The 57671-nt window shown below is 60.9% G+C and carries 50 protein-coding genes and 2 pseudogenes (2 of these 52 cut by a window edge); 18 read left to right on the top strand and 34 right to left on the bottom strand.

From position 1 onward, the window contains the following. The 6 genes from ACX80D_RS03495 to ACX80D_RS03470 all read right to left on the bottom strand — a co-directional run. On the bottom strand, positions 1 to 767 hold the 5' portion of the coding sequence (locus ACX80D_RS03495) for a DeoR/GlpR family DNA-binding transcription regulator (RefSeq protein ID WP_459321241.1). 28 nt of this gene lie to the left of the window's left edge; the window shows 767 of its 795 coding nt (coding positions 1-767); its start codon is at positions 765 to 767; its stop codon lies beyond the left edge, outside the window. A 35-nt stretch (positions 768 to 802) separates the two neighbouring features. Further along, on the bottom strand, positions 803 to 1654 hold the full coding sequence (locus tag ACX80D_RS03490; protein ID WP_459321240.1) for a class II fructose-bisphosphate aldolase: 852 nt from the start codon (positions 1652 to 1654) through the stop codon (positions 803 to 805). Between the two features lie 12 nt (positions 1655 to 1666). Beyond that, positions 1667 to 2659 carry a 1-phosphofructokinase family hexose kinase gene (locus ACX80D_RS03485; protein WP_459321239.1) on the bottom strand — a complete coding sequence of 331 codons (993 nt, stop codon included), beginning with the start codon at positions 2657 to 2659 and terminating at the stop codon, positions 1667 to 1669. Continuing rightward, the gene (locus ACX80D_RS03480; protein WP_459321238.1) at positions 2656 to 3627 is read right to left on the bottom strand and encodes an ROK family protein; all 972 of its coding nucleotides are present in this window, start codon (positions 3625 to 3627) and stop codon (positions 2656 to 2658) included. Before ACX80D_RS03480 ends, ACX80D_RS03485 begins: the two co-directional genes overlap by 4 nt. 156 nt (positions 3628 to 3783) lie before the next feature. Continuing rightward, a complete protein-coding gene (locus ACX80D_RS03475; protein WP_459321237.1) occupies positions 3784 to 4689 on the bottom strand; it encodes an SIS domain-containing protein in 906 nt (301 codons plus the stop codon). 187 nt (positions 4690 to 4876) lie between these two features. Further along, positions 4877 to 6100 carry an amidohydrolase family protein gene (locus ACX80D_RS03470; protein WP_459321236.1) on the bottom strand — a complete coding sequence of 408 codons (1224 nt, stop codon included), beginning with the start codon at positions 6098 to 6100 and terminating at the stop codon, positions 4877 to 4879. A 143-nt stretch (positions 6101 to 6243) separates the two neighbouring features. Between ACX80D_RS03470 and ACX80D_RS03465 the strand changes: the two genes are divergently transcribed. Further along, positions 6244 to 6888 (top strand): LysE family translocator, encoded by a 645-nt coding sequence (locus ACX80D_RS03465; RefSeq protein ID WP_459321235.1) that lies wholly within the window; start codon positions 6244 to 6246, stop codon positions 6886 to 6888. Positions 6889 to 6911: 23 nt separating this feature from the next. On the opposite strand, the gene ACX80D_RS03460 is transcribed toward ACX80D_RS03465, so the two are convergent. Together ACX80D_RS03460 and ACX80D_RS03455 are read right to left on the bottom strand one after the other, a co-directional pair. Beyond that, the gene (locus ACX80D_RS03460) at positions 6912 to 8000 is read right to left on the bottom strand and encodes an NAD(P)/FAD-dependent oxidoreductase (RefSeq protein ID WP_459321234.1); all 1089 of its coding nucleotides are present in this window, start codon (positions 7998 to 8000) and stop codon (positions 6912 to 6914) included. Positions 8001 to 8010: 10 nt separating this feature from the next. Beyond that, the gene (locus ACX80D_RS03455) at positions 8011 to 8211 is read right to left on the bottom strand and encodes a hypothetical protein (protein WP_459321233.1); all 201 of its coding nucleotides are present in this window, start codon (positions 8209 to 8211) and stop codon (positions 8011 to 8013) included. Between the two features lie 183 nt (positions 8212 to 8394). Here ACX80D_RS03455 and ACX80D_RS03450 point away from each other — a divergent pair, with 183 nt between their 5' ends. Further along, positions 8395 to 9018 carry a maleylpyruvate isomerase family mycothiol-dependent enzyme gene (locus ACX80D_RS03450; protein ID WP_459321232.1) on the top strand — a complete coding sequence of 208 codons (624 nt, stop codon included), beginning with the start codon at positions 8395 to 8397 and terminating at the stop codon, positions 9016 to 9018. Between the two features lie 64 nt (positions 9019 to 9082). Next, positions 9083 to 9571: a GNAT family N-acetyltransferase gene (locus ACX80D_RS03445; protein ID WP_459321231.1), complete on the top strand. Its 489-nt coding sequence runs from the start codon at positions 9083 to 9085 to the stop codon at positions 9569 to 9571. Positions 9572 to 9591: 20 nt separating this feature from the next. Here ACX80D_RS03445 and ACX80D_RS03440 read toward each other — a convergent pair whose 3' ends face one another. Continuing rightward, on the bottom strand, positions 9592 to 10176 hold the full coding sequence (locus ACX80D_RS03440) for a DinB family protein (RefSeq protein ID WP_459321230.1): 585 nt from the start codon (positions 10174 to 10176) through the stop codon (positions 9592 to 9594). A gap of 207 nt (positions 10177 to 10383) precedes the next feature. After that, entirely contained in the window at positions 10384 to 10920 is a 537-nt protein-coding gene (locus ACX80D_RS03435; protein ID WP_459321229.1) for a GNAT family N-acetyltransferase, read from the bottom strand. A 174-nt stretch (positions 10921 to 11094) separates the two neighbouring features. Here ACX80D_RS03435 and ACX80D_RS03430 point away from each other — a divergent pair, with 174 nt between their 5' ends. After that, complete coding sequence (locus tag ACX80D_RS03430; protein WP_459321228.1) at positions 11095 to 12096, top strand: formylglycine-generating enzyme family protein; 1002 nt, start codon at positions 11095 to 11097, stop codon at positions 12094 to 12096. 35 nt (positions 12097 to 12131) lie between these two features. Here the strand turns inward: ACX80D_RS03430 and ACX80D_RS03425 are convergent, their stop codons facing one another. From ACX80D_RS03425 to tdh, 4 genes are all read right to left on the bottom strand, one after another. Then, entirely contained in the window at positions 12132 to 13052 is a 921-nt protein-coding gene (locus tag ACX80D_RS03425) for a phosphotransferase family protein (RefSeq protein ID WP_459321227.1), read from the bottom strand. Continuing rightward, positions 13049 to 13870: a hypothetical protein gene (locus ACX80D_RS03420; RefSeq protein WP_459321226.1), complete on the bottom strand. Its 822-nt coding sequence runs from the start codon at positions 13868 to 13870 to the stop codon at positions 13049 to 13051. Before ACX80D_RS03420 ends, ACX80D_RS03425 begins: the two co-directional genes overlap by 4 nt. A gap of 276 nt (positions 13871 to 14146) precedes the next feature. Further along, positions 14147 to 15349: a glycine C-acetyltransferase gene (locus ACX80D_RS03415; protein WP_459321225.1), complete on the bottom strand. Its 1203-nt coding sequence runs from the start codon at positions 15347 to 15349 to the stop codon at positions 14147 to 14149. A gap of 66 nt (positions 15350 to 15415) precedes the next feature. Beyond that, positions 15416 to 16465: an L-threonine 3-dehydrogenase gene (gene tdh, locus ACX80D_RS03410; protein WP_459321224.1), complete on the bottom strand. Its 1050-nt coding sequence runs from the start codon at positions 16463 to 16465 to the stop codon at positions 15416 to 15418. A gap of 145 nt (positions 16466 to 16610) precedes the next feature. On the opposite strand from tdh, the gene ACX80D_RS03405 reads away from it, so the two are divergent. Then, positions 16611 to 17612, top strand: coding sequence for a LysR family transcriptional regulator (locus tag ACX80D_RS03405; RefSeq protein ID WP_459321223.1), 1002 nt, complete (start codon positions 16611 to 16613; stop codon positions 17610 to 17612). Positions 17613 to 17794: 182 nt separating this feature from the next. On the opposite strand, the gene gatB is transcribed toward ACX80D_RS03405, so the two are convergent. The 6 genes from gatB to ACX80D_RS03375 form a co-directional block, all read right to left on the bottom strand. Next, on the bottom strand, positions 17795 to 19303 hold the full coding sequence (gatB, locus tag ACX80D_RS03400) for an Asp-tRNA(Asn)/Glu-tRNA(Gln) amidotransferase subunit GatB (RefSeq protein WP_459321222.1): 1509 nt from the start codon (positions 19301 to 19303) through the stop codon (positions 17795 to 17797). Further along, complete coding sequence (gene gatA / locus ACX80D_RS03395; RefSeq protein WP_459321221.1) at positions 19303 to 20847, bottom strand: Asp-tRNA(Asn)/Glu-tRNA(Gln) amidotransferase subunit GatA; 1545 nt, start codon at positions 20845 to 20847, stop codon at positions 19303 to 19305. Before gatA ends, gatB begins: the two co-directional genes overlap by 1 nt. A 3-nt stretch (positions 20848 to 20850) precedes the next feature. Further along, on the bottom strand, positions 20851 to 21147 hold the full coding sequence (gatC, locus tag ACX80D_RS03390; RefSeq protein ID WP_459321220.1) for an Asp-tRNA(Asn)/Glu-tRNA(Gln) amidotransferase subunit GatC: 297 nt from the start codon (positions 21145 to 21147) through the stop codon (positions 20851 to 20853). A gap of 252 nt (positions 21148 to 21399) precedes the next feature. Next, positions 21400 to 21777 carry a RidA family protein gene (locus ACX80D_RS03385; RefSeq protein WP_459321219.1) on the bottom strand — a complete coding sequence of 126 codons (378 nt, stop codon included), beginning with the start codon at positions 21775 to 21777 and terminating at the stop codon, positions 21400 to 21402. Between the two features lie 160 nt (positions 21778 to 21937). Further along, positions 21938 to 23053 (bottom strand): LssY C-terminal domain-containing protein, encoded by a 1116-nt coding sequence (locus ACX80D_RS03380; RefSeq protein WP_459321218.1) that lies wholly within the window; start codon positions 23051 to 23053, stop codon positions 21938 to 21940. A 271-nt stretch (positions 23054 to 23324) separates the two neighbouring features. Beyond that, the gene (locus ACX80D_RS03375) at positions 23325 to 23822 is read right to left on the bottom strand and encodes a GNAT family N-acetyltransferase (RefSeq protein ID WP_459321217.1); all 498 of its coding nucleotides are present in this window, start codon (positions 23820 to 23822) and stop codon (positions 23325 to 23327) included. A 782-nt stretch (positions 23823 to 24604) separates the two neighbouring features. Here ACX80D_RS03375 and ACX80D_RS03370 point away from each other — a divergent pair. Beyond that, entirely contained in the window at positions 24605 to 25168 is a 564-nt protein-coding gene (locus tag ACX80D_RS03370; protein WP_459321216.1) for a hypothetical protein, read from the top strand. 130 nt (positions 25169 to 25298) lie between these two features. On the opposite strand, the gene ACX80D_RS03365 is transcribed toward ACX80D_RS03370, so the two are convergent. The 9 genes and pseudogenes from ACX80D_RS03365 to ACX80D_RS03325 all read right to left on the bottom strand — a co-directional run bounded on the left by ACX80D_RS03365 (position 25299) and on the right by ACX80D_RS03325 (position 35062). Then, a complete protein-coding gene (locus ACX80D_RS03365) occupies positions 25299 to 26609 on the bottom strand; it encodes a CoA transferase (protein ID WP_459321215.1) in 1311 nt (436 codons plus the stop codon). A 121-nt stretch (positions 26610 to 26730) separates the two neighbouring features. Beyond that, the gene (locus ACX80D_RS03360; RefSeq protein ID WP_459321214.1) at positions 26731 to 27573 is read right to left on the bottom strand and encodes an inositol monophosphatase family protein; all 843 of its coding nucleotides are present in this window, start codon (positions 27571 to 27573) and stop codon (positions 26731 to 26733) included. Positions 27574 to 27585: 12 nt separating this feature from the next. After that, positions 27586 to 29916, bottom strand: coding sequence for an NAD-dependent DNA ligase LigA (gene ligA, locus ACX80D_RS03355; RefSeq protein ID WP_459321213.1), 2331 nt, complete (start codon positions 29914 to 29916; stop codon positions 27586 to 27588). 275 nt (positions 29917 to 30191) lie between these two features. Continuing rightward, positions 30192 to 30478: pseudogene (locus ACX80D_RS03350) on the bottom strand (FtsK/SpoIIIE domain-containing protein); the annotation flags it as partial. A gap of 192 nt (positions 30479 to 30670) precedes the next feature. After that, positions 30671 to 32686, bottom strand: coding sequence for an FHA domain-containing protein (locus ACX80D_RS03345; RefSeq protein WP_459321212.1), 2016 nt, complete (start codon positions 32684 to 32686; stop codon positions 30671 to 30673). After that, positions 32679 to 33602: a PP2C family protein-serine/threonine phosphatase gene (locus ACX80D_RS03340; RefSeq protein ID WP_459321211.1), complete on the bottom strand. Its 924-nt coding sequence runs from the start codon at positions 33600 to 33602 to the stop codon at positions 32679 to 32681. Before ACX80D_RS03340 ends, ACX80D_RS03345 begins: the two co-directional genes overlap by 8 nt. After that, on the bottom strand, positions 33599 to 34237 hold the full coding sequence (locus ACX80D_RS03335; RefSeq protein ID WP_459321349.1) for a hypothetical protein: 639 nt from the start codon (positions 34235 to 34237) through the stop codon (positions 33599 to 33601). The genes ACX80D_RS03340 and ACX80D_RS03335 overlap by 4 nt, the downstream gene beginning before the upstream one ends. A 61-nt stretch (positions 34238 to 34298) precedes the next feature. Beyond that, positions 34299 to 34547 (bottom strand): annotated as a pseudogene (locus ACX80D_RS03330) (RDD family protein); the annotation flags it as partial. A gap of 242 nt (positions 34548 to 34789) precedes the next feature. After that, a complete protein-coding gene (locus ACX80D_RS03325) occupies positions 34790 to 35062 on the bottom strand; it encodes a hypothetical protein (RefSeq protein ID WP_459321210.1) in 273 nt (90 codons plus the stop codon). A gap of 174 nt (positions 35063 to 35236) precedes the next feature. Between ACX80D_RS03325 and ACX80D_RS03320 the strand changes: the two genes are divergently transcribed. After that, complete coding sequence (locus ACX80D_RS03320; protein ID WP_459321209.1) at positions 35237 to 38173, top strand: helix-turn-helix transcriptional regulator; 2937 nt, start codon at positions 35237 to 35239, stop codon at positions 38171 to 38173. A gap of 125 nt (positions 38174 to 38298) precedes the next feature. On the opposite strand, the gene ACX80D_RS03315 is transcribed toward ACX80D_RS03320, so the two are convergent. The 3 genes from ACX80D_RS03315 to ACX80D_RS03305 all read right to left on the bottom strand — a co-directional run bounded on the left by ACX80D_RS03315 (position 38299) and on the right by ACX80D_RS03305 (position 41006). Continuing rightward, the gene (locus tag ACX80D_RS03315) at positions 38299 to 39378 is read right to left on the bottom strand and encodes an adenylate/guanylate cyclase domain-containing protein (RefSeq protein ID WP_459321208.1); all 1080 of its coding nucleotides are present in this window, start codon (positions 39376 to 39378) and stop codon (positions 38299 to 38301) included. Next, positions 39362 to 39874 (bottom strand): PH domain-containing protein, encoded by a 513-nt coding sequence (locus tag ACX80D_RS03310; protein WP_459321340.1) that lies wholly within the window; start codon positions 39872 to 39874, stop codon positions 39362 to 39364. Before ACX80D_RS03310 ends, ACX80D_RS03315 begins: the two co-directional genes overlap by 17 nt. Before the next feature lie 91 nt (positions 39875 to 39965). Then, positions 39966 to 41006: a biotin--[acetyl-CoA-carboxylase] ligase gene (locus tag ACX80D_RS03305; RefSeq protein ID WP_459321207.1), complete on the bottom strand. Its 1041-nt coding sequence runs from the start codon at positions 41004 to 41006 to the stop codon at positions 39966 to 39968. 281 nt (positions 41007 to 41287) lie between these two features. On the opposite strand from ACX80D_RS03305, the gene ACX80D_RS03300 reads away from it, so the two are divergent. The 7 genes from ACX80D_RS03300 (at position 41288) to ACX80D_RS03270 (ending at position 52462) form a co-directional block, all read left to right on the top strand. After that, on the top strand, positions 41288 to 43582 hold the full coding sequence (locus ACX80D_RS03300; RefSeq protein ID WP_459321206.1) for an HNH endonuclease signature motif containing protein: 2295 nt from the start codon (positions 41288 to 41290) through the stop codon (positions 43580 to 43582). Between the two features lie 167 nt (positions 43583 to 43749). After that, on the top strand, positions 43750 to 45333 hold the full coding sequence (locus ACX80D_RS03295; protein WP_459321205.1) for an acyl-CoA carboxylase subunit beta: 1584 nt from the start codon (positions 43750 to 43752) through the stop codon (positions 45331 to 45333). Beyond that, positions 45330 to 45620, top strand: a complete 291-nt coding sequence (locus ACX80D_RS03290) for an acyl-CoA carboxylase subunit epsilon (RefSeq protein ID WP_459321204.1) — start codon at positions 45330 to 45332, stop codon at positions 45618 to 45620. Before ACX80D_RS03295 ends, ACX80D_RS03290 begins: the two co-directional genes overlap by 4 nt. Positions 45621 to 45808: 188 nt before the next feature. Further along, positions 45809 to 47254, top strand: a complete 1446-nt coding sequence (locus tag ACX80D_RS03285) for a dicarboxylate/amino acid:cation symporter (protein WP_459321203.1) — start codon at positions 45809 to 45811, stop codon at positions 47252 to 47254. 305 nt (positions 47255 to 47559) lie between these two features. Beyond that, complete coding sequence (locus tag ACX80D_RS03280; protein ID WP_459321202.1) at positions 47560 to 48195, top strand: TetR/AcrR family transcriptional regulator; 636 nt, start codon at positions 47560 to 47562, stop codon at positions 48193 to 48195. A gap of 54 nt (positions 48196 to 48249) precedes the next feature. Then, the gene (locus tag ACX80D_RS03275; RefSeq protein WP_459321201.1) at positions 48250 to 50931 is read left to right on the top strand and encodes an MMPL family transporter; all 2682 of its coding nucleotides are present in this window, start codon (positions 48250 to 48252) and stop codon (positions 50929 to 50931) included. Between the two features lie 214 nt (positions 50932 to 51145). Then, entirely contained in the window at positions 51146 to 52462 is a 1317-nt protein-coding gene (locus ACX80D_RS03270) for a transcriptional regulator (protein WP_459321200.1), read from the top strand. A gap of 53 nt (positions 52463 to 52515) precedes the next feature. On the opposite strand, the gene ACX80D_RS03265 is transcribed toward ACX80D_RS03270, so the two are convergent. Next, the gene (locus tag ACX80D_RS03265) at positions 52516 to 53121 is read right to left on the bottom strand and encodes a hypothetical protein (protein WP_459321199.1); all 606 of its coding nucleotides are present in this window, start codon (positions 53119 to 53121) and stop codon (positions 52516 to 52518) included. Between the two features lie 32 nt (positions 53122 to 53153). Next, positions 53154 to 53525, bottom strand: a complete 372-nt coding sequence (locus ACX80D_RS03260; RefSeq protein WP_459321198.1) for a hypothetical protein — start codon at positions 53523 to 53525, stop codon at positions 53154 to 53156. A 186-nt stretch (positions 53526 to 53711) separates the two neighbouring features. Between ACX80D_RS03260 and exaC the strand changes: the two genes are divergently transcribed. From exaC to ACX80D_RS03240, 4 genes are all read left to right on the top strand, one after another. Beyond that, positions 53712 to 55235, top strand: coding sequence for an acetaldehyde dehydrogenase ExaC (gene exaC / locus ACX80D_RS03255; protein ID WP_459321197.1), 1524 nt, complete (start codon positions 53712 to 53714; stop codon positions 55233 to 55235). 254 nt (positions 55236 to 55489) lie between these two features. Next, positions 55490 to 55897: a DUF779 domain-containing protein gene (locus tag ACX80D_RS03250; RefSeq protein WP_459321196.1), complete on the top strand. Its 408-nt coding sequence runs from the start codon at positions 55490 to 55492 to the stop codon at positions 55895 to 55897. Positions 55898 to 56107: 210 nt separating this feature from the next. After that, on the top strand, positions 56108 to 56731 hold the full coding sequence (locus ACX80D_RS03245; protein WP_459321195.1) for a Maf family protein: 624 nt from the start codon (positions 56108 to 56110) through the stop codon (positions 56729 to 56731). A 509-nt stretch (positions 56732 to 57240) separates the two neighbouring features. Further along, positions 57241 to 57671 carry the 5' portion of a hypothetical protein gene (locus ACX80D_RS03240; RefSeq protein WP_459321194.1) on the top strand. It continues 13 nt past the right edge of the window, so 431 of the gene's 444 nt are visible here — the first part of the coding sequence; the start codon lies at positions 57241 to 57243; its stop codon lies beyond the right edge, outside the window.

Below are 57671 nucleotides of genomic sequence, written 5' to 3'. Positions count from 1 at the left end.
TGCGTGCCGGCCTCGTGGAACGCTTTCATCTGAGCGTCGGTGATGCGTGAATCCGTGATGAGATTGTGGAAATCGTGTTCTTGCATGGTGGCGAAGGCGCGCTTGCCAATCTTGGAGGCGTCGGCCAAAATGTAGGCTTCCGAGGCGCGGCGGGCCATCTTAGAATTCACCGATGCCTCACCCTCATCATTGGTGGTGGGCCCTGCTCCGGGTTCAATTCCGTTGACACCAATGAAGGCGAAGTCCAGGGCAACCCGCGCCAAGATGGTGTCGGCATAGGGGCCTACCAGCTCGTAAGAGCGAGGGTTCACAATGCCACCGGTGACCATAATCTTAAAATTGGGGCGAATGGCAAGCTGCGCAGCAATATTGATGGCGTTGGTAACCACCGTCAAAGTGGGCCGGTTCGATTGAACCATCAAGTCCTCACGCGTCGATAACACCTGTGCCAAGGCGGTACTTGTGGTGCCACCGCACAAACCAATCACTGCCCCCTTGGGGATCAAGGCACTCGCTGCGTGAGCAATTTGCTGCTTTTCCTCAGCATGGTCATCACGGTTGTATCGACCGGGAAGATCGTAGGAAACAGAACCACTCGTGGCACCGCCACGGGTACGCGTCAGCAAACGTTCATTGGCCAGCGAATCTAGGTCGCGGCGTGCTGTGGCAGGAGAAACGGCTAGCTTCTCAACGATCTCTTCCACTTCCACCTGGCCGTCTACGGCGAGCAGGTTCAAGATGGCGGTCAGTCGTTCAGTTCTGTTCATTGTTCAATCCTAGGCGGCGAACCGGCCGCTCGCGTTTAGTGGTGGGTGTGGTTCGTGCCAGCAAAAAGATCCAGCAAACGTGCAACTTCCGGAATCAGTGCTGCCCGGCCTGCACCAAGATACTTCCGTGAATCAACCACGGCAGGATTGGCGTCCAGGTATTCCCGCACGGCCCGGGTAAAGAAGCCGTTCAAGTGTGTGGAGACGTTGATTTTCCTCATGCCGGCGGCAATGGCTGCAACGATGTTTTCATCCGACACCCCGGAGGAGCCGTGCAGCACCAACGGCACCGACAAGGCAGCCTTCAGCTCGGTGATGCGCCCCAAGTTCAGCGCGGCTGACCGTTCGGTCATGGCGTGCGAAGAACCCACGGCCACCGCCAAAGCATCGACACCGGTGGCAGCCACAAACGCTGCAGCCTCGGTGGGATCGGTCAAGACACCAGGAGCGTGCGCACCGTCCTTGCCACCCACCTTGCCAAGTTCGGCTTCAACATACACGCCGCGCTCATGTGCGTAAGCGGCGACGCGGGCCGTGACCTCAACGTTTTTGGCATACTCAAAGTGGGCGCCGTCGAACATGATGGAGCCAAACCCTAAGTCAACGGCTTGATACGCCAGCGCCTCGTCCTCAGCATGATCCAGATGGACCGCCACTGGCACGGATGCCTTGCGAGCAGCAGCCAACGTGGCCACAGCAACCGGTTCCAAGCCACCGTGGAACTTGGCGCAGTTCTCGGAAATCTGCAAAATGACCGGGCGTCCGGCAGCTTCGGCCCCGCCGATGAGGCCTTCGATGGTCTCGAGGTGGATTACGTTGAACGCGCCCTGCCCCGTGCCAGCCGCTGCCGCCTGGTCCATGATGTCGCGAGTGTTGATCAAAGCCATGAAATGTGTTCCTTAGTGGTCAGTGAAAATGAGCTGGCTGGCCAGTTCCGAGTAGCGCGGGGAAATCTCCCCCGCGCCCGGCATCAGCACTGCCGCAGCGCTGACGGCGGTGGCTTGGCGCAGGATTTCTCGCAGGTCCTCTTCCCCATTGGCAAGCGCGACGGCGGCCGCACTCACCGCCGCGTCTCCCGCGCCGGTGGGGTTACCACTCAAAGGTGCAGGGAGCTTTGCTTGTAGATAGCGGCCGGGCGCATCGGCGCTGAAGGCCAACATGCCTTCCTCGCCCACGCTGACCAGCACGCGTTTGGCACCCAATGTCATGAGCGTGCGGGCAGCGGCAACGAGATCTTTCTCCCCCACGGCTTCCATCAACTCGTGATTATTGGGCTTGAGGAGGTCCGCACCGGCCCTCGCTGCGGCCAGAATTCCCGCACCGGAGGTGTCAATGATGGCCGGCACTCCTGCCGCATGAGCCAAAGCCACCAACGCCGGGTAGAAATCAGCCGGCGCTTGGTCCGGGAGGGAGCCCGAGCCCACTAACACCCCTGGCCGGCGCACGCCGTCGGACGTCTGGACACCGGCAAGGTTATCCACCACGGCGGCTGCCAGCGCCTGCCATTCGGCGGCTTGCAAGGCTGGGCCACGTTCATTGAAAATGCTGGTGGTGTTGTTCGCCGCGGTGTCCACCAAGGCGATGGTGCGGCGGGTGGGGGCCAGCACGGGAACCAGCTGGTGCCAGATTCCGGCGGCTTCCAGATCCTGCCGGAGTTCCTCCCCCGTAGAACCGCCTGCTGTGGCAAGGGCCAGGGTGGGGTGGCCCAGCTGGTGCGCCACGCGTGAGACGTTTAGGCCCTTGCCGCCAGCGCGGCTCAGAGGTGTGGGCACCCGGTGCGAGGAGCCAAGATGGACGCCGTCGACCGTGTAGGTGAGATCGATGGCGGGGTTCGGCGTGACGGTGAGGACCACGTTATGGACTGTGCCCGCCGGGCTCGCTGCGGCGTTCACGCCTTACCCGCCAGACTCCGTGCTTTCAACGCAGAACCGATGAGTCCGGCGTTTTCGCCCAAGGCAGCGTGAAGGTATTCGGGGCGGCGGTGGAAGGTGAGCAGTTCATCAACGCGGGCAGCCAGCGGCTCAAACAAGGTGGCCCCAGCCATGGAAAGCCCGCCGCCAAGAACCACGGTTTCGGTACCGAGGATGGAGACGCACTGGGCAATGCTAAATGCTAGGGCGTTGATGGCATCGGCCCAGACGGCGCTGGCTGCGGCATCACCTTCGGCGGCCAGCGCCACCACGTCCCGGGCGCCAGCTACCGCTGTGCCGGTGGCTTCGGTGTAGCGTCGGGCAATGGCGCCAGCTGAGCCCAGCGATTCCATGATGGCCAAGGAGCCATCGGGTGCCGGGACCAAGGCATGGCCGATCTCTCCGGCGTAGCCGCCGCCAGCCACACGGGCGCCGTCGCACAAAACAGCCCCGGCAATGCCGGTGCCAATCACCAAGATGAGCACATCTTTCTTGCCCACAGCGGCGCCGATACGGAATTCAGCTTCCCCGGCCATGCCGACGTCGTGCCCGAATCCCACGGGCAGCCCGAGGGACTGCGTCAAGGTCGCCGTGAAGGGGAAATTCTTCCACCCTAGATTGGAAGAGTAGACACCCACGCCGGCGGCCTCATCCACAATGCCTGGCACCGTCACACCCACGGCGGAAATATTCAGTTCGGGGTGGGCCGTGCGGTACGCCGCCGTCAGCTCCACGATCCGGGCGCATACGCTCTCGCCAGAGCGGGCACCATCTAGCGGAGTGGGGTTGCGTTGGACATCAAGGACCGCAACGTCACCGCCGGTGATGTCGCCGAGAATGATCCCGGACTTCATATCTGTTCCGCCAATGTCGAAGGCTAGAACGGCATACGCCAGCTCGGGTGTGGGCGCAGTAGAGGGTTCGACCACGCGGTCGCTCAAGGTGTTCATGAAAGTCTCTTTCGAACGTACAGCGTCCGCAGGCATCTCTGATGTGCGGGGCCAATGGGAAGCAACCGGCAGACACCCCACCTCGCACGAAACTTTGCAAGAAGTGGGGTGCCTATCATTTTAGCCAGCATGCGGGCCTTCATGGGGGCTTGGGGACTAGTCCTGAAGAATGACCGAGCGGGTGAGGTTGCGCGGCAGATCAGGGTTCATGCCGCGGGCCCGTGCCCGCTCCAACGTGACGCGGTGCACCCGTGCCAGTTCGGCCAACGGGTGGGTGGCGGTGTTGATGTACAGCGCGCCGGTCTTAACCATCTCGCGGTCCAGGCCTTCGGGCTGCTCGCCGAACATCCACGTGACGCGGTTAGGGGCGGCGATGGAGATGGGCCCATGGCGGTACTCCTTGGCCGGGTACGACTCGGTCCAACCCTGCACGGCTTCGCGCATCTTCAGGCCGGCCTCATGCGCCAGACCCACGGTCCACCCGGTGCCCAAGAAGGTGAACTGCTCGGCGTCGATCAATTCCTGCTCAACGGGGGCAACCACTGCGGTTTTGGCGTCCTCGACGGCCGCTCTCAGATCCATGCCAACGCTCGTGAGCAAGTACGTCAGGGCCGTGGTGGCGAAGCGGGTCTGGACCACTGAGCGCTCATCGGCGTAGGGAAGTTCGACGACGGCATCAGCCAAGGCCATGATCGGCGAGTTCACATCCCCCACCAAAGCGACGGTGTGCACGGTGCCCTTAATGGCGCTCAAGATTTCCAGCACTTCTGTGGTGGTCCCTGAGCGGGTGATGGCCACGACGGCATCGTAGCCGCGCTCTGCACCGAGGAAGGCTTCGGAGGCTGCGAAGGCGTCGGTCACTCCCTTGCCGGCAGCTTCGCGGGCAGCGGCGTAGCTCTGGGCCATGAACCACGAGGTGCCACAGCCAATAACAGCAACGCGCTGACCGTCAGCCGGCAACAGGTTTTCACTCTTGGCTTGGGCAATCGCCTGGGCCCATACCTCGGGCTGGCTGGTGAGTTCGGCATCCATGAAGGGGCCAAGCTGGGTGTTCTCGCTCATACTGCGCATTCTCCTGATTATGTTAGTAGCTCGAGTTAAGTTAGTAGCTCGGGTGGCGCATCACAGCTACCAAAAAGCCGTGTCGCGAAGCATTTCATTACCAAAATCCTAACACATCATGATTTTATCTCACTAGAAAACATCACAAACAATCATTTACGCAGGGCGGTGCAGACTCCCGGCTCCGTCATGCCTTCCTGACGCCCGCCCGCCACACGCCTGCCGTTAGCGGCATCCCAGGACGGTATGCCAAGTGAGTTGCGGAGGGCGCCCGCAACATATGCACATCGGCCCGGTGTCCCACGGCGAGGGAACCCACGGCACGCTCACCATCGGCGTCACGACCGGATTCGCGCCCCAGTGCCAGCGCTCCCCCATAGCTCGCAGCTCGAACAGCCTCGTGAACGCTCAGTCCCATCTGCAACACAGCAGTCGCCACACAAAACGCCATCGATGAGGTGTACGACGTTCCCGGATTGCAATTGGACGCGATCGCCACCGGCACCCCAGCATCCAGCAACGTCCTCGCGGGCGCCAACGGAGCTCTGGTCGATAAATCGCAGGCTGGAAGCACTGTGGCGACCGTGCCGCGGACCCCGGCCCCGCGCCCCGCATTGGCTCCCCCTTCCCAACCGGACCAGGATTGCGCAAGGAGGGCAACGTCGTCGTCCGTCAAAAAATTCACGTGATCCACACTGGCCGCGCCAAACTCCACGGCAAGCTCAACCCCGGCGCCATGCCCTAACTGGTTGCCGTGGACGCGCAGCCCCAAGCCGGCGTCGCGGCAGGCGGTGAGCACGGCGCGCGACTGCTCCGGAGTGAAGGCGCCACGCTCACAAAAGACGTCGGCCCAGTCAACGTAAGGGCGCACGGCGTCGAGCATGTCGGTGCAGACCAGCTCGGTGTAGGCGTCGGCATCCATACCATCGGGGACCAGATGCGCGCCCAGATAGGTGACGTGATCGGCCACGGTGGAGGCGATTCTGGCGCTGCGGGCTTCCTGCTCGACGTCCAGACCGTAGCCGGTTTTCGTCTCGAGAAAAGTGGTGCCCTGAGAGAGCGCTTCGGCCACGCGGCCCAGGCCTAGCCGGGTGAGATCGTAGTCAGTTGCGGCGCGCGTGGCCGCCATGGTGACCGCAATGCCGCTAGCGTTGTAGCTTTCACCGGCCATGCGCGCCTCAAATTCGGCCGTCCGGTCCCCCGCAAAAATCAGGTGCGAATGTGAATCCACCCATCCCGGGAGTACCGCCCGCCCTTGGGCATCCGTGTGCTTATCGGCGGCCGGCGCGGCACTGCTGGGGCCGATCCAGGCGATCCGTTCACCTTCAAGGACCATGGCCGCGTCGCGCAGCGTGCCAAGTTCGCCGTCCTGGGTCATCAGTTCGCCAATGTTGCTGATCAGTTCGCTCATGTCCATAGCGTACGACGACTCCATAGCGCACGACGACGGAGGGCTGGCCGGGGTACCTCGACGGCGGCTTGAGTCTGGGATAGCGGACACCAACGTCCCCGTCAGCTTGCAGCGCTGGGAACAGAGACCGGACAATTGACTTCATGACCTTTGTTTCACTCTTGGCTTTTGCTGGCCTGTGCCTCATGTTGGCCCTCATCCCCGGACCCGACACCTTTATGGTGCTGCGCATTTCCCTCAGCAGGGTGGGCGCGGGCATTTCTGCGGCCGCCGGTTCCGGCACCGGCGCCTTAGTCTGGGGAGCTTTGGTGGGCTTTGGTCTGGCCGCCATTTTGGAACAGTCAGCAGAAGTGTTCCGCTGGATCAAGATCGCTGGCGGTTTGTACCTGCTCTACCTCGGTATCTCCTCATTTTTGAAGGCACGCAAGGCTGCCAAAGCTGGAATTGCTGCCGGCGGCGACGGTCACCAGCCACTGGTTTACAGCAAGCGCGCCAGCTATGGTGCCGGGGTCATATCCACCCTTCTCAACCCCAAGGTGGGCCTGTTCTACCTAGCTGTGGTGCCGCAGTTCATCCCCCACGGCGCCAACACTTTGGGCATGGCCATGATTTTGGGACTCACCCTGGCAGTGATTGGCTTCCTGTACTTAACCGCGATTGCTTTGGTCGCCTACCGGGCCATGAAATGGTTGCGCAAACCCAAGGTCAACACCATTATTGAACGCATCAGCAGCGGCATTCTGGCCGGGCTGGGCGTGGGCGTGGTGGCCTCCGGCGCCGCCAGCTAGCTCTGCTAGTTCAGCTGGTTGCGCTAGTTCAGGCCTTCGCGCTGGGGACTCAGCGCAACGGCCAACGGCTCGTCCTGTTCAGGCAGGCTCCCGGTCACTAGCTGCGCGGCCATGGTGGCCAGCGCCGCCGACGTTTGAATGCCGTAGCCGCCCTGCCCTGCCAGCCAGAAAAAGTTCGGCACTTGCGCATCGAATCCCACCACCGGCAATCCGTCGGCCGGCTGGGTGCGCAGCCCCGTCCATGCGCGTTCGACGCCGGTGATCCCCACAGTGGTTACCGCGTCAATGCGCTGGATCAGCGCGGTGATGTCGGCCTCCACCACCTGTGCGTCGCCTGGTTCGGCCAGCACACTCTCGCAGGGCGAGATCAGGAGGTGGCCGCCGTCGGGCCTGTAATAGAAGGACTCGTCAGCAGGCTCCACCATAGGCCCGGCCGGATCCACCGGTGACGCGGTGGAAACAATGGCCACGCTGCGGCGGTGCGGTGTCAGGCCACGCCGCCGGGCTCCCGCCAGTTCCGCGACGTGATCGGCCCAAGCTCCCGCGGCATTGACCACGATTCGGGCGGAAATGCTCTGGCCACCGGCTGTCGCGGCGAAGCCAGTTCCCGTGGCGTCAAGGGCGGTGACGGAATGGCCGGTCAGGATCACTGCACCTGCCGCCACCGCCTCCTCACGATAAAACTCCAACAGCGCCGGGACGTCCACTTCGCGGGCTGTTTCATCCAGGGCTGCGGCTTCAAAACCCTCTGGGCGCAGATCGGGACTGCGGCGCATCGTCTGGGCATGATCGAGGGCAGTCAGGGAACTGTGGGAGTTTATGAGAGCCTGAACTTCCGCCGTCGTGCCAAGGGTCATCATCGGGCGGGGCATCAAAATGGGTGCGGCCAGGCCAGCGGAAATTTGTCCCACGAGAGCTATGCTGCGGTGGGTCAATTCCTGAATGGGCGCGGGGCCGTAGCTGGGCTGCATCTGCCGCGCCGAGCGCGAGGAGGTGTGAAAGGCCAGCGTCTCCTCGGCCTCCACCACCACAACGGGGACGGCCGGGGCCAAACGCCACGCTAGAGATAGTCCGGCAATGCCTCCACCAATGATCAATACATGCGTTTCCATGGCGCCATGCTTACACATCCTGTGGTGATTGCGCCAACTTCGAGGGCCTGCTGGCGATGAGTTCAACCTCAAAACCATCAGAACTTTCCAAGTACGCGGCGTAATGCGCAGCGCCGCCGGCGTAGAGATAGTTACCCGCGAACAGGGCTTTCCAACCGTGCTTTAGCGCTGCTTCGGCGAGCTCTCGAAGCCGGCGACTCGTCGAGAACAACGTAGGTGGCGACTAGCTTCCAACGAGAGCTCGCGGGCCAGTTTTGAAACGTCTCGCAGCCGAGACTGCCAAGTAGCCATCCCCAGAGTCTTGCACGGGTGCTGTCATGCAATTGCGTTTGGCGCGCAGATGATGGAACGCTGACACTGTCCCACTGAGGTAAGCAAGAGAGGCTGATGATCCTTGAACCTGGCACATGATCCCAAGTATGCATCTCAACTATGCCGTGCAGCGCAACAGCGATTGGCACAACGCATTGCCCAACTGAGCGAACACGACATCGCCTCCCCCAGCCGTCTTCCTGGTTGGAGCGTGGGCCACGTATTAACCCATTTGGCGCGCAATGCTGACGGCCATGCACGCCGCCTCTCAGGATCCCTGAAAGGCATAGACGTTTTAAAATACGACGGCGGCGAGAAACAACGTCGCCAGGAAATTGAGGCTGGCGCTACCCGTTCGGCCTCCGAAATTATTGATGATCTCACTGCCAGCATGCTGGCCCTAGAGAATATTTTCGATCAGTGTTCGGCAGCAGGATGGCCCAACGGCCAACTGCTGGGCGGCGGGCAGTACGGCACATCCGAATGCCCTGCTCACAGGCTGCGCGAAGTGGAAATGCACCACGTGGATCTTGGGCTGGGCTACACGCCTTCGGACTGGCCAGAAGATTACGTAGCGTGGGATCTTTCAGAATTGCTCGCTACTGTCCCGCAACGTCTGGGGTCCTTAGCGGATCGCCGTTCCTTCACGGCTTGGCTTGCTGGCCGAGGGCCACTAGATGCGGCAACTTCCCTCTCACCTTGGTAGCGCAGCTCGGGCCGATACGCCCGGCAGCCCAAGTCTGGCTGCCGGCCGTGAAAGGATAAAAACCATGGTCTTGGAGAACTTCACACTGTCCGGCACGAACTTCCGCCTACGCAGGGCGGTTGAGTCCGACGTCGTGCCCATTGTTGAACTCATGAGCAACGATCCCATCCGGGCTGCGGAGAACTCTACCGACGTCCAAGACCGCGCGCCCTATCTTGCGGCGTTCCGCGCCATTGATACTGACCCCGCGCAGTTGCTGATTGTGGTGGTTGATGATGCGGAAAAGGTGGTTGCCACAATGCAGCTGACGCTCATTCCCGGCCTAGCCCGCTTGGGTGCCACGCGCTTGCTCGTGGAAGCCGTGCGAGTGGATGAGAATTTGCGTGGCAATGGACTGGGATCGGCCATGATCAGGTGGGCTGTCGAAGAAGGACGACGGCGTGGCGCCGCTTTGGTGCAATTGACCAGCGACAAAGCCCGCGAAGACGCGCATCGCTTTTACGAGCGGCTAGGGTTCACGGCCTCTCATGTGGGGTTCAAACTGTTCCTCTAGGAAGAAGCCCCGAAGCTAATTTAGTCCCGGAAGCTGCGGGCCACCGTCTCTAAGTTCTCGCGGTAGTCACGCCACCAAGCAGAGTCCCCCTCGGACATATTGCTGTTATCGTCCCGGTGTCCCACGCTGCCGTCAATGAGCTCGCGCACGATGTCTGCGTGGCCAACGTGCCGCATGGTTTCGGCAGTCACGTGCACCATGATGCGGGTCAGGCTGACCGGGTTACTGGCCTGGCGCCACCACGGAACCTGTCCTGTCGCATCCATGGGCAGCTCAGAAATGGTGGCGTCTGCATGGGTCCACACGCGCTTGTAGAGTGCCACGATCCCTTCGCTGGACTCCTCGGGGGTGGCCCACATGTCCGCATTCGCCGGGGTGTCGTTTTCAATCCACGAGTAATTTTCGGGGAAGGGCCTCTCGAAGACCGCACCAAAGTACTGGGCCTCAACCCCTGCCAGATGCTTCACCAGCCCGAGCAGGTTGGTGCCAGTGGGTGTTAGAGGACGTCGCAGATCATATTCGGAGAGGCCTTCAAGCTTCCACACCATCGCCTCGCGACCCTCTTGTAGGTATCGGCGTAGCTCAGCCTTAGCAACATCACTCATGTGTGCCAACTTTCAGGTGTTGCTGTGTTCCCCATGACGGCGAGGTTCCCTTTGACGGCCGCTGCCACGCCACCCATGAACCGGCTCCCACTGACACGCAAGCGGGCAAGATCATTGCCGATCGAGGTACGTTTCGAGGTGTTTCCATGGCCGAAATCTCCTTCAAACTAGAGTAAAAGCAACGTGATTCACATCCTACGATAATGATCATTCTCCTCGCAGAATGGAATAGAGCATCGAATCCCGGCGCTGGCCCCGAACCAGCCGATGCGAACGCAGCCGCCCTTCCACAGCGAACCCGCTCTTTTCCAGAACCCGCATTGATCCCTGATTCTCCGGATGGCAGGTGGCAGTGATGCGTTCAAGTCCAAGGCTGCTGAAACCGAAATCCAAGAGCAGCCCCACAGCCTCCGTGGCATACCCCTTGCCCCAGTAATCGCGGTGGATCGTGTAGCCAAGTTCGCCATTGCGATCATGCGGATCGGTGATCCAAATACCCACCGAACCGAGAACCCGGCCCGCCACAACGGCCGCTAAGGAATAGGCCGTTCGGTTCGGGTTTAGCTGCTCCCGTGCAGCATTTTCAACAAAGGCCGTGGTCTGCTCCAAGGTGTTGGGTCCCCAGGTGGAGAACTGGCACACCAACGGATCGGCCGTGTACTCGTGAACATCGGCGATGTCATCCGCACAAAAATCGCGGAAGCTCAGCCGGGGACCAGAGGGATAGATTGTTGAACTGCTCATGATTCGCCTCTTGATTGAAAAGCCAAGACTCAATCCTAATCTCCGCGCTAGGAACAACCCACCCGTGCAACGCACCCGTGACATTCGAACCTGCAACCCACCCCTGCAAGCCGATGGCTCAACTCTGCATAGACTGGTTGAAACGTCCGCAATTCCCCGAGCAAAAGTGAGCCCATGTCCAGTTGTTGCAGTCCCGAAGGCCGTGACGGCCACACCCACGGCATCGCAGTGGCCCCTCAGGTCTTTTCTCTGAGCGTCCCCACAGCTCACAGTCCCGAGCTCGCACAATCACTACAGCCCCAGAAGGGTGATGCTCTCATCCCTGGCGGCACCTTTGCCATGGGTGATCCCTTTGACGAGGGCTACCCAGCCGACGGCGAAACCCCCGTCCATGAAGTTTCCGTCTCGGCTTTCAGTATCTCCACGACGGCTGTCAGTAACACGGAGTTCGCAGCATTCATTGACGCCACCGGATACCGTACCGAGTCTGAGCTCTATGGCAGCTCGGCCGTGTTTCATCTGACCGTCCAAGCAGACAAAGCCGACATTCTGGGCACTGCCGCCGGAACCCCCTGGTGGCTCAATGTTCGCGGCGCCGATTGGGCACACCCAGCCGGCCCGCGTTCACGGTGGCAGGAGATCCCGAATCATCCGGTCACCCAGGTTTCACACACCGATGCCCTGGCCTATTGCGCGTGGGCCGGCCGCGCTCTTCCCACCGAGGCTCAGTGGGAGTTCGCAGCCCGCGGCGGCCTGAGCGGCTCACGCTATCCGTGGGGTAATGAACTCCACGGCATGGATTCTGCCGGCGACGCCATCCACCACTGCAATATTTGGCAGGGCACCTTCCCCACAGAAAACACGTGCGACGACGGATATCTCACCACCGCGCCCGTGGACAGCTTCGCACCCAATGGCTACGGTCTGTTCCAAACGAGTGGCAACGTCTGGGAATGGTGCTCGGATTTGTTCCTGCCCAAGTACTACAAGAGCTGCCTCGCGCAGGGCACCGTGGAAAATCCGGCCGGTCCCACTATTGGCCGCGGCCGGGTCATGCGCGGCGGATCCTATCTATGTCACGATTCCTATTGCAACCGGTATCGCTTGGCAGCCCGGAGCTCCAACTCCCCCGAATCGGCCAGCGGAAACCTTGGCTTCAGGACTGTCGCCCTCTAAAACCATCTCGCAGTCGGCAGCTCCCATTCCGCAACTCACAGTCCGCGGGTTTGGATCCAATCGATCAAAGCATCAGCCTGTCTGCACTGAAATGCTCTGAGTGTGGGGATGCCCGGGGGCGCTGGCCGCCGGGACATATCCAAGAAATAGCCTGCCCATCCTGCCATGACGGCGGTGATGGCTTGCGGCGTAGTATCGGCAAAGACTTGATGCTCAACAAGGAAATGTTCCACCGGCGCGTCTGGATCCAACGTCTTAACGTTGAGCAATATGCTGAGTCCTTCAACCCACGCGGCACCACGGGCAGCCCACGGCCAATCCACAAACACCACACCCTGATCGGTGATGAGGATATTGTCGGTCCGGAGATCGCCATGAACCAGCGATTCTCCTGCCAGATATTCGGTACCTTGGTGAGCCAATTCCACCAACTGCGACATATGGGCACCAGCCCAAGGGTCCATGCCAGCTAACGGCCGCGCCTGTAGTTTTTCCCAGCCTCTAAAGGCGCTCCGGAGCGAGTCCTCGTAGAGCGGAAGTTCAACATCAGCAGGCAGCTCAATCTCACCGACCCCAGCCACAGCATCTAGCACCTGCAGAACCTCGGCCTCCACCCACGGTTCCTGCGGATGCCAGCCCGCAACATCGGCCAGGATCAGCGCAACCCAGGTGCCGTCGTCGTACATCCCCAAGAAATCTGGCGCCAGCACACCGGGTGGGAGCGCCGAGGTGACGGCAGCTTCGCGGCGGTGCAGATCCGGCGTGGTCGCGTTGACGTCCGCGCAAACGGCCTTCACAAACGCCCGCCGGCCCGAGGCCAATCGCACCCGGTCCGCTGATCCCGGCGAAAATCCGCCCGACTGTGACACGGCTTCTATGACCGCATCACCTAGAATATTTTCCACGCCCTCGCGCACTATCTGCGGCAGCTGGGCCCACGTGATCCGCTGATTCATGGTCGCGGGGACAGGGTCAGCACCGTGGCGTCGTCGGCTACTTCGCCGATTCGGCCCTGGTGGAGGCGTAACTCGTGCATGAGCCCGAGGGCGTCCACTGTGGTTGAGGTGCGCGCAAGGAATTCTTCGGGACCGCTAACCAAACCAAGCTCGACGGCGCGCCACGCCCCATCGCTGGCCATCACCATGATCTCGGGTTGGCTCAGCTGCACAACATGGGCCTGCGCTGCCGCTTCGGGTTCGCGCCGTGCCACCCACAAACGGCCCGGGGTGTTGCGTAGCTCGCGATCCTGCTTGAGCAACTCACGGCGAGTGGCGGCTGTGGTGGGAGTCCCGCCAGGCTCGATCACCGGCGGCTCGATCACGGGCGGCTTGGGAATACCAGCGTCGGCGTCGCCTGCACGCACCAGGTGAGTGGCGCCGTCGTGCGTGCGCACAACCACGGTGCAATCAGCCAAACTGGCCACCTCCACACCGGCCGAGTTAAGCTGGGCCACGGAGATGGCTGCACTGGGAAAGCGGACCTTTTCCGCGCCGACCAAGGCGGCGCCGGCGGTGTCGATGGCAGACAACGCCGCAGCTAACAGTCCGCGCACCCCGTTCGATCCAGGCGTTGCGGATACCTGCCCCAGAATGATGGACAGCTGCTGGGCCAGCCACTGCGGATCGGAAGCTGCTGGCAGATTTAGGGGCTCCAGCAGGCTGGTGGCCCCGTCAATGATCCACGCGCTAGCTCCGTTGAAGCCACAAGTGTCCTCTTGGACGTGGGCGTCGCCCTCGAATTGCACGCGAGCACGGATGTCCCAAGTAAAAGTCATGCTTTTATCCTGCCACGCCCATGCTGCCGGCCGCGGCACCACTTATGCGCAGAACTTCGCATGAGAGGTGCGTATGTGTTCCGCTGATCCTCACGCATACGCACCACTTGTTGTTACTGGTGCGTATGCGCGTTCATACGCACCAGTAACAACGAGTGGTGCGTATGGCTGAAGTCGCGGCGCCACAAACGGCCCGAACGGCTCGAACGCCCCGACCCGGCCTACTCCCGGCCCAGTCGCGGACCAAAGGTGGACTAGTCCCCGCCGAGCAGCAACCTAGCCGCGGGCGGCGACGAAGGCGCGAACGCACGTTTCGACGTCGTCGGCACTGTGCGCAGCCGAAAGCTGAACCCGGATGCGGGCCGCACCGCGTGGAACCACCGGGAAACTGAAGGCCGTGACGAACACGCCGTGCGCCAACATGGCATCAGCCACGCGGGCGGCTTCCACGGCATCGCCGAACATGACCGGGACAATGGCGTGCTCGCCGGGGAGCAGTTCAAAGCCTTCCTCGGACATGCGGCGGCGGAACAGTGCGGCGTTCTCGAAGAGGCGGGTGCGCAGTTCAGCCGAGCCTGCCACGAGTTCCAGCGCCTTGAGCGTTGCGGCAACAATGGCAGGGGCCAAGGAGTTGGAGAACAAGTAGGGGCGGGCCTTTTGACGCAGCATCGCGACAATTTCACCGCGGCCGGAGACGTAGCCGCCCGACGCGCCGCCCAGGGCTTTGCCGAAAGTGCCAGTGTAAATGTCGATCCGGTCGCTGACTCCAGCGTGCTCAGGTGTGCCGGCACCGGTAGCGCCCATGAAGCCCACGGCGTGCGAATCATCCACCATCACCAACGCGCCGTACTGCTCGGCGAGATCGCAGATGGCTTCCAACGGGGCCAGAAAGCCGTCCATGGAGAACACGCCGTCGGTCACGATGATGGTGCGGCGGGCACCCTTGCCATCACGCAGTGCGGCGGCTGCCTGCAACTGGGTTTCCAAATCGGCCATGTCCTGGTTGGCGTAGCGGAAGCGCGCAGCTTTGGACAAGCGGATGCCGTCAATGATGGAGGCATGGTTTAGGGAGTCGGAAATAATGGCGTCGTCGGCACCGAAGAGAGATTCAAACACGCCGCCATTGGCGTCAAAGCAGGAGGAGAAAAGAATCGTGTCCTCGGTGCCCAAGAATGACGAGACGGCAGCTTCCAGTTCCAGGTGCAGATCCTGGGTGCCGCAGATGAAACGCACGCTGGCCATGCCGAAGCCGTGGCTGTCCATGGCGTTCTTGGCGGCGCCGATGATCTCCGGGTGATCAGCCAGGCCCAGGTAGTTGTTGGCGCAGAAGTTCAGCACCGCGGCACCCTCGCCATCCAGCGCGCCGGCAGTGATGTGGCTGGACTGCGCGGAGCTGATCTTGCGTTCGGTCTTGAACAGTCCGGCGGCGCGGATCTCATCCAGTTCGGTAGCGAGTGCATCTTTCATGGAGGTGTACATGGGGCTCCTTAGCCTGGGAATTTGGTATGTGGTGAGTGTAGCTGTGCTTGAGAATGCGGGGCTGCTTTAGGCGAAGACGGTCCAGTCGAGGACCACTTTTCCGCCGCGGCCGGAGCGGGCGATCTCGAAGGCTTGCTCCCATTCGGTAGCGGGCAGAGTGTCCGTGACTACGCTGGCGACGGCCGCGCGCAGCACGGGGTTGGAGGAGAGCATCGCGGACATGGCGTACCAGGTTTCGAACATTTCGCGACCGTAGATGCCCTTGAGGGTGAGCATGTGGGTGACCACTTTGCCCCAGTTGATGTCGATGGCTGAGCTGGGCAGACCGAGCATGGCGATGCGGCCGCCGTGGTTCATGTTGTCGATCATTTCTGGCAGGGCGGTGGGGTGACCGGACATTTCCATGCCAATGTCGAAACCTTCGCACATGCCCAATTCCAGCTGCGCATCTTTCAGGCGGGTGGTGGCGACGTTGACGGCGAGGTCTGCGCCCATGGCGGCGGCCATGGCTAGGCGCGGTTCGGAGACATCGGTGATGGCAATTTTGCGGGCACCTGCGTGGCGGGCCACAGCCACAGCCATCAGGCCGATGGGGCCAGCGCCAGTGACAAGGACGTCTTCGCCCACCAGGCCGAAGCTCAGTGCGGTGTGGACGGCGTTGCCCAGCGGATCGAAAATGGCGCCGAGTTCGGGGGTGATGGAGGGATCTTTGTGCACCCAAACATTTGATTCGGGGATGACCACATATTCGGCGAACGCACCATCGCGTTGCACACCCACGGAGATGGTGTTGATACACATGTGACGGCGGCCGGCACGGCAGTTGCGGCACAAACCGCACACTACGTGACCTTCACCGGAGACCTTGTCCCCCACCTTGGTGCTGTGCACCCCGCCGCCCACTTCCACTACTTCGCCATAAAATTCGTGGCCGGCAATGAGTGGGGCGTTGATGGTTTCCGCGGCCCAGGCGTCCCACGCTTGAATGTGCAGATCGGTGCCGCACAGGCCCGTGGTGTGGACCCTTATTTTGACTTCACCTTCGCCGGCTTCCGGCTCCGGGCGGTCAACGAGTTCGAACCCAGCGTGCGGACCGGATTTGTACAGTGCTTTCATGGGCAACTCTTTCGTGAGGGTTTCTCGTCGTTGAGGGTTCTCTTCGTCGAAGGTTCGATCTCCATTACAACCCGCAAAACCATTTAGGACAATCGATAATTTCTCTATCGTCGATTAAGTAGAACCTAAACTGTAAGCTGATGGCATGGAACTGCATCAACTGCATATGCTGCGTGAGCTCGGCGAACTGGGCAGCGTTAAGGCCGTGGCTGAGACCCTATCCGTCACACCCTCTGCCGTGTCCCAACAAATTGCCCTGCTCCAGCGTCATGTAGACACGCCGCTGACTCGCCGCGATGGCAGGAATCTAGTGCTGACAGAAGCCGGAAAGGTGCTCGCAAGCGCCGGGGCACAGGTCATGGACGCCATGGCTGCGGCACAGGCAGCCATCGGCGCTTATCAGGACGACACGAGTGGCACCGTGACCATCAGTGGTTTTCACAGCGCCGGCCAAGCTCTGTTCGCACCGCTGGTGAAGAAGCTGGCAGCGCGCCAAGCCGGGAGTGCGGATGGGAGCGAGCCTGCGGACGCGGGGGCCGGCGCGGGGGCCTGCGTTAATACTGCCGTGCCGCAGCTGAGATTCTCTGACGAGGACGTGGCGCAGCAGGACTTTGCGGCCTTGACGGCCCGCTACGATCTGGTGCTGGCACACCGCATGGATCACAGCCCGCCGTGGCCTCAACCTGGGCTGCGCGTAATACCGCTGGCCCGGGAACCTCTCGACGTTGCCGTGGCCGTTGACCACCCGCTGGCCGCCAAAGCGGCAGTGTCCGCGGCCGACGTCGTGCGTTATCCGTGGGTGAGCAGCCGCAGTGGTTACTCCCCCGCGGACGTGCTGGTGGCCGTGGGCGCCATGGCCAGTCATCCCGTAAACGTGCTGCACCGGATCAACGATTATTCGGCGGCCGCGGCACTAGTTTCCACGGGCGAGGTCATTGGCTTGCTGCCACGGTACACCTCAGGTCCGGTGCTCAACCCCGGCGGTGCAGCCCAACCGGGTGTGGTGCTGCTGCCGCTGACGGGGATCAATACCCGGCGCCGAATTGACCTGCTGGCCCGGCCGGAAAACTTGCGGCGCGCATCGGTGCTGCTGGTCGCCCAAGCGATGCAGGAAGTCATGGCGGAGCTCGAAGTCTCTGCTGGTTAGGGCTCCGCTGTAGAGAATGCAGCGTAAGGGCTGGACAGCCCCAGCCCAGGCCCCGGCGCTCAAGCCCCGGCGCAGCCCAGCAAATTTTCCGCCGTTAACCACAAATGGCCCGCAGTCAGCGGCGACATGACACGTTTTTCGTGGATGTTGCCGCTGACTGCGGGTCAGTTGGAAAGGGGCGTTTAGCCCTCTACGCCGAGCGTCTTCAGGATCAGCTCGCGCACGCGGCCGGCGTCGGCCTGTCCACGGGTCACCTTCATAACGCCACCAACAATGGCACCAACGGCCTGGATCTTGCCGCCACGGATCTTCTCCGCAACGTCAGGCTGGGCCGCGAGTGCTTCATCAATCGCGGTCTGCAGCGCGCCGTCGTCGGAAACCACGGCGAGGCCACGCTTAGCCACAACCTCGGTGGGCGTGCCCTCTCCCTCAAGGACGCCGTCGAGCACCTTGCGGGCCAACTTGTCATTGATGGCGCCTGAGGCGATGAGCTTTTCAATCTCAACCACGACGGCGGGCGTGACACCCAGCGCTGCGGGGTCAACATCGGCTAACTTGGCACGGCGTGCGATCTCGCCCATCCACCACTTGCGAGCTGCTGCAGCAGTGGCACCGGCGGCAATGGTCTCTTCGATTTCGCCCATGAGGCCGGCGTTGACGACGTCGCGGAACTCCAGATCACTGTAGCCCCAGTCAGCCTGCAGGCGCTTGCGGCGCTCGGCCGGCGGCTCGGGCAAGGTGGCGCGGAGTTCTTCAACCCACTCGGCGCTGGTGACGATGGGCACCAGATCCGGTTCCGGGAAGTAACGGTAATCGTCAGCATCAGACTTGGGACGGCCCGAGGTGGTGGACTTGGTGTCCTCGTGCCAGTGACGGGTTTCCTGCGTGATGGCCACACCGGAATCCAAGACGGCAGCGTGACGCTGGATCTCGAACTTCACGGCGTTTTCGACGGCGCGCAGCGAGTTCACGTTCTTCGTCTCGGTACGGGTACCGAGCTTCTCTTGGCCGTGCGGACGCAGCGAGACGTTGGCGTCGCATCGGACATTGCCGTGCTCCATCTTGGCCTCAGAAACGCCGAGGTTCTTCACGATTTCACGGATGGCCGCAACGTACGCCTTGGCCAGCTCGGGGGCACGTGAGCCAGCCCCTTCAATGGTCTTGGTGACGATTTCAACCAGCGGCACACCTGAACGGTTGTAGTCCACCAAGGAGTAGTCGGCACCCTGGATACGGCCCGTTGAGCCGCCCATGTGGGTCAGCTTTCCGGCGTCTTCTTCCATGTGAGCGCGTTCGATCTCGACATGGAAAACCGTGCCGTCTTCGAGTTCAATGTCGATCCAGCCGTCATAGCAGATGGGGTCATCGTACTGAGAGGTCTGGAAGTTCTTCGGAGTATCCGGGTAGAAGTACTGCTTGCGCGCAAAGGTGCTGTGCGGGGCAATCTTGCAGTTCAGTGCCAAGCCGATCAAGATCGATGACTCAACAGCCTTCTTGTTGACAACGGGCAGTACGCCGGGCAGGCCCAAGCAGACTTCGTTCACGTTGGTGTTGGGCGTATCGCCAAACACATTGGGAGCAGAGGAGAACATCTTGGTCTTGGTGTTCAGCTCAACGTGCACCTCGAACCCGAGTACGGGTTCGTACTTTTCCATGGCGTCTTCGAAGCTCAAAATGGTTTCAGTGTTCATTAGTTAGCCTCCTCGGCTGCAACGGCTGTGGTAGCGAGTTCGGGAGCCTGGTTCAAGATGGGGCCGCCCCACTTGGCCTCGAGCAGAGATTCCAGAACAGCACCCACACGGTAAACGCGTGCGTCCTCGCGGGCCGGAGCCAGCAGCTGGATGCCTACGGGTAGGCCATCCTCGTCAGCCAATCCACCGGGCAAGGTCAGCCCGGGGATGCCGGCCAAGTTTGCCGGAATGGTGGCAATATCCTGCAAGTACATGGACAGCGGGTCATCGAGCTTTTCGCCCAACTTGAACGCCGTGGTGGGCGTGGTGGGGGAAATCAGCACATCAACCTGCTCGAAGGCTGCCACGAAGTCGCGCTGCACCAAGGTGCGGACCTTCTGGGCCGAACCGTAGTAGGCATCGTAGTAACCGGCGCTCAGGGCGTAGGTGCCCAGGATGATGCGGCGCTTGACTTCGTCACCGAAACCGGCGGCGCGAGTGGCACCCATGACGCGCTCAATGGTGAGTGGCCCCTCGGTGGGCAGCGTGCGCATACCGAAGCGGACGCCGTCGAACTTGGCAAGGTTCGAGGAAGCCTCACTGGGCATGATCAAGTAGTAGGCGCCCAGAGCCGAGCCGAAGTTGGGGCAGGAGACCTCAACGATTTCCGCACCGGCCTCACGCAGCAATTCCACGGACTCGTTGAAACGCTGCTCGACGCCGGTCTGGAAACCTTCGCCGTGCAGTTCCTTGATGATGCCGATCTTCATGCCTGCGACGTTGCCAATGCGGGCGGCGGCGGCCAACCCGGTGGAGGGGTCGGTCAGGGACGTGGAGTCCTTGGCGTCGTAGCCGCCGATGACTTCTTGCAGCAGTGCCGAGTCCAGGACGGTACGTGAGACGGGGCCAATCTGATCCAACGATGACGCCATGGCGATGGCACCGTAACGTGAAACCGCGCCGTACGTGGGCTTGACGCCGACCGTGCCGGTGACCGAACCGGGCTGGCGAATGGAACCACCGGTGTCGGTGCCCAAAGCCAGGGGCGCTTCGAAGGATGCAACAGCTGCGGCCGAACCGCCGCCGGAACCACCGGGGATCCGGTCCAGATCCCAGGGGTTGCGGGTGAGGCCATAAGCCGAGCGCTCTGTGGAGGAACCCATGGCGAACTCATCAAGGTTCGTCTTGCCGAGCATGGGCATGCGGGCGGCGCGGATCTTCTCAATGACGGTCGCGTCGTAGGGGCTCATCCAGCCCTCGAGGATCTTGGAGGCGGCCGTGGTGGGCTGACCCTTGGTAACGATCAGGTCCTTGATGGCGATCGGCACACCGGCAAGCTCATGCAGCTCTTCACCGGCGGCGCGGCGGGCGTCAACGTCGGCGGCGACTGCGAGCGCCTCTTCGGCGTTGACGTGCAAGAACGCGTGAAGGCCGCGCTCTCCGCCGTCGATCTCGGCAATGCGGTCAAGGTGGGCCTGGACCAGCTCTACCGAGGTGATCTCGCCTGCGGCAAGTTTCGCGGCCATTTGGGCAGCGCTAGAACGGATCAATGCAGAAGCACTCATGGATTAGCTTTCCTCCAGAATCGCGGGAACCTTGAAGCGGCCGTCGGCGGAATCCGGGGCGCCGGAGAGGGCCTCTTCCACGGTGAGCACATGGCCCACGACGTCTTCACGCATGACATTAGTCAGCGGGATCGGGTGCGAGGTAGCGGGCACATCGGCACCTGCAGCCTCACTGACGCTCTTGACTGAATCCACAATCACGGCCAGCTCAGTGGCCATGCGGTCCAATTCTTCGTCGTTCATCTCAATGTGAGCAAGTTGCGCCAGATGCGCCACGTCGTCACGGTTGATCGCAGCCATGGATCTCCCCTACAAAAAATAAATAAAGTGTGTAGTACCAGCTTATCTCGCGTGGCAGTTCCTATTTCCCTCGTGGGAGCCGGACATGCCGCCTGTTGTGAGGCAGCTATCAAGACACCCAAGACCGGGGGCGCCCGCAAGGACAGGGTGAGTGCCCCGTCGCCAGCGGAACGCCCCCTTTGTTGGGCTCTTAGCGCTGGGTTTCTTAGCGCTGGGTCTCTTAGCGCTGGGGTTTCCTAGCGCTTGGGTTTCCTAGCGCTGGGCGACTAGTTCAATTTCCACCTTCATGGCGGGGTCAAGGAAAGGCAGCACGTGGACCAACGCCAGGGTGGGACGGATCTCGCCAAAGATCTCACCGTGGGCACGGCCGGCCTCTTCCCAAGCAGCAATGTCCGTCAGGTAAATCTTGGATTGAACCACGTCGGCAAAGGAGAACCCCGCCTCGGCCAGCACTGACTCAAGCTTGCTCAGAATATAGGCGCTCTGGCCGTAGAAGTCCTCGCCAACTATGGTCCCGTCTGGGCCGGCAGCCGAGGTCGCTGAGATGTAAAGGGTGTCGTTGACCTGCACCGCGCGGGAGTAGCCAAGGGTCTTCTCCCAGCTGGAGCCAGAACCATAAATTTTGCGCACGTGTTTGTCCTCTGTGTCGTGGGCGTTGAGCCCGAATGTTGGAGCCACAACTCTAAGGGCGGCAGATCCCACCAAAAGATTTCATTGCGTTTTTCGACGGCGTGTCTGTTCAGCAACAGCCTTCTCGCTTAGCGCTTATCGCTCCTAGCACTTATCTCTCCTAGCACTGGCGCCGAGCCCAGAGCCGGGAACTCCGGGATGAAAGTGCCAGCAGCACCAGGATATCCAGTGGAAGTCCCAGCGGATCCTCCGACAGGGAGATGCTCTCGCCGTTCACCAGCGTGAACGCTGCCAGAATAAGGAACCCAACGCTGAAGGCCAAGGTGGCTACCCTGGCGAAGTTACTGCCACGCAGGATCAATACCGCCAGCAGCCCGTAGCTGAGGAAGGCAATGGCCGAGATTCCAATGACCACCATCAGCAGCACACTGATGGTTTGTTGATCCGCCGTGTCCAGGCTGGCGGCGGTGCTGGCCACGGTCGAGTTCCAGTCCCTAACCATCAAGGCAATAGTCACCACCCCCACCACAAAACGAAGCGCCATCAGCAGCACGCCGAGGGTAGTTGGAATGGGGCGCCGGTTCGCGTGTGCCGCACGCCGGGCATCTGTGTCAGGGCCGAGCGGGTCGCCATCGGGCGCAATGGTGAGGCGTCCGACGTCGACCACGGGTAAGTCTCCATCGGTGACAATGGTGTCCCCGCCCCCGTTACGAGAGTGATAGCCACTGGAGAAATCCTTGATGATGCGCACCTTGATATCCGGGCTACAACCCTGGATCGAGTGCACAATATGGTCACGTTCCCGGTCGGTATCGGGGGCAATTTTGTGCGTGATTTGCAAGGTAAAAATGGAAAAACCCACGGCACGGTCAAAGGTGCCGGCCGCCATCCAATCGGCACGGTGCCCGCCAGGGAGCATCCACCCGTCGGGGCATCGCCAGAAGCGGACAGGGTGTCGTTTGGCAGGATTGCCCTCCACTTCCTGCTGATAGGCCAGATCCTGTTGGTGCCCAAACAGCAACAGCGGACTGACCGGAGCCTCATCGTAGCTTCGCTTCAGGAGCGTGGAGGTGACGATGCGCCAGCTCGAACGCAACGTAACGGGATCCGCCCTGATCCAGCCGGCCTGAGTCATCGCCTCATGCAGCTGCGCCTCGCTGCCCACGACGGCCAGGTTGATCGGATCGCCCAGGAGGCCGTCACTGGTTCGGGCGCGGCCGATGAAGTAGTCGGGGACGTATATTTTGGTCAGGATTCGGTGAAGTCGCGGTAACACCAGGTACGCCAGCACCATTCAGAACAGGAAAAAGAACGGGACCATGTACCAGCCGCCGAAAAAGCCCTCAGCTAAGACCAAGTAAGCCAGCCATAGAGCTGCGAACGCGCCGAAAATGAACGCCGCATAGTCCACTATCGAGTTCAAGGAGTTCGGCCGGAGCGCCAGGAAGTACCGACCTCTTGAGGCGTGGATGGCGCGCTCAATGCCGGGACCCTGTCACGGTAGCTTGGTACACAACACGACACATGTGGTCATCATACTGCCGGTCCTAGAGGGCCATCCGATAGACCCTGAGCATCTTGCCGTTCTCCGGGATGGGCCAGTCACGCTCGGGTGCGCGACTAAAGCCCAATTTTTGGTACAGCGCGTGGGCGCCGTGCCAGTCATCTCCTGTCGTCAAGCTCACGGCACGGATGCCCTCGAGCTCCTGCGCGTGCGCCAAAATCCACTGAACCATTGCCCGCCCGGCACCACTTCGCTGTACGGCGGGGTCCACCACGAGGAGCCGGAATTCGAGCTCATCTTCCAGCGCAATGTCCGCCCATTCGTCGCCATAAACGGCCAGTGTCGCCGAGCCAATCACCACGCCATCACGCTCCGCCACGATCATCGGGGCCACTGCGGCTCTTTGGCCCACCTGCATGATCTTTTGCATGTACGAATACTCGGCGCTGTCAAAGTACCCGGCACCGAGGTAGGCGTCGGCCGTGATCCGGGCAACGGTGTCGTAGTCTTCTTCGGCGATGGGGCGAACTGTGGTGCTCATTCATATGGCTTTCTGCTTGTTTCCTGGCACAGTGATCCTGCTTGCTTCGTTGGACAAGTCCGACGCCGGAACTTGCCTGCCTCAGTCTTCCGTATCTAGGTGCCGCGAGAGAAATTCGCCGACGGTTACTGGCGCCGGGGAGGTTTCTCGCCTCTGGCGATTCCAAACAGCAGCTGATGCGGTCAACCCACCCCCCGGCGATTCCAAACAGCAGCTGATGCGGTCAACCCACCCCCCGGCGATTCCAAACAGCAGCTGATGCTACAAATGTGCCGGGTCTGGCGCATCAGCTGCAGTCTGGAATTGGTGGAGCCAGAAGTAATCGCATCAGCTGCTATTTGGTTTCTGCTTTGTGAGTCCTATTCACCCCTGCCTGTGGATAACTGCGGACGGGCAAGGCTAATTTGAGCCAGAATTGGCCTATGGTCACCCGTCCACGTAAATTCCTACAGCTGATCCAACGGCCCTTCACTTTCAGTGAGGGGCTGGCGACCGGCGCGACGCGCAGTCATTTGCGGGCCACGACTCTCATCACGCCGAGCAGGAACATCCGTGTTCCACTCGGAATACCGCAGAAACTACTTGACCGTGTGCGTCCCTACATAGTGTTGTGCCCCTCCGGCTGTATATCTCACGTGACGGCTGCACAATTGCATCGATTCCCACTCCCATGGTTTGACGATGATATAAGGACCATTCATGTCACGCGCCCAGCGAAGTCTGCCCAGATACGGCGCAAAGGCGTAATCGGCCACAGCAACGCGGTTGCATCGAGGGACATCATGCGGATTAAGGACATTCCGGTCACATCGGCCGAACGGACATTCCTGGACCTTAGTGCCCTCTTGAGTCTGGACCATCTGGTGGCAATAGCCGACTTCTTGATTTGTGAACACAACCGGCCGTTCGAACCCCACAAACCGCCGTTAGTTTCCGCTGAGAAACTGCGTGCCTATGTGTTGAACCAGCATCACATCAGAGGACTGGCCAAAGCCCGAGCCGCTTTGGATCTTATGCGCGTTGGCGTCGATTCACCGCCAGAAACACGGCTCCGCCTCATTTTGCAGCGCGCAGGTCTGCCCGAATTCACCACCAACTACGCTATACCCGGAGATCCGGAAGTATGGCCGGATCTGGCCTGTGAAGAGTTCAAAACCAGCGGTCAGTACGAAGGCGAAATTCATCAGACACCGCAGAAACAACTCTATGACCGTAACCGCGATGAAAGGAGCGCCGAGCGTGGTTGGTTACAGGTGAAGGTGTACAAGGCCGATATGCGTCGTGGCGACGCCTACGTCGCCCAGATGTTCAAGCACGCGCTCCGGGCACAGGGTTGGCCCGGATAGCCGCCCTGGAATTCAGCCCAAACTCCGGGCCCGATTCCAAACTGCAGATTGTGCGAGAAAATCACGGGCAAAGTCGCATCAGCTGCCATCTCAACCGGGAGGGCTGACAGAAATCGCCTGATCTGCTTCTTCAATCCCAGCTAGGTGCGGTCCAACCCAAGCCCCGTGCCGGGACCTCAAAGTAAGTTACTACACCTGAAATTCGGACCGCTGGAGGCAGCCTTAGCCCTGGCCCCCATACCGTTTCTTCCGGGGCCAACACAGAAGAATCCAGTTTCGGTGCAGGCGTATTGGGATTCGAAGGTGTGGTGCGCATCAGCTCCAGCGCCGTCCGCGCCAGCGAAAGACGCCCACTGCGCACCGTCCCGTCGAGGCGGTCCCGCCAAGCGTTGATGGCGGCCGCCGCACACAAATATCCGGTGGCATGATCGAGCCCCTGAACCGGCAAAGGATGCGGCACCTCCGAGCCAAAGTGCGCCATGCCAACATCCGCAATGCCGCAGCTCATCTGCACGAGCGAATCAAAACCGCGCCGATGCACCCACTGTCCACTCCATCCATAAGCGTTCAGTCCCACGTCAATCAGAGTGGGATAGCGCCTAGCCAGCTCATCCGCCGACAATCCCAATTTAGCTAGCGCATCGCCCCGATAACCGTGAATGAGAATATCGGCGCCAGCCAGCAGTTCATGGAGCGCCGCCAGCCCATCCGGCGTTTTCAGATCCAACTTGGCGCAGCGTTTCCCCACGGTCAGCTCCGGCTCCAGCGCCGGTTCCTCCCAATCCGGCGGATCGATCCGCAACACTTGCGCACCGTACTGCGCCAGAAAACGAGTGGCAACAGGTCCGGCAATGATCCGAGTCAAATCAAGCACCCGCACCCCTGCCAACGGTCGCCGCGAAGTGGCGGGCCGGATGTTTGAAGCTCTCACGCCGCGGTCCCCCTGGCGCGCCTCTCCCCACGCGATCAGTGGTTCACCGGCAACAGCCCGACCCTGCGGATGCGCCATCCACGCTGTGGGCGATCGCATGAAAGCCGCGCAACCGTTCGCCGTCACCAACGCAGTTTCCAGCGCCTCCCCTTTCCAAAGTTCGACGGCGGGACCTACCGTTGCGCGGTCAGCGTCAAGTCCCAGCCCCAGCACGTTGAGGGCTGCAGCTTTGTGGTGTGCGGCGTTGGTGTGCAGGCGGATCCAGCCGTCGGCGCAGCGGTAGTCGCCCGCGATGGAATCCCAGACGGGCGGCAGTTCCCAACCCACAGGTGTGAACGACATGCCGAACCACAGTGATGCCAGATCCCGGTCGACTGATACTTCCGGAGGCGCAGCACCATAACGTTGGGCTAGATCAGCTACCGCCTGTCCAGCCTCGGCGATGGCAGAGACGGCCAAACCGGTGACATCAAATGCCGAGCGAAGCGCTCCAACTCCGGTGACTTTCATGCCAGCATCCTTCCAACCACGGAGACAACCCTCCACCCGCGATTCCAAACTGCAGCAGATGCGGTCAACCCTCCAGGAATCTCGCATCAGCTGCAGTCTCGAACCGGCAAACCGCAGAAACTCAGTCCGCCGGTGCGAAGCCGCCCTCTAAGCCGGGCACGCAGGCGCCGGTCCAGACTGAGAGGACCTCGGCTCGGGAGGGCAAACCGTTCACGGCAGGGCTGAGCTGCGGACAATGTACCCACGCTCCGGCTTCGGAGGCAATGAGCCCACCGGCGGCGAAGTCGTGCTCGAACAGACCGTACTCCAGGTAAGCGTCCACCGAGCCTTCGGCCACGGCACACAGTTCCAGAGCAGCTGATCCCAGCCGACGGAAATCACCAAAGTGATCCATCCGGCCATCCAGTTCCGAGATCAGCCGGTGCCGTACATCGGCGTCGTAGCTCAATGACGTTGACAGCAAGGTGCCACCCCGTTTCTCCACCGGGCCCTGAAGCTGGCGCGTGGTCTGCATGCCATCGGCACGCGTTTCATCGAGCCACGCGCCACCGCCCAATGAGGCGAAGTAGATCCGACGCAACGCCGGCGCGTTAACCACCCCGGCTAGCCATGCGCCGTCGGGCCCCATGACGGCCACCGAGGTGCCGTAGTAAGCAATGTTGCGGATGAAGTTCATGGTGCCATCGAGCGGGTCAATGCTCCACCTATAGCCGGAGGGCTCCGCGGGAAGCGCCGGGGCCAACTCTTCCCCGGTGATGACGTCATGCGGGCGGGCATCCTGGATGACCGCCCGGACCGCGTTCTCGGCAGCCAAATCGAAGGCCGTCACCCAGTCGGCGTCGGAGGATTTTTCCGCAGCAGCAAAGCCTGCCGGATCCCGAGCAGCAAGAACGGCGGCACCGGCGGCGGCGGCGCGCAGGGCCACTTCGAGAAGTTCGTCAATGGTCACGGCGGACGGGTTCATGAAGATCCTTTGTTAATTGGTCGCGCTTGGTTGATCGGCGGCCGCCGCTTCGGGGAGCTCGGCAGGAGTTTCGGCGGCCGCCGCGGCGGGCAGCTCGGCAGCATCCACAACAAGCGCGGCAGCAACGGGTCCGGTCTCCAAAAGAAGCAAGAACGCTTCCTCGTCCAAGACCGGAATGCCTAATGACTCAGCCTTATCCAGCTTGGTACCGGCGGCCTCGCCAGCCACCACGTAGGAGGTGTTTTTAGAGACCGATCCGGACGCTTTTCCGCCGCGAGTGATGATGGCTTCCTTGGCTTCGTCGCGGCTGAGCGTTGGCAACGTTCCGGTCACTACAATGGTCAGGCCCTCCAGAGTGCGCGGCATGGACTCGTCCACCGCATCAGCCATCAGCACGCCGGAGGCAGCCCACGCATCAACGATCTCCTGGTGCCAATCCACCTCGAACCACTCGATCAGCGCTTCGGCAATGATGGCACCCACACCATCAACATTGGCCAGCTGCTCGCGCGCATCCGGCGCAGCCAACGCGAGACGGATCGCCTCCATGGAGCCGTACTTAGTGGCCAGCGCACGCGACGCCGTAGGCCCAACATGCCTGATCGACAACGCCACCAGCACCCGCCACAACGGCGCCTTCTTAGCCTTTTCCAGCTCATCGAAGAGCTTTTCCGTGGTTTTGGTAGGCACGGAAGGCTTCTTGGCAGTGGCCTTCGTGTAGAAATAGGGCACCGGTTGGAACCGCCCAGTCCCCTCCCCCTTGGACCGAATTTCACGCCAAACCACGACGCCGGACAGGTCCAGATCCGCGATGGCGAAGACTTGCGCTTCACTCGTCAGGGGGCCGGGGCCGGCGGGGGCAATGACCCCGCCGTTCTCCGCCGGATCGGCACCGGGACCAGCAGTCAGCGCCCTGGCAGCCTCATATCCCAGAGCCTCAATGTCAAAGCCACCGCGGCCTGCAAGATGCGCCAGGCGTTCTGTCAGCTGACTCGGGCAGGACTGCGTGTTGGGGCACCGGATATCGATGTCGCCCTCCTTGGCAGGGGCCAATTCAGTACCGCAGGACGGGCAGTGCGTGGGCATCACAAATTCATATACGGGCGGATCTTGCTCCTCGCGCAGCGCCATGACGGGGCCTACAATTTCAGGGATCACGTCCCCGGCCTTGCGCAGCACCACGATGTCACCAATCATGACGCCCTTGGCCTTGACCACATCTTGATTGTGCAGTGTGGCCATTTCCACCGTGGAGCCAGCCACTTTGACCGGTTCCATCACGGCGTAGGGTGTGACACGTCCGGTGCGTCCAACGTTGACCCGGATGTCCAGCAGCTTGGTGTGCACTTCCTCCGGCGGGTACTTGTACGCCACCGACCAGCGCGGCACACGCGAAGTATGGCCGAGTCCGCGCTGGGTAGCCAGATCGTCCACCTTGACCACAATGCCGTCAATCTCGTGAATCAGATCGTGCCGGTGCTCACCGTAGTAGGCGATGAAATCCATGACTTCAGCCAGCGTATCTACCACGTTGTAGTACGGGCTGATGGGCATGCCCCACGATTTCAGCTGCTCATACGTTTCAGACTGGGTGGCAGTGGATAGCCCCTCGCGGGCACCGATCCCGTGCACAAACATGCTCAGCGGCCGCTTAGCCGTCTCCGCCGGATCCTTCTGGCGCAGCGATCCGGCCGCAGAGTTGCGCGGGTTCGCAAATGGCGCTTTACCGGCTGCCACCATCTGCTCATTCAGAATGGCGAAGTCCTTCGAGGCAATGAAAACTTCGCCGCGAATCTCCACCTCTGAGGGAAAATGATCACCGTGCAGCTTCTGCGGGATGTCCTTGATGGTGGCCACATTATGGGTGATATCTTCACCCGTGGTGCCGTCGCCGCGAGTCGCCGCCCGCACCAGCACCCCGTCGCGGTACAGCAAGTTCACGGCCAATCCGTCAATCTTCAGCTCGGTCAGCCACTTCGGCGCCTGCCCACCCTGCTTCTCCACGGATGCGGCTGCGCGCACTAGCCACGCCTCCAATTCCTCGAGCGAGAAGACATCTTCCAGCGAATACATTCTGGCTAAATGGTCGACGGCGGCAAACGCCACCGAGACATCCCCACCTACCAGCTGGGTTGGGGAATCGTTCGTCACCAATTCCGGGTGCAGCGCCTCAAGCTTTTCCAGCTCGCTGTACAAAAGATCGAATTCCGCGTCTGAGACTAGCGGTGCATCCTCGTTGTAATAGGCTGCCCGATACTTTTGGATCTCATCCACCAAGACGCCGTAGCGCTCTCGGTCTGCGTCGGTGGGAATGGGCTGGTTATCTACGTTCTCGCTGCTCACGGTTCTATCTTGCCCCACGAAGCCATCCTGGCGCACCAATCAGTGCCGCTACTCAAACAAATGGCCCGCGGCGGTGGTTGAGTCAACAACCACGCCCGCGGGCCAGGTGGTCCCCTTGAAGCGGTTGGCGTGGGCGACTACGAATAATCTAACAACTACGTTTCCAGAGTGCGATGGGGACAACTCTCCAACACCTACCGCTCGTGGACCATGGTGGTGGCCACCTGCAATTGGAACGCCTTGCCACGGCGCGCCACGAAGCCACGGGCGGTAACGTCCACCGCAATGACCAACGACGGCGGCGCCTCGGGATCCGTTTTCCACTCCGTAGCATGTAGGTTCTTGGCTTTCTTCCGGTTGAGCAGGTGCTCCCGGTAGTGCAGTTCCACACAAAGCGAGGTCCACACCCGGCACACCAGGTGCGGGGCAAGTCCGTTACCAGGCCCACAGTGTGTGGCAGTTATACACAGTCGACAAACGCCGCGCCACCCTTGTAGTCAACTAAGAAGAAGGAGAGCCTGTCCGGGCTATAGTCGGCCGCCATGCCCTGCACATACTGGCGCCGTCGTTTCTGATTCGAAGCGGGTTCTTGCGCCAGCTGTTTTCAGATCTGCGGTGAGTACCTTGATGTCCACCCTGTGCCGAGGACGTTCCTGTTCAGACAGCTACACCTCGGAGATGCCGCCGGAACCCGGCCCGGAAATGGAGGTGCAACAAGGCAGCTGCGGCGCCCCCGCAGCTGCTCGTCTGTTGCTCACAGCAGGCCATCAAAGAGGAGGGAGATACCGTCTCCCAGCTCGGCGATGTCCCCATTGAGCAAGATGGCTTGTTCGCCTTGGCTCAGCCTGCGCGGGGCCTGGCCTTCGCGCACCAAAACAGTTCCGTTCGTGGCTTTCAGATCAACCAAGAGCACGTCCCGGCCATCAAGGCGCACTTCCACATGAGAGCGTGAAATATCGTCATTGCTGCTCATGACCTGCACCAAACGGGGCATGGCGCCGCCCATGACGCGCGATACCGAAGGCTGGCGGCCAATGATGAGAGAGTGGTCCAGCTCTATGGATTCGCCACTGGAAATGTGCATGGTGCCCAGTCGCGGACGGCCCACTTCCCGAGGTTCGGAGTTGAGCAGGGCCCCGCAGTCCGAGCACTGTGAATGGCAGGGCGGGTTGGCATGACCGTGTAAGCACATGCGCGCCAAAACCATGGGGCCGGTGGATGGACGTGATTCCAGCGGCGCCGCGACGGCTGGAGCTAGATCACGATCAGCATCAGCACTCATGGCGGTTTGACCGTCATGGTCAGGGTCAATGGGCTCTTCCGCTGCTGGGGCAGGCTGGTTCTGGGCACCAGGAACATTCCACGACACCGAGTCAATCATGGGAGCTTCCGTGCCACACTGGCCTACGTCGTCCTGACCGGCGTTCGGGGCGTAATCCTGCCACGGTATTCCAGGGCTGGTATCTGTTGAGTCAGCACCCGGTGAAGCCTGGCCGGTCAGTGGCGGCAAGGACGGCAGCGGAGGAACCACTGGACCGGCATTCACCGCCTCGATGGGCTGGCCATGTTCATCCAGTCGAACGGCCGCATCGTCCACACCCAGGGCCACAGTAGGGCCCCACAAATGGTCGGTGGAAGTGGTGAAAGCTGACTCGTCTGCCGAGTCAGCCGCCGGCGTATTCGGCTCTTCTGACGTGTCAGCGTCCGAAGTGGACTGCGCCTGGGCAGCTTCCGCCTGGCCGCCTGCGTGCATTGCAGCATCCAGCAGCTCCGACTCGCTGTGCGTCAAAGGCTCTTGGCCAGAGTCCCCCGCGAATACTGAGGCCGGGAATTCGACAGCCCACGCAGCAGCATCTTCCTCGTGCAAATCAGGCTCGTGCAAATCGGGCTCGTGCAGATCAAGCTCGTGCAGATCAAGCTCGTGCAGGTCGGGGCGAATGGTCAGGTCGAGGTCGTTGATATCGTCCTCACCATTGGCCTGGACGGGCTCCAGCTGCGCGCTCCATTCGGCGTCGGCGGCCTCGGCTGCCATGGCGAAACTGGCATAGGCGTCATCCTCCGGCTGAGCAAGCTGCTCCACGCCCACAACAGAATCTTCCTCTGCCAGTGATACGGCACTCTCCTGCGCCCCGAACTCCTCAACCTCATCTGCCGAGGTTTGCGCCAAGGTGTGAGGTGCATCCTCAGGGTCGGCATCCTGGTAATGTTCGACGGCGGTTGCGGCCTCTGGTGTCTCATCCTCCTGCACTTCCGGCAGGACTGAGGGAACATAGGGAACAGCAGCACTCAACTCGCACGAGATGTCCAGGCGGAGCGACTGCAGCCGGACCACGGCTTCGCTTACGGGAAGTTCCATCTCGGCGGTCCCGGATTCGGTATCAGAATCGGATTCGGTATCGGAATCGGGTTCGGCCAGGGTCAGTTCCAGGGCGTCCGGCAGCGTCAGGGACCGCTCGCTCCAAGTGGTGACGTCGCGGCCGGTCACGAGCTCGGCGGCTCCATCCTTCCGGGCAATCAGGGTGATGTCCCCGCGCAGAATCGCGTGCAACTTATCGCTCTGGACTAGGATGGCGAAACTGGGCAGACCGGTGAGGCCGGTGCCGAAGGAATCGGTGACCTCATTCAGGACGCCGTGGATGGTGGGGTCCTGGCCGAGGAAGTCCCACAAGCGGTTCACGATGTCCGGGTCGGTGTTGCTTTCCAGCACGATAACCGAGCCGGATCGCACCATGCCAAGCCATGATCCTGTGCGGTACGTGTTGCTAACCATGATTCTCCTCGGTTGAAAGTGCGCCGGCCTTGGCATGAGCTGCCATGGCCGGTACTGCCGGTATTGCTGGTACTGCCGGTACGTGCGACGGTGGTTGCAGCCTCATGGCTGCTGTCATGACCGAGGCGTTCAGGGTTTGCTCACCCGCGGTGCCCATGACATTGCTGGCATCCACCACGATGACGGTGACATTGTCCCGCCCTCCTGAGCGCAAAGCCGCCTGGATGAGCGAGTCCACCGCGTCCTGCGGATGACGCAGCGTGCTCAGGACACGATGAATCTGCTCATCTCCCAGCTCACCCGAGAGGCCATCGGAACAGACCAAAATCCGGTCGCCCTCCTCCACCGGGACCAGCCAAAAGTCGGCTTCAGTGTCCGATCCTGTGCCGAGTGCTCGTGTCACCACATGCCGACGCGGGTGGACCAAAGCCTCAGCGGCGGTAATCAAACCGGCATCGACCATTTCCTGAACTTCGGAATGGTCCACGCTGATCTGAGAAAAGACGCCTTGGCTCAGACGGTAGGTGCGTGAATCTCCCACGTTGAACACCAGCCAGTAGGGCACGGTCCGCTCTTCGACCAAAACCACTCCACTGACTGTTGTGCCAGCCCGAGCATTGGTCAATTCTCGGATCCGCGCATCGGCTTGGCGCAGCGCCTGTTGCAAGTCCGACGCCGTTGCCTCCCGGGAGCCAGCGCTCAGCAGCCGCTGGTTGCTGAGCACCTCAATACACTCACGGCTGGCGACCTCACCGGCTTCATGCCCACCCATGCCGTCGGCAACGGTAAAGAGCGGATCCGCGGCCAGGAAGGAGTCCTCGTTGAGTTCCCTGCGCAGTCCTCGGTCGGTGCCGAATCCAAAGTCTAACCGGACCCCAGAATCGGTGGCATTCTTGGCTTCATCCGAAGCGCTCATGCTTTTTCCACCAAGAATGAACTATGGCCGAAATGCACCCACGATCCAGATTCGGCCACAGCAGGTGATCCACCCACTAGCGGGCTCTTGGCTCCATTCGGGACGGAGAGAGCGCCGGCCTTGGTGGAATGACGGTCTGTAACCCAGAGGCCTTCAGCCGCGGCGCGGAGGTGACGATGGGTCTTGGAGACAGATCGGGTGGAGTCGTGGATGGAGATCAGACGCGAAATCATCTCACCATCGTAACTGGCTGAGTGAGGGCCACTGAGCGCCCTTGCAGCCAGGTCCTCCGTGGACCCGTCATCAAAACTCAGGCGCAGTGCGATTCTGGCACCCTGCGGACGGGCCCGGTTCTCCCCTGCCTCGTCGTCAGCCTGCGCTGCACTTGACTGTTGTCCCCATCCATCCGCTGGTGCCGGCGCGGCCAGGTTTTGCTGAAACTGCTGGTTGTGGCTCTGCTGACCCTGCTGGTTCTGCGGGTTCGGAAACTGTTGGTTTTGAAAAGCGATGACAGGAAGAGCAAAGGGATCGGGAGTGGCCTCCGCTCCCCAGGAACAATCCAGTGAACGCCACGGGTGAGCCCGGCGCCCATCCCTGCGGTGAACTCTGTCCTGAACCCTGCCCCACAAAAGCACGAGGTTTGGCTACCGTGTGAGCCAGCGGCGAGTGCACCGGCGAAATGTGGGCTACCTTGTCGTGCCAACCCTGATGTTTGCCGTTTTTGTCCCACGCATTGGAGAGCAGCATCAGGATCGGGCCAGCTGTGGGCACCAGCCTGCTCAAGCCGACCATCAAAGACCGCAAGAAAAGAGCCAGCAAGCCGGCTGGGTGACCGTCCATAGTGGTGGTGCGCACGCTAAGCATGAGGTTCCCCAGGGTCTTCCCCGATTTGGCTTCCCACAACCACTGCCACACAACATAGGCGAGAGACAGAAGCGAAGCCACCCTCAAGCACCTTGGACTGATTGTTAAGATGCCCCACCAAGCCCTCAGTGCGGTTGGTCGCCCAGACGCTAGCGTCCCTAAGGTCAACAGCGGCGGTGGTGAAAGACCTTTGCTTATCCCGAACTTGCCACGTTCGGGTACGCACTAGACAGGCCGGCCCCTCATCATGCAGGAGCCTCATGTAGCGTTGCGCCCCCACGCGCCCGTTACTGCTCAGGGGCCCGCCACTGCCCACGCGCCCGTTACTGCTCAGGGACCCAGGATGGTGCGGCCGAGCCAGCTCCGGTGAGTGCTCCGCAGCGCACATATTGCTGACCAATCCGGGTCAGGGGGCATTGATGCTCCGGGAGCACTTGGACTATCCCATCCAGCGTTCCGGGATCCTGCCTTGCATGTGCTGGCGCCGGGATGGCAACGACAAGGAACAAAATTGCTGCTCCCGCTCCCGCCCACCGCGAGACTCCATGCTGTGGTGGTGCTTGCCGTTGGTGCCCATGCTTGGATTGCGTATACATGGTCTTGCCTTTCACTACTGGATGGACCAACACTGGATGAACCGATACCTCCACATTCCTCCGGACGGTCAAATCTGGCATCGGGGGTTGGTCCTTAAAAAAGCTCTTCGGTCCCTTAGATTTACCCTTCGCTGTACCCTCCTCATTCGCTCGTTGCGGTGCCAAAATAGAAGGGTGGCCGATCACGGAGGACTCGTAGACGCTGACATTGTTGGGCGGGCGACGGAAATGGATCTCCTACGTTCATTTTTGGCCAGCGCCGCGGCGGGACGGTCGGGCACGATCGTGGTTTCAGGCGATGCTGGCATCGGGAAAACGGCTCTCATCCAGCATGCTTGCGCAAGCCATGGCACGCTCTTTCAACTGTTCGCAGGCACGTGCCTTCCACTGACCACCGCACCCTTTGAATTCCAGGGGCTGCGGTCGGCGTTCAGATCAGATCCCACCTTCGACGCCGGCCCCGGCCCTCAACCGCCACGTGCCAATGATGTGCCGTTCGGCGTACCGGCCGCCATCGATGACTGGCTTGATCGGCTGTGTCTACGAACGCCGGTGATCCTCTTCATCGACGATCTGCAGTGGGCCGATCAGAGCACGCTGGATGTCTTGATGTACCTCTTTGCCGGCCCAGCGCAGAGAGCTCTCGCCATCATCGTGACGGTGCGCTCTGGGGAGGTTGCTGAGGACCATCCACTTCAGCGCTGGCTAGCAGACATCCGCCGGATGCCACGGATTGACTGGCTGCCTCTGGAACCTTTGGACCGATTGGACACCGAAGCGCACGTGGCGCAGCTTCTGGGTGCTCCCCCTCATCAGACTCTGTTGCAAGAAGTTTTCGAGCACACGGGTGGTAACCCCTATCTGAACAAGCTGATCGTGGCTGGTTTGGATCCTGGCACCCGCCATCTGCAGGCCCAATTGCCCTCGGATCTTCGAGGGGCGGTCCTGCGTTCCTGGCGAACCCTTTCCCTCTCAGCCAGGCGTCTAACCCAGCTGCTTGCAGTTGGTGGCGGCCCACTCTCATCAACAGATTTACAGAGTGTGGCACAGCTCGACGGCGGTCCCGGCAGCGTGCTGACGCTGCTGCACGAAGCCGCGGATGCGGGCATTGTTGAAGGTAGCGCAGACGGTAACACCTGGTGGTTTCACCATCCACTCTTCTCAGAGGTGCTCCAGCAAAGCTTGGACGGGGGCGAACGGACTCGCTGGCATGCACTCTTCGCCACCTTTGCGCAGCGACGTCTAGCCGGCATCATCGATCCAGACTTTGAATCACTGGCACAGTTGGCTGATCACCACCACGCATCCGGACACGTAGAGCAGGCGTACCGGTGGTCACTGCGCGCTGCTGCGGCGGGCCGGCATGAAAGTTCCGGCCCGGCGACGCTGAGGTTGCTGCGCCGTGCCGTGGAGTTACGCAGCTTGCTCCCGGAAGCACCAGAGAGCGTGCGCGATTTGCTGTCCCTGCTCCGCACAGCTGCCGAAGAGTCGGGCGCTCAAGAAGTTGAACTCGACGTGGTGGAATCCCTCCTGCTGCACATCGATAAAGGAGCAGAACCGCTGGAGACTGCAGCCCTGTTGGTGCGCCGGGTCTTGTTGGGTTTTTCCACCGGGCGGGAGTTTATGTCCCCCGGCCTTGTTCGCGAAGCCCTGCAGCTTGCCAGCACCGATCAGACAAGCTGGCAGTACGCCTATGCGCTGGCGGAAATGGCGCACTCCGGGCTGTGGAAAGACGCCCCGGAAGCACCGGCTCAGGCTGCGCAAGCCGTTGCTATTGCCCGCGAAGCGGGGAATCCCATGGCGCTTTCCTACGCGTGCACGGCCCGCTCCATGGCAGCTCTTTTTGCTGGCCAAAAAGCTCAAGCCCACGCATTCGCCGTCGAAGGTGTCCTCGCCGCAACACAGGCTCGTGATTTTTGGGCGCTGCTCCACGCCACCGTGTGGCAGGCCAACGCAACCGCGCCCTGGACCAGTCAGGCCTTCGCTGATCTGATGCGGACGGGGCGGGAAAATATGCAAAAGCTCGGATCCCCGCATTCCTACCTCGCCAAAATGGCCGGTGACGAGGCTGCCAGTTATCTCTCGATCGGTCTCTGGCGTGAGAGCCAGCAAGCTCTGAGGATAGCCATGAGTTCGGACCCCGGCGCCTTGGGAGATGTGGCGAGCAGGCTCACAGCGGCCCAAATGGCTTCCAAGCAAGGGCGCCAAGTTGAAGCCGAGGCGCATCTTGGGCGCGCCGATGAAATCTTTTCTCCCGATTCCAGCTTCACCAATTTCTCCTTCGATGCCGTGCGCGCCCAAGTCCTACTCACGGGCGGGCATCTGGAAGCTGCCTACTCGGCGGCCATGGCTGGGCTCAGGTTGGCGGGTCAGCCGCCCACCATGTGTGAATGGCTGGTTCCGCTGGCCGCCCGCGCACTGGCAGATCTAATTCAAAAAGCTTCAGACGACGGCGGCCCTGTCACCGGATATCTGGAGCAACTCGAAGATCTGCTGCGAGACTTTCCCTCCGTGCTGCACGAAATTGACGACGACGATGAGTACCTCAAGCAAGTGGCCGCCTTCAACGCGCTCTACCACGCTGAGGTGGGTCGTGCTCAGGGAACTATCGGCAACGCGCAGGAGTGGTTGTTTTCGGCGGAGGCCGCTCGGGCAGTGAGTCTGCGCTGGGAGGAGTGCTATTCATGGTGGCGGGCTGCCGAATCGCTGCTATTGCGCGGTCATGCACAGCGCCCCTTGGCCACCACTGCACTCCGGCAAGGGCTCGTTCTAGCCCAAGAACTTCAGGCTGGTCCCATAGTGGCGCGGCTCAATCAGCTGGCAGCCGACGCTCGCATCACGGGCACTCTTGCTGGCGTCGCTACCCTATTGGAGCGCTCGGAGCTGTCGGAGAAAAATCCGGCAGAGCAACCCCGATTGCCCGGACTCACAGTCCGCGAACGGGAAATTCTGGAATTTGTCATCGCCGGACATACCTATGCAGAAATTGCCCGGGAGCTGGTGATCAGCGAGAAGACCGTCAGCTCGCACATCTCAAATCTGCTGCGTAAAACCGGTTCAGCCAACCGTATCGACTTGGCCCGGCGGGCGAGCCGCCCGGCACAACCCTAGCTATTTGGCCCTCACCGCGTCGGCCTATCTACCCGGCCCAAGTCACGCGATGGTGAGGGCGCGCTGGTAGTCGGGACACGGCGTCGTACGTGTCAGTGCTGCCCACCGGTAAAAAAGCCGCCAATCTAGTCCACGACAAGCCCCTTGCCCGTGCCACGGCTCAGCAGCACCGGCGCAATTTCACCGAAGCCGCGTACGTTCTCCACGGGCAGCTGGGTGAGGACAAAGCGGTCATCGTTGGTCAATGCGGAGGCCGTGACCGAGTCAATCAGCACGGTGCCCGGCTCTGCGAGGGAGGTCAGGCGGGCGGCGAGGTTCACGGTGGGACCATAAATATCGCCGAGCCGCGAGAGCACCCGGCCCCACACCATGGCGACGCGGGCTTCGGGAAGGAAATCGTCCGCAGCCATGGCTTCGGCAAGCGCCAGTGAAATCTGGGCCCCGGCCACAGGCGTTTCGCAGTTGAACAGCACTTCATCGCCAATGGTCTTCACCAAACGGCCACCGCCAACGCTGATGATCTCAGCACACACGTTTTCAAAGCGCTGGACCAGGCGGGCCAGGGTCTTCTCATTCATGCGGCGTGAGAGTGAGGTGTAGCTGACCAGATCAGCGAAGCCGACGGCGCGGGCCAAAGGCAGCGGGGCGTCGTCCTCGTCGCCGTCGCGCCCTAATTCACTGGCCGCCAAGCCCTGCTCGGCACGCACGGCAAGGCGCTGAATGCCGGCGTTGAGCTGGCGCCGGTAGGAGTACACCAGCAGTTCTTCCAAGGGTGCGATCAGGTTGGGCAGCTCGGAAACCACAGCGCGGCGGGCCTCGGCGTCACTGACACCGTGCTCCGCTACCAAATCTTCAACCAACGCCTCAATCTGCCAGACGGCCATCCGGTCCGTCATCTGGCCGAAGGAACGGGTCACAGAAATTGCGGTTTCTTCCGTCAAGAGCCCTTCGCGGACCATCGTGACCACAATTTGCAGCGCTTCTTGATCGCGTGGGGTGAAAGCCACGTCTTCGTCACCTAAGTTGGGGAAGCCCATGGCGCGCCAAATTTTGCGTGCAGACAGCAATGAAACGCCTACTCCGGCGGCTACATCACGGCGCTTTAAGGTCCGTTCGCCACCAAGAAGCTGCGTTTCCAATGCCTTGGTTTGGTTGTGCGAGGCAGGTGTCAACAACGACTCGGGTGGATCAGTGGTCTCTTCCAAGCTTGCGCAGCTCCTTCTCGTTCATCCCAACGACTCCAGCGTAGTCCCGTTCCCGGAGTGTTTGCTGCATGACCGCTCGAAACTCCTTGGCCCAGAAATGTTGGGCATCTTTATTAAACTCACTCCAGTACGGGATCTCATGTACCGTCACAACGTTGTCCGAGTGTATGCCCGAATGGAAAAACAGTTGCAAATCCCCTGAACCCACCATCCGTTGGCGCCAATTCTGCACCGGCTGCATCTGATGAACCTGAGCGAGATCGAGAATTTGCAGACGTCTAGATACTAACCCCCTGCGCAGCAACAGGCGCTGATTGGTCAGGGTATAGGTGGTCCCGGCCCAGCGCCACACTCTTCTAACGGGATAGGCCACCACCACGAAGGCCACCACGGCCACGACCGCGAACACCATGGCTTCGCGCCATTGACTTGCCTCAGGCGCCCATTGGGAAAAGGTCGTGGGTTGCAGTTTTGCCAGCGCCGCAGAGCCAACCATGATGGTCAACAGTCCCACTGAAATGGGCCACAGAAGAATCCTGGAATGTGGGCGGCAGCGAATCTGAACCTGCTCATGGTCCAGCAATAACTTACGCATAGCCCAGTGCACCGCCCGGGCCCGTTCTGCGTAAGTGCAGCACGTCGCCGGCGCTGACATTGTGTTCCTCACCGAGGGCATCACACAGCTGCAAGCTACCGTCACTATTCAAATCCACAGCTGTGCCGTAAAGCATGGTACCGCCGGGCAATTCGGCGCGCACTTCCTGGCCCAGCGTGCTCATGAGATCCCGAGCCATGTCCACAGCACTCGCCCCACCGGGCAGCGGCGCCTGCGCATCCCCTCCAGCCGCCGCAAAATCCTGATATAGCTTGGCGAAGTTGTTTAAGTACGCGGGCAGCAGCTCATTCCGATCCAGACCGGAAGCAGGCACTCCCTCCACCAGCAAAGACGTAGCCCTGTCCGTGGGCAGCTCTGATTCTTCCAAACTGACATTGACACCCACCCCAACCACGACGCCGGGGCCCACCTGCGCGCCCGAGCCCGCCATGGCTTGAGGTGCTGAGGGTGAGTGGGTTGTTGGGGATGCTTTCCTTGCGGTGCTTGCGGGCACCACTTGGGCAAGGATTCCTGCCAGTTTGCGGCCGTTGACCAGCACATCGTTAGGCCACTTCAAAGTGGCCTTGACGTCCGTGTGCATGCGCAGGGCCTGGCACAGGGCAATTCCTGCGAGGATGGAAAGCCAGCCGTAACCGGTAGAGGAAAAATCCTTACCTGACCCGTTTGATTGGCATTGCTCTTCTGGCCAGACTAGAACGCTAGAAATCATGGCAGCACCGGCGGGAACCTCCCACGCCCTTCCCAAACGACCCTTGCCAGCAGGCTGTGCATCGGCAATCAAAACACTCAAGTCCGGAAAGAATTGTTCGGTATCGGCGGCACCGGCTGCCAGATCCGTGTTGGTTGAACCTGCAGAGTCCACTACATCGACGCGAGCAAATGCCCCTTGCGGGTGCATCAACGCAGTCCGTAGGCGGGCTGGGTCTAGATGAACAGGATTGATCGCGGCCGCTGGAAGCTTCTGGGCTCGACTGAGACCACTTTGCTCAGGGGTATCTGCGGTTCCGTTCATACTTCCAATCCTATCGGGCACAGCATCGGATGCATCCGTCCCCGGGATGAGAACCGAGCGGCGGCCTCTACGGAGCTCTCTTCAGAGCTCCCAACTTGGCCTGGAGCGGATGTGAACTGTGGCTTAGACCAGAGCCGAGTCAGTGATTGAAAGGGGTTTAGGCCACCCGAATTACATTGCCGAATGGTGTTGATTCCTCCACAGGGGACGATCGGGATTCCTTGTCCCCAAAACATACAGTAGAAAGTTTCGATGTCAGAGGGTCGCTGTAGAATATTTATATGAACACAACGACGGGGCAGCCGGTAAAACCAGCTCCCCATTCAGGGGTTTTACGAATTGGTGACCATGTCCACCAATTCCTCAACCTTGTCCACGCGCTCAGTACCAACTCCGCCGATTCAGCAGGCACACAATCCACTACGGGTGATTTATCTAGTGCCGCGAATGTAGGGGTCGATCTGAGCGGGCTCAGCGACGCAGCCTGTGCGCGATGGTCCCAAGACCTTGAAGAACTCCTTCGATCCGGTCAAGCCCTGGCCGTGCAGGCTGCTGGCGAAATAGATCAACGTGTCACAGCAGGACGCTACGCCGAAACAGGTGCCCGCGGAGCTGTCGCCTTGCTCGTTCAATCCCTGCAACTCAGTGCCGCTGAAGCCAGCCGCAGAATCCGCCTGGCCAAAGCAGTCCTTCCGCTCAGAGACACCATCACAGGAATCAGCGTCCCCACCGCGAACCCCGTTTTGGCAACAGCGTTCTTCAAAGGCTCGGTGTCCCAAGAACGTGCTCTGACCGTCTCTAAGTACCTCGATGAAGCTGCCCGCCTAGCAAGCAATGGTCGTATAGACCAGGAGCAGGCCGCCGAGGTCGAGGAAACTCTGGTGCTCACCGCAGAGCAGCAAGGACCAGACTTCATACGATCCGTGGGAAACCGGATCATGAGCCACCTAGACCCTGACGGGCACAAACCCAGCCAGTCGGATCTTCTGGCGAAACAAGGCCTGTTCTTCCGCCAACCACGCCGCGGCCTCGTCTCACTTTACGGCGCCTGCACCATCGAACAATACGAACAACTCATGGCCCTGATCAGCTTTGCCACCAACCCCAACAAACACACCGACATCGACACTCTCGCAGCAACAGAAACCGGCGCAGGAAGAAGTGCAGGTGGAACAGATGGTTCCTCCGAGGGCCCACCACCTGACACTGGCACTGGCACTGGCACTGGCACTGAAGATGACAGCGGCTTAGGCGCTAGCAACCACAGTGAGGGCGATAGTCAGCAATGCGAGGGACAAGAATCACTACTTGACCAGCTTCATGGCCTTTCCGATCTCCTCACCACCACAGACAACACTCCGGATCCCGACTATGGCCAGCCAGCCAGCGAACCACTAGCTCCCCCGGATCCAGAGCCTGAGCCAGAGCCTGAGAACCCGCAGCCACCTCGGCCACCAGAACCGAACCCACCGCAGGCGCCAGAGCCATTGCAACCGGCCGAATCTAAGCCGCCAGCACCACCCACCAAACCAGCACTATCCAAACCACCACTTTTCAACGGGTGGAGTCGCAGGCTGGAACCTTGGGAAATCCCACCCCGCCCACCACAGGCACCAGAAAACGCAAGTCCTCCAGTCTTCGAGGGAGATAACTGGTTCTGGTTCGACACCGGCCCGCAAACTAAACCAGAACGGCCCGAATCAGAGCACGCAGACCTTACAGGCCAGACAGAGCAGCCACATCAGACAGAGAAACCCCAAGCTGAATACGGAGGTCCCGAGTCAGCACCGGAGTGGGACAACAATTTAGGTTCCAAGGGGGAAAACACACCCGGCTGGGGCACCTCCAATGAAGATGACAGTCTCAGGGACTGGCCCCACCTTGTCTATGGAGTCGACGTCGCAGCTCCCGGAAGTAACGAACCCTTGCCTGGGCTCGACCCCATCGACCCGCTCAGTACAGAGCCAGCCGTGAAAGACACCCGCACACACGGTCAAAAACTCCTCGACGGCATGATCTCCTGCGTGAAACTCGCCGCCCGCACCGGGCAACTTCCGCTCAATGGTGGACTAAAAACACAGCTCATCATCAGCTGCACCGAAGAAGACCTCAACCGCAGTGATGGGCTCGGCACCGCCTACACCACTTTCAGTGGCCCCATGCCGCTCGGTCTGTTCAGCCAGTCGCTCTGCGACCCCGACATCACCACCCTGACATATGGCACCGGCCAGGAAATCATCAACGCTGGCCGGACCAGACGTCTTTTCACCCCCGCTCAACGCAAGCTTCTCTTCGCTCGCGATCTGGGCTGCTCATTCCCTGACTGCACCGCCTCCGCAATGTGGTGCGAAGCCCACCACGTCATCCCGTGGCGAGAAGGCGGAGAAACAAACCTCAACAACGCCGCTCTTCTGTGCCAACATCACCACACCCTGGTCCATCACAGCCAATGGCAGGTTCACATCATCAACGGCACGCCGTGGTTCACACCGCCCTGGGTCGTCGACCCCACTCAAACAAAGCTCAGGAACAACTTCCATCACGGTCTGACAAAAACCACGCTCGCGACAAACTAGAGCAAAGCGTTGGAACTGGGCCAAACGCCAGATACTTTTCAGGCGACTTTGTAGGGTTCCTACACATGCGGGGGCACATATCGTTATTAGACTGTCAGTAGCGTTTGCCCTTTTGTGCGGTTCCTATGAAGAGCTGCAAGTATCCACACTATTGATCCGGAGTGTCAATGAGCCACGATCTATCGACGACAGCAGGCAAAATTGCCGATTTCCGTGACCGGATGGCTCAGGCTGCTATACCTTCTGGCGAAGCTGCCGTTGAGAAACAGCACGCGAAGGGACGCAATACAGCCCGCGAACGCATCGACCTGCTGGTGGATCCGGATTCTTTCGTTGAGTTTGATGCACTGGCCGTGCATCGCTCCACAGCATTTGGCATGGAGAAGAAGAAGCCTCTGGGAGACGGCGTCGTCTCCGGTTACGGCACGGTAGACGGCCGTTTGGTCGCCGTCTACAGCCAAGACTTCAGCGTTTACGGCGGTTCGTTGAGCCAAGTAAACGGCGAAAAGATCGTCAAGGTTCAGGAATTTGCTCTGCGCAACGGTTGCCCCGTCGTCGGAATTAATGACGGTGGCGGCGCCCGCATCCAGGAAGGCGTGGCCTCGCTGGCCATGTTTGCCGATATCTTCCGCAACAACGTTCACGCATCCGGGGTAGTCCCGCAGATCTCACTCATCATGGGGCCGTGTGCCGGCGGCGCCGCCTACTCCCCCGCGCTGACCGATTATGTTGTCATGGTGGACAAGACCAGCCACATGTTCATCACCGGTCCCGATGTCATCAAGACGGTTACTGGTGAAGACGTTGACATGGAGTCCTTGGGCGGCGCCCGCCAGCACAACACCACCACAGGAACCTCAACCTATCTGGCCACGGATGAAGCAGACGCCATTGAGTTTGTCCGCGAACTGCTCGATTTCCTGCCCTCCAACAACTTGGCAGAGGCACCCGTCACCGAGCACGAGCAGGAATTGGAGCTCGACGACGCCGACCTCGCCTTGGACACTCTGATCCCGGACTCGGCCAATCAGCCGTACAACATGCGTGCCGTCATCGAGCAGATCCTCGATGACGAACACTTCTTGGAAATGCAGGCACTGTACGCCCCCAACGTCATGATCGGTTACGGCCGCATCGAAGGACACACAGTAGGCATCGTGGCGAACCAGCCCATGCAGTTTGCTGGCACCTTGGACATCAACGCCTCCGAAAAGGCCGCCCGTTTTGTCCGTAATTGCGATGCCTTCAACATCCCCATCATCACGTTGGTCGATGTACCCGGCTTCCTACCTGGCAAGGATCAGGAATTCCAAGGCATCATCCGACGCGGGGCCAAGCTGCTCTACGCCTACGCAGAAGCAACCGTGCCAAAGCTGACTGTCATCACCCGAAAGGCCTACGGCGGAGCGTACATTGTGATGGGTTCCAAGAAGCTCGGCGCTGACTTGAACCTCGCCTGGCCCACCGCCCAGATTGGCGTCATGGGCGCCCAAGGTGCCGTCAATATCTTGTACCGCCGTGATCTTGCAGCAGTGGATGCTGAGGGTGGCGACGTTGAAGCTCGCCGCGCCGAGATTGTTCGGGACTACGAAGATGAGCTCCTCAACCCGTACCAGGCCGCTGAACTGGGCTACGTGGACGCCGTTATTGCACCGTCCGATACCCGTATCCAGCTCATCAAGGGTCTGCGTGCCCTGCGCGATAAGCGCGCCAGCTTGCCTGCCAAGAAGCATGGGAACATCCCGCTGTGACCGCTGCACAGAGCAACGACGCCCCGAGTAACCCGTATCCCGATACACCCGATACACCCGATCGCCAGTCCCCGACGATCGAGCACCTTACGACCCCGTTGCTCAAGGTAACCCGAGGCAACCCCAGCGCTGAGGAACTGGCTGCAGTGACCGCCGTCGTACTCGCTTTGCAAGTTGGTGAGGAAAGCGATGGCCCCGCAACTCAAGCCCGGCCATGGGCTAGACGTGCGCGACTGCATCTGCCACCGAAGCCGGGCGCTGGATCGTGGCGGCGCTCCAACCGCTGAGTGTTGATGCGGCGGAATTCATTCGGCCGCACCTGCACCGATTCGCCACAGCTTCGGCACAGCTCCAGGACAGCTCCAGGACAGCTCCACCACCACATTTGAGACGTACGTAACAATTCCAGATTATTGACGTAATAAAGGGAAACACTAATTTCCTGATGCTATTCTTCCGCCCTTACCGTTGATCCATGACTTCCACAGCAAGCACCGCAAAGGTGTCGCGGCTCCCGAAATGGGCTGGCTCCTTCGGCGTTCAAATTATCGCAGCCCTTATTATTGGCCTCGCCCTTGGCCTGATCGCACGTCAACTGGGCGGTGACCCTAAGACCGATCCCAACGGGCTGGTCACCACACTGGGCACCATCGGCTCCAGCTACATCTCGGTTTTGAAGGCCGCTGTAGTGCCGCTGATCTTCACGGCCGTGGTCTCCTCGATCGCTAACCTGCGCGAGGTCACCAACGCTGCGCGCCTGGCATGGAACACGCTGCTCTGGTTTGCTATCACGTCGCTGATTGCGGTGACTGTCGGTATCGGCCTGGGTGTCCTGTTCCAGTTCCAAGCTGGCTCGGTAGAGACCGCTGAGGAATACACCGGCAAGACGGGTGACTGGTGGGCGTTCTTGATTGGCTTGTTCCCCTCGAACTTCCTGGGCCTGAGCGCTTCCACCAAGGCCTCCGAATCCGGCGCTTTGTCTACAAGCGTCAGCTTCAACATCCTGCAGATTTTGGTTATTGCCATTGTGGTCGGTATTGCCGCGCTGAAGGTTGGCAAGGCAGCTGACCCATTCCTGAAGCTCAATGGTTCAGCACTTGCCGTCATCCAGAAGGTCCTGTGGTGGATCATTCGTTTGGCCCCGATCGGTACTGTTGGCCTGATCGGTACCGCCGTTGCCACCTACGGTTGGACCACAATTGGCTCACTGGGCAAGTTCACGGTTGCCATTTACGTTGGCCTGGCACTGATCATGTTTGTGGTTTACCCCGCGCTCATCAAGAGCCACGGACTGTCCATCAGGCAGTACTTCTCCGGCGTGTGGCCGGCCGTTCAGTTGGCCTTCGTGTCCCGTTCCTCGATCGGCACCTTGCCGTTGACGCAGCGCGTGACCGAACGTAACTTGGGCGTTCCCCGCGCCTACGCTTCCTTCGCCGTGCCGCTGGGGGCCACCACCAAGATGGATGGTTGCGCCGCGATCTACCCCGCCGTTGCAGCGGTATTCGTGGCGCAGTTCTTCGGCATCGAACTGAATCTGAGCCAGTACCTGCTCATCGTCCTCGTTTCAGTCCTTGGATCTGCAGCTACTGCGGGTACCACCGGTGGCGTGGTCATGCTCACCCTGACGCTCTCAACCATTGGCCTGCCGCTGGCTGGCGTGGGACTTCTGCTGGCCGTCGACCCGATCGTGGATATGGGCCGCACCGCCTTGAACGTAGCTGGTCAGGCTCTGGTTCCCACCATTGTTTCCAAACGCCAGGGCATCCTGAACGAGGACCTCTATAACGCGCCCCGCAACGGAAATCCCTTCGCTGACGATTCCACTGACCTTCTTGCAGAACTCAATGCGTCCGACGGCGACACTGCGGATGGCGACAAAACCGACGGTATTGATCCGAAGCGGGAACCGGCCAACGCCTAACTCCCACAGCAGTTCCACCCAGTAGTTCCATCCAGTAGTTTCTCCCAGCAACGAGAGATCCTCATTACCGGGTACTGAACCGTAAAATTCCCGTCAGGGCATGGTCACTAGACCATTGCCCTGGCGGGATTTTTGCGTTGCGGGCCAGCTCTCCAGGCGGGCCGCGCACACGCACGCGGAAGTCGCCAGGCAGGACATGCCAGGACCTGGCAGCAGCCGCCCGGCCCGCCATAGTGGGCACCCGGCCCGCCGCACTCCTGCGCCAGAACTTGCACATCGTGCAAACTTGCACTTAGTGTAGTCATGTGAGTATTCCCGTGCCTTCTCCAGACCCCCACGCACCACATGACCCGTTATCCCGGCGCGAGCTGAACAAGGCAGCAACCCGCGAGGCCATCGCCTCCGCCGCCCTGAATTTCCTGCGTAATCAGGACATGACTTCGTTCACGGTCGACGACGTTGCTGCCGCCGCCGGCGTTTCCCGGCGCACCTTCTTCAACTACTTCTCCTCCGTTGAAGCGGCTGTGACCAGCTACACACAGCGCTACCTAGACACGGTAATCACCGAATTTATGGATCGTCCTGCAGATGAGTCGATTCTCGAAGCCGCCCAAGCCGCGCTATCCGCCGTCGGGAATACGGCAGACCTCGCGATCCTGGCAGAAACAGCCTCCCTCACTCAAGATCCGCATCTGAGCCGCTTTCAATTGCAGGCCTGGGACGAGTGCACCATGAAGATCGTCGAGGTGGCTCGCGAGCGGCTCCCGGCAGACACCTCGGAGTTGTACATCTTGGCCTTAGTGGGCGCCATTATGGGCAGTTGCCGGGCCGCCGTCGAAATCTGGTGCCGGGAATGTGGTTTCGACACGTCGGAGCCTTCCTTGGCCAAGTTGCGTCAACATCTGGACACCACCATTTCCTTGCTTCGAAACGGTTTTTAGTTTTCATACCCGAAGGCGCCCTGACCGCGCCTTCATACACAGAATGGATTCACCATGGCCCTTTGGCTTTATAAACTGGGACGCTTTGCCGCCCGCCGCGCCTGGCTGGTGATTGCAACGTGGGCCATCATCATTGGTCTGGTGGGTGGTGCCGCGGCATTATTCATGGGCCCCATGTCCAATAACTTCCAGATTCCCGGCACTGAAACCCAGCAGATGGCTGACAAGCTTCAAGCTGAGTTGCCGGAGGCTTCCGGAGGGACCGGCTCCGTGGTGTTCACCAGCACCAACGGGGAGCCATTCTCGGCCACCCAAGAAGACGCCATCTCTGCTGCGATGGAAACTGTGACAACAGTTCCCACGGTCAAGGGCGTCATTGATCCGTTCGTCACCACGGCCATGCAAAAAGATGGTGCGGCGCAACTCGCCGAAGGCGCCAAGGCTCTGGCAGCCGGCGAAGTTGAGGCCGCCGCCGGCCAGAAGGCGCTGGATGCTTCCGCTAAGGAACTGGCAGCAGCCAAGGCTCAGTTGGACGCCGGTCAGGCACAGCTGGATGCCCAAAAGTCCCAGCTGGCAGGGGCACCCGCAGCCGCACTGGCTCCATTGGAAGCCGCGCAAGCTCAGCTAGATGCCCAAAAGGCTGCATGGCAGGCCGGTCAGGACGAGTTTGATGCTGGCAAGGCAAAGTTCGACGCCGGTCAGCTCACCTTGGCCACCACGAAAGCAGAGCTCGCTGCCGGTCAACGCACCATTGAGGCCTCGGCCGGTCTGCTCTTCGTTTCAGAGAACAATAAGGCTGCCATTGGCCAGATCCAGTTCAGTGAGTCCATGAACGCTGTGACTCCGGCCAACCGTCAGCTGGTCCAAGACAAACTCAACACATTGGAATCCAGCGGCGTGAGCGTTTCCTACAGCAAGGAAATCGTCGAAGACGTCTCCGAGCTGTTCGGCGCTGCTGAGGTAATCGGCATTGCCGTGGCCGCAGCCGTCCTCTTGATCATGCTGGGCACCTTTATCGCCGCCGGATTGCCGCTGCTCATGGCCGTGATCGGTGTTGGCATCGGTGTGGGTGGCACCATGGCGCTGACCACTGTCATTGAAATGTCCTCCATCTCTCCCATGCTTGCCTTGATGCTGGGCTTGGCGGTCGGCATCGATTATTCGTTGTTCATCGTCAATCGGCACCGCCAGCAGCTATTGACGGGGATGGCAATGTCCGAGTCCATTGCTAGGGCCACTGGCACTTCCGGCAATGCCGTGACTTTCGCAGGCCTGACGGTGGTCATTGCCCTGTCCGCCCTCTCCGTCACTGGGCTGCCCTTCCTAGCCATTCTTGGTTTGGCCGCGGCAGCTACAGTCGCTGTCTCTGTGCTGATTGCGCTCACCCTGACCCCGGCGATGCTCTCGCTGATGGGTAAGAAAGTCATCTCCAAAAAGGCCTGGGCGAAGAATGCCGTGTCCACGGCTGAACACAATGCCACGCTGGAGGGACTCAACGATTCCGAAAAGGCTGCAGCAGATGATTCCGCTGACATTGCCCGCAGCGCCAAGGGCTGGGGTGCCTTGGTCACCAAGCATCCGGTAATTTCTCTGGTTGCTGCCGTGGTGGCGTTGGCCGTCATCGCCATCCCCGCAACCGGGTTGCGGTTGGCACTGCCCGACGGCGGTTCCGAACCTGTGGATTCCAGCGCCTTCCAGGCCTACTCCATCACGGGAAAGAACTTCGGCGAAGGCATGAACGGGCCCATCATTGTGGTTGGCTCGCTCCCTGCAGGCCTGGATCAGGCCAGCGCCACCGAACTGAATCTGGACGTTGCTGACAAGCTGCGTGAGGTCAAAAACGTGACGGCAGCCGTCCCGGTCACCCTGAGTGAGGATCTACGCACCGCCGTGTACCAGGTCATCCCCACCGAGGGACCCGCCAGCGAAAGCACGGTCCAGGTCATCCATGATCTGCGAAGCGAAGGCTCGCTCATCGCCTCGGACCTTGATGTGACCATCGGCCTGACGGGCCAGACCGCCGCCAACGTCGACGTCTCGGAGAAGCTGGGAGCGGCGCTGCCGCCTTACCTGGCCATCGTCGTCGGACTTTCCTTGCTCTTGTTGATCTTGGTCTTCCGCTCTATTCTGGTTCCCCTGCTGGCAACGGCCGGATTCCTCCTCTCGCTCGTCGCAGCATTTGGTGGCGTGGTGGCTGTGTACCAGTGGGGCTGGCTTGGCGGCATCTTCGGGGTGGACAATCCAGGAGCCGTGCTCAGCTTCCTGCCGATCATTTTGATTGGTGTGCTCTTCGGCTTGGCCATGGATTATCAGGTATTCATTGCCTCAGGAATGCGTGAAGCGTACGCCCACGGCCAAGATGCCAGGCAGGCGGTCCGCACCGGCTTCAAGCATGCAGCTCCCGTGGTGACGGCGGCCGCAATCATCATGATCAGTGTGTTCTCCGGCTTCATTTTCAGCCATCTGACCATGGTCCGACCGCTTGGTTTCGCCCTCGCGTTCGGTGTTCTGATCGATGCCTTTGTGGTCCGCATGACAATTGTCCCGGCGGCCATGCATCTGATGGGCAAGTCGGCCTGGTGGCTCCCGGCGTGGCTGGATAAGATCCTGCCCGATGTGGATGTTGAGGGCGCCAAGCTCGCTGGCATGGGCGTCCCCGATGATGCCTCCTCACTTGAGGGCGCATCTCTTGAGGGCGCATCGACGCTTGAGGATTCCTCGGAGTCAGCCCGCTAGACAATCGGCACCCCGAACGGGCAGTCAGGGATTAGCAAATCAACCATGATTCGCTGTCCTTGACTGCCCGTTTTTACGTTGCCGATGGTGCATTATGCTTGTGAGTTAGAGCACAGGCGAGGGTTATGCAATCCCGCCGCTTAACCGCCACTACTGACCTGTAGCCCTAGCCCTCCTTACTACCGCAACTCAACCGAAGATTCTTGGAGAGAACATGCCCCCGGAGCATCCACTCCTTGAGAGCCTGCCAGCCATGCGTCCGTTGGTACGCGAATCGTGGCAGCGATCTCTGGACGCCCTGGCCACCCCTGCCGGCATTGCCCCGCCAGTGGTGTGGGAGAGCCGAGAATTGCAGGACTTCCGCCGTGATCATCCGTTGGCTGCCATCATGCCGGTCATCACGAAGTTGCTAGTGGAGCCCAGCTACGACACCGGATTGCTCATTGCTGTCGGGGATGAACATGGCCGATTGCTCTGGGTGGAAGGCGATTCGGCAGCTCGGCGCAACGGTGAGAATATCAACTTCGCCACGGGCACCGACTGGTCTGAACCAGTTGCGGGCACCAGCGCTCCGGGGACCGCACTGGTGCTGGGTAAAAGTGTCCAGATTAGCGGCGATGAGCACTTCAATCCTGCCGTCCACTCGTGGAGTTGCACGGCCGTTCCGCTACGCGATCCAGATTCAGGAGCCGTCCTAGGCGTCGTGGACATCACCGGCGGAGCGGAAGCTGTAGGCGCCAACACGCTCTCCCTGGTGTTGGCATCGGTGGCCGCTGCGGAAGCTCAGCTGCGGATCGAGCGCTTGGAGCGCCGGGCAGAGCAAGAACGCCGCAAGTGGATGACCCCAACAGCCAGCACAGCCGCCGGATCCGGCACCGCCAGTTCAGCCACTGGCCTCACCGCAACCACCGGCTCCACCAGCCAGCCCGTCTCGAAAAAGCCTCTCTACCGAGACAGCCTGCAGATCCTGGGACGCGATCAGGGCCTGCTGCACGTGGCCGGACAGGCCGTGACCCTGAGCGAACGCCACACCGAAATTTTGGCCATGCTGGCTCTGCACCCCGAAGGCCTCAGCGCTGAGGAACTCACCGACAAGGTCTACCCTGAGGGGACCTCGCTCACCAGTATCCGGGCCGAGATGGTGCGCCTGCGCAAGTTACTGCAGAGCACCGCACCCACGCTGGTTCCGCAATCACGCCCCTACCGGCTCCCCCGCGCCTTGGTGGTGGACGCCGAGCAGGTCCGCAATTATTTAGACCGCGGCGCGCACCGGCTGGCCCTGAATATCTACCGCGGCGAGGTCATGCCCCGTTCGCTGGCTCCGGCGATCGAGGCCATCCGCAACCGAGTCTCGGTGCAATTGCGCGAAGCTATTCTCGCCGACGCCAGTCCCGAGGCGCTGTTAGGTTATCTGCAACTCCCCCAGGCCGCGGACGACGTCGAAGCTTGGCTCACAGCCCTGCGTCTCCTGCCGCCTCGCTCACCTAAGCGTGCCGCCGTGGTGGCTCACCTGGAGGCGCTGGAAAGCTAGTTTGTGTGCTCTAGCTTCCGGTGGGTTGACTGTCGGTGGGCTGGCTTCCGGGCCTAGAACTGTTCCACAATCATCTCCAGCATCAGCTCGGCACCGCGGGCGTCCATGCCTGCTTCGTTACGCAGCAGGGCAAGAGCGCCCTCGCGTTTACCGCCCAAAGCCAGCGCCTTGACGCGTCCGGCAGTTTCCTCCGTCAGAGAGAGTGACCGCTCCGTGTAGTGGGTGCCGGCTGACTCCGCCAGCTGGCTGGTGGCACGTGTCATCGGGTTCGGGATGTTGGCGTTGGTGCTGGTGCTGGTGCTGGTGCTGGTGCTGGTCGTTTCATACGTGGCGTGTTTTAGCCCCTTCTTCTTGAGAAGTTCGGCTAAGTTGACCGCCATCGCTTCCATGGCTTCTTGGACCTGTTGGTCGGCGGTGCCGGGCGAAGGGGTGGAGCCGGGCGCGGTGGTGGGTCCCGCCGTCGTACGTGAAATAGTGGCTGTGCCCGAAAAATCAGGAGCGCGGGCCGAGGGGTCTTCGAAAGTGGGCTGGTAGGTGGACTGTGCGCCGTACTGCTGAGCCGTGCGTTCGGCCTGACGGGCTTTCCCCAATTTACCCAGGACAATGAGCACCACGGCAGCCACCAACAACACAACGATCAAGGGAATCAGTAAGTCCATAGGGAGACTCTAGCGGGGGCGCAGGGAGCGTCCTAAACGGCGGCGCGCTGAACTTTCCGTTCTTGAGCAGCCGTCCGCCCCAAGAAATACAACAGTAAGCCGCCGATAAAAACGCCCAGCACACAGTAGAACGAGGCCATCAGGTAAGGGCTGATCTGCAGCGTTGCTTCATCGCTCAACGGGATTCCGTCCGCCCACTGCATCCCCGCCAGCTCCCAGCGTAAATTCATCTCGAATGCGGCCCACAATAAGGCCATAAGCGTCGCGGCCACCGCACCCAAATAGAGGTTCCAGCGACGCACCCCGGCCATGGCCCGCAGCAGCAATAGGCCGGCCACCAGGATCCCAAGGGTCAGTGTCGCCACGAGTACGCCCAGGCCATAGATCCACAATTCAGTCCCCATGGCTCCACCCTACGGGATTGCGGGGGACATGCCCCGAGCGCAATTTATGCTCAAATGGCGTACACGCAAGTGCCCTTAGGACGCGCTCCGAATGTGACGCAACTCATGCAACGTGATTGCAACGTGGTTCCCCGTACTGTTGCGGACAAGGACGCAGAGGTCCCCCACCGCGAAGGAGTTTGAACTATGGCAGTTTATGCACAACCCGGTACAGATGGTTCCAAGGTCACTTTCAAAGACCGTTATGAGAACTGGATCGGCGGGGAATGGGTGGCCCCGGTCAAGGGCGAGTATTTCGAGAACATCACTCCCGTCACCGGCAAGGTTTTTTGCGAAGTAGCCCGCGGTACGGCTGAGGATATTGAACTGGCACTCGACGCAGCCCACAAAGTGGCACCGAGCTGGGGCGCAACCTCCGCTACCGAACGCGCAGCCGTCCTGAACAAGATCGCCGACCGCATCGATGAGAATGTGGAGCTTCTGGCAGTCGCCGAAACGTGGGACAACGGCAAGGCAATCCGCGAGACCCTCAACGCCGACATCCCCTTGGCCGCTGATCATTTCCGTTACTTCGCCTCTGTGGTCCGCGCCCAGGAAGGCAGACTGACCCAGCTCGACGACAACACCACGGCCTACCACTATCACGAGCCGCTCGGGGTAGTTGGCCAGATCATTCCTTGGAACTTCCCCATTTTGATGGCCGTTTGGAAACTGGCACCGGCACTCGCTGCGGGAAACGCCGTCGTCCTTAAACCGGCGGAACAGACACCGGCTTCCATTCTGGTGCTCATGGAACTGCTCTCTGACATCCTGCCTCCGGGCGTGATCAACGTGGTGAACGGCTTCGGCGTGGAGGCGGGCAAGCCGCTGGCCTCGTCCAAGCGAATCCGCAAGATCGCGTTCACCGGTGAGACCACCACGGGCCGTTTGATCAGCCAGTACGCATCCCAAAACCTGATTCCGGTGACGCTGGAATTGGGCGGCAAGAGCCCGAATATCTTCTTCAATGACGTGGCTGATCGCGATGACGCCTTCTACGACAAGGCGCTCGAAGGCTTCACCATGTATGCCTTCAACCAGGGCGAAGTGTGCACCTGCCCCTCCCGCGCCGTAGTACAGGCGGGGATTTACGAGTCCTTCATGGCAGACGCCATCGCCCGCACCGAAGCCATTATCCAAGGCAACCCCCTCGACACCGACACACAGATTGGAGCGCAGGCTTCCAATGATCAAATGGAGAAAATCCTGTCCTACATGGACATCGGCAAGCAGGAAGGCGCCAAGCTGCTCACCGGCGGCGAGCGCAATATCCTTCCCGGGGATCTGGCCGGCGGCTACTACGTCAAGCCGACCATATTCGAGGGCACCAATGACATGCGCATCTTCCAGGAAGAGATCTTTGGCCCCGTTCTCGCAGTGACTAAGTTCGAGGACTACACCGACGCGATGCACATCGCCAACGACACCCTTTACGGGCTGGGCGCTGGTGTTTGGTCCCGTAACGGCAACGTCGCCTACCGTGCCGGGCGCGAAATCCAGGCCGGGCGCGTGTGGGTCAACAACTACCACGCCTACCCCGCCGGCGCAGCGTTTGGTGGTTACAAGTCCTCGGGCATCGGCCGCGAAAACCACGCCATGATGCTGGATCACTACCAGCAGACCAAGAACCTATTGGTCAGCTACAGCGAGGACAAGTTGGGCTTCTTCTAAACCGCTCGCCTGCGGGCGGCCGGTTGGCGGCCGGGTGACGCTAGCGCAGCAATGGCGGCTTTTTCCTCGACGCTAGTGCAGCAATGGCTGGATTGAGGGGAACGCTATCCCCCCTCGCTTCAAAGTACGACGCCGGGCACCTCCCCAGGTGCCCGGCGTACCCTTTTGTTCGTGCACCTTATCCACCGCGCGTTTCACCACACCTTTTCCACCGCACCTTTTCCACCACACCTTTTCCACCGAATCGAGCCGTCATGGATCAAATTCTGGATGCCGCCATCACCATCGAGGGCGAAACCGCCTCACGCGTTGCCCTGACAATTACGGCTGTGGAACTGCTTCAGAAGATGTGGGCGCGGCACGGACCGCTCATGTTTCACCAGTCGGGCGGTTGCTGCGATGGCTCCTCGCCTATGTGCTATCCGGCTGGCGAATTTATCACGGCCGAGGCAGACATCCTGCTGGGGATCTTCGACGTGCCCGAATGCGGACCCATAGAATTCTGGATGTCACGGGAGCAATTCAACTACTGGTCTCACACACACTTGACGGTGGACGTAGTGGACGGGCGCGGCAGCGGCTTCTCCGTTGAGGCGCCCGAAGGCAAAAGGTTTTTGATCCGCTCGCGCCTCGTAGACGGCTTCGTTCCGGCCGGGATTTAACAAGACCTCCCGGCGTCGAGCTCTGAACCGGGTTACTTCCTGCGGTTCCTAGACTGCTTGCTCTTTTGCACAATGACGGCAACTACGGCCACAAAGATGACTCCTGCCATGGCGATTTCCATATCGCTCCTTCTCCTCGAATCGGACTAGCCCAACCCCAGCATAGGCCAGACTGTCCGGAGCATCGCTGCTGGCGTTTAGGCTTGAATCATGACCCCGCAGCTCATTCTCGCCTCCGCGTCCCCGTCCCGCACCAAGCTCCTCATCGATGCTGGCATCACCCACACCGTTCAGGTTTCCGATGCCGACGAGGACGCGCTCACGGCCGCGGCCGGGCCCATCACCCCCTCAGAAACGGCGCTACTGTTGGCCCGCGCCAAGGCCGAATCCGTGGCCGCCACCACCACAAATGCTCTGACCCTCGGCTGTGACTCCGTCTTCGAGCTCGACGGCGTCCCGTACGGCAAACCCTGGGAGCCGGAGATCGCGCGCGAACGCTGGAAGCTGATGCGCGGACGTTCCGGCATCCTTCATACCGGTCATTGGCTCATTTCCACCACCAATTCCTCGCACGACGCCGGATCCCCCGTTGGGTACGGAGCGGTCACGAGCGCGAAGGTCACCTTTGAGGACGTCACTGACGCTGAGATTGACGCTTACGTTGCTACGGGCGAACCGTTGCAGGTTGCCGGTGCGTTCACCATTGACGGATTGGCCGGCGCCTTCATCACCAGTGTCGAGGGCGACCCGCACACAGTGGTTGGACTGTCCATTTCCACCCTCCGCCGCCTTCTGGGTGAGCACGGGGTCGCGATCACTGACTTTTGGGCCTGATCACCAACTTCCCACGTCCTTCCGCGCGCTTCCGCGTCCTGCCAGCCCCGTATGCGCTGTACCCAGCCCGGGTTCAGCGCATACGGGAGCTCTCCTTCCCTATATGCGTCGGACTCGTTTTGAGCCTGACGCATAAGCGCCTATGCGCCACATTCGCGTCCAGTTCAGCGCATACGGATGAGCCATTCGTGCACGCATTCCCATCAAATACGAGGTCGCGATCACTGGCTTCTGGGCCTAATTCCCAACTTCCCGCGTCTCTCCGCGCGCTTCCGCGTCCTGCCAGCCCCGTATGCGCTATACCCAGCCCGGGTTCAGCGCATACGGGAGCTCTCCTTCCCTATATGCGTCGGACTCGTTTTGAGCCTGACGCATAAGCGCCTATGCGCCACACCCGCGTCCAGTTCAGCGCATCAAAACAGTGGCCATCAGAAACTACTTGACGGAATGGAAAGTAGTTTCGTATAGTTGAGGCAGTGAAGCAGTCCTACTCAACCGAAAGGCCCGTCGTGAGCCAGAACAGTTCAATACTCTCCGCAGAGGAAGCCCGCGAGATGCTCGCTCGAGCCGAAGGCATCGGCAGCTCCGCCACCAGCGCCGCCGGCTGGCCAACCGCAATGGTCTTCAACTCCTTGGCCATCATCGGCTCCATGATGATGATCGGATTCCAGATGGTTGCTCATACCGGTTACGGCGCTCCGCTGATGGCTATGAGCGTGGGAGCTTGGGCAGCCATCACGGCCCTCACCTGGACCTTTATGCAGCGCACCACCAAAGCCGGATTTTCCAAGCGGTTCGCAACATCGCTCATCGCCTATTTCGTCCTCTACGGTGCGGCCATCACCATAGGATCCTTGGCGTTCCCCAACGGAAACCTTGCCTACTACATCAGCGCTGCAGTAGTCCTTGCAGCGGCGGGCGTGGCAGCAGCATTTAGGGA

Source organism: Arthrobacter sp. Sr24 (assembly GCF_054511175.1).
This window is presented reverse-complemented; position numbering and strand designations above follow the sequence as displayed.

What these genes read in the sequence shown, in the direction of transcription:
- ACX80D_RS03430 (WP_459321228.1), top strand. Translation starts at nt 11,095, where the DNA reads ATGTCCAGTTGTTGCAGTCCCGAAGGCCGTGACGGCCACACCCACGGC.
- ACX80D_RS03475 (WP_459321237.1), bottom strand. Translation starts at nt 4,689, where the DNA reads ATGAGCGAGAACACCCAGCTTGGCCCCTTCATGGATGCCGAACTCACC.
- ACX80D_RS03460 (WP_459321234.1), bottom strand. Translation starts at nt 8,000, where the DNA reads ATGGAAACGCATGTATTGATCATTGGTGGAGGCATTGCCGGACTATCT.
- ACX80D_RS03275 (WP_459321201.1), top strand. Translation starts at nt 48,250, where the DNA reads ATGGCCCTTTGGCTTTATAAACTGGGACGCTTTGCCGCCCGCCGCGCC.
- ACX80D_RS03365 (WP_459321215.1), bottom strand. Translation starts at nt 26,609, where the DNA reads ATGAAAGTCACCGGAGTTGGAGCGCTTCGCTCGGCATTTGATGTCACC.
- ACX80D_RS03295 (WP_459321205.1), top strand. Translation starts at nt 43,750, where the DNA reads ATGAGCCACGATCTATCGACGACAGCAGGCAAAATTGCCGATTTCCGT.
- ACX80D_RS03435 (WP_459321229.1), bottom strand. Translation starts at nt 10,920, where the DNA reads ATGAGCAGTTCAACAATCTATCCCTCTGGTCCCCGGCTGAGCTTCCGC.
- ACX80D_RS03480 (WP_459321238.1), bottom strand. Translation starts at nt 3,627, where the DNA reads ATGAACACCTTGAGCGACCGCGTGGTCGAACCCTCTACTGCGCCCACA.
- ACX80D_RS03470 (WP_459321236.1), bottom strand. Translation starts at nt 6,100, where the DNA reads ATGAGCGAACTGATCAGCAACATTGGCGAACTGATGACCCAGGACGGC.
- ACX80D_RS03285 (WP_459321203.1), top strand. Translation starts at nt 45,809, where the DNA reads ATGACTTCCACAGCAAGCACCGCAAAGGTGTCGCGGCTCCCGAAATGG.
- ACX80D_RS03300 (WP_459321206.1), top strand. Translation starts at nt 41,288, where the DNA reads ATGAACACAACGACGGGGCAGCCGGTAAAACCAGCTCCCCATTCAGGG.
- ACX80D_RS03415 (WP_459321225.1), bottom strand. Translation starts at nt 15,349, where the DNA reads ATGTACACCTCCATGAAAGATGCACTCGCTACCGAACTGGATGAGATC.
- ACX80D_RS03375 (WP_459321217.1), bottom strand. Translation starts at nt 23,822, where the DNA reads ATGAGCACCACAGTTCGCCCCATCGCCGAAGAAGACTACGACACCGTT.
- ACX80D_RS03465 (WP_459321235.1), top strand. Translation starts at nt 6,244, where the DNA reads ATGACCTTTGTTTCACTCTTGGCTTTTGCTGGCCTGTGCCTCATGTTG.
- ACX80D_RS03490 (WP_459321240.1), bottom strand. Translation starts at nt 1,654, where the DNA reads ATGGCTTTGATCAACACTCGCGACATCATGGACCAGGCGGCAGCGGCT.
- ACX80D_RS03325 (WP_459321210.1), bottom strand. Translation starts at nt 35,062, where the DNA reads ATGTATACGCAATCCAAGCATGGGCACCAACGGCAAGCACCACCACAG.
- ACX80D_RS03440 (WP_459321230.1), bottom strand. Translation starts at nt 10,176, where the DNA reads ATGAGTGATGTTGCTAAGGCTGAGCTACGCCGATACCTACAAGAGGGT.
- ACX80D_RS03310 (WP_459321340.1), bottom strand. Translation starts at nt 39,874, where the DNA reads ATGGTTGGCTCTGCGGCGCTGGCAAAACTGCAACCCACGACCTTTTCC.
- ACX80D_RS03420 (WP_459321226.1), bottom strand. Translation starts at nt 13,870, where the DNA reads ATGACTTTTACTTGGGACATCCGTGCTCGCGTGCAATTCGAGGGCGAC.
- ACX80D_RS03370 (WP_459321216.1), top strand. Translation starts at nt 24,605, where the DNA reads ATGCGGATTAAGGACATTCCGGTCACATCGGCCGAACGGACATTCCTG.
- ACX80D_RS03425 (WP_459321227.1), bottom strand. Translation starts at nt 13,052, where the DNA reads ATGAATCAGCGGATCACGTGGGCCCAGCTGCCGCAGATAGTGCGCGAG.
- ACX80D_RS03250 (WP_459321196.1), top strand. Translation starts at nt 55,490, where the DNA reads ATGGATCAAATTCTGGATGCCGCCATCACCATCGAGGGCGAAACCGCC.
- ACX80D_RS03345 (WP_459321212.1), bottom strand. Translation starts at nt 32,686, where the DNA reads ATGGTTAGCAACACGTACCGCACAGGATCATGGCTTGGCATGGTGCGA.
- ACX80D_RS03340 (WP_459321211.1), bottom strand. Translation starts at nt 33,602, where the DNA reads ATGAGCGCTTCGGATGAAGCCAAGAATGCCACCGATTCTGGGGTCCGG.
- ACX80D_RS03260 (WP_459321198.1), bottom strand. Translation starts at nt 53,525, where the DNA reads ATGGGGACTGAATTGTGGATCTATGGCCTGGGCGTACTCGTGGCGACA.
- ACX80D_RS03305 (WP_459321207.1), bottom strand. Translation starts at nt 41,006, where the DNA reads ATGAACGGAACCGCAGATACCCCTGAGCAAAGTGGTCTCAGTCGAGCC.
- ACX80D_RS03445 (WP_459321231.1), top strand. Translation starts at nt 9,083, where the DNA reads ATGGTCTTGGAGAACTTCACACTGTCCGGCACGAACTTCCGCCTACGC.
- gatC (WP_459321220.1), bottom strand. Translation starts at nt 21,147, where the DNA reads ATGGCTGCGATCAACCGTGACGACGTGGCGCATCTGGCGCAACTTGCT.
- ACX80D_RS03270 (WP_459321200.1), top strand. Translation starts at nt 51,146, where the DNA reads ATGCCCCCGGAGCATCCACTCCTTGAGAGCCTGCCAGCCATGCGTCCG.
- ACX80D_RS03405 (WP_459321223.1), top strand. Translation starts at nt 16,611, where the DNA reads ATGGAACTGCATCAACTGCATATGCTGCGTGAGCTCGGCGAACTGGGC.
- ACX80D_RS03265 (WP_459321199.1), bottom strand. Translation starts at nt 53,121, where the DNA reads ATGGACTTACTGATTCCCTTGATCGTTGTGTTGTTGGTGGCTGCCGTG.
- gatB (WP_459321222.1), bottom strand. Translation starts at nt 19,303, where the DNA reads ATGAACACTGAAACCATTTTGAGCTTCGAAGACGCCATGGAAAAGTAC.
- gatA (WP_459321221.1), bottom strand. Translation starts at nt 20,847, where the DNA reads ATGAGTGCTTCTGCATTGATCCGTTCTAGCGCTGCCCAAATGGCCGCG.
- tdh (WP_459321224.1), bottom strand. Translation starts at nt 16,465, where the DNA reads ATGAAAGCACTGTACAAATCCGGTCCGCACGCTGGGTTCGAACTCGTT.
- ACX80D_RS03360 (WP_459321214.1), bottom strand. Translation starts at nt 27,573, where the DNA reads ATGAACCCGTCCGCCGTGACCATTGACGAACTTCTCGAAGTGGCCCTG.
- ACX80D_RS03245 (WP_459321195.1), top strand. Translation starts at nt 56,108, where the DNA reads ATGACCCCGCAGCTCATTCTCGCCTCCGCGTCCCCGTCCCGCACCAAG.
- exaC (WP_459321197.1), top strand. Translation starts at nt 53,712, where the DNA reads ATGGCAGTTTATGCACAACCCGGTACAGATGGTTCCAAGGTCACTTTC.